The sequence below is a fragment of the Natronomonas amylolytica genome (assembly GCF_037031205.1).
Lineage (GTDB): Archaea > Halobacteriota > Halobacteria > Halobacteriales > Haloarculaceae > Natronomonas > Natronomonas amylolytica.
This window is the reverse complement of the sequence record NZ_JAYEZM010000001.1, coordinates 439628-493667: the sequence shown is the minus strand read 5'-3', so window position 1 is coordinate 493667 and position 54040 is coordinate 439628. Positions and strand designations below refer to the sequence as shown.

The window sequence follows — 54040 nt, the reverse complement described above, 5'->3', positions numbered from 1 at the left end:
TCGTCCCGGTCGCGATGGATTACTCCGCCGGCGGCGTCGGCGCCGAGGATTACGGCGCCGTCCACAACATCGGCCTCGCCGCGCTCGTCCTCGGTATCGCCGTCGTTCTCAACATGTTCACGCGCGGCGTCGCCCGCCTCCTCAGCATCCTCGCGGGCATCAGCGTCGGCTACGTCGTCGCCGTCGCCTTCGGCCTCGTGGACTTCTCACCTATCGCGAACGCCGGCTGGGTCGCGATTCCGACGCCCGGCCGGTTCGGCTTCGAGTTCGACCCCGTCGCCATCATCACCTTCGCCTTCCTCTTTCTCGTCTCCGGGATGGAGACCGTCGGCGACATGTCCGGCATCACGGCCGCCGAGGGCCGCAACCCCGACCACGAGGAGTTCCGCGGCGGCCTTCTGACCGACGGCCTGCTCTCCTCTCTCGGCTCGGTCTTCGCCGCCTTCCCCGTCACGTCCTTCTCCCAGAACGTCGGCATCGTCAACTTCACGGGCGTCATGAGCCGCCACGTCGTCGGTATCAGCGGCGTCATGCTCGCCGTTCTCGGTCTCAGCCCCAAGGTCGGCGCCGTCGTCACCACCATCCCCAGCGCCGTCTTCGGCGGCGCCGTCCTCCTGATGGTCGGCATGGTCGCCGCCAGCGGCGCCCGCCTCATCTTCCTGCACACTGACCTCAACCGCCGGAACATGGTCATCATGGCCGTCGCCCTCGGCCTCGGACTGGGCGTCGCCACCCGGCCCGAAGCCCTCGGGGGCCTCCCCCGGGCCGCACGGACGTTCTTCGGCGAACCCGTCATCATGACCGCGCTGTCGGCGCTTCTCCTCAACACCTTCGTCCCCGGCGACCAGAGCCCCCTGTTCGACGCCGCACCCGAGGGCCCCCAAGACGCGCCCGCACCTGCCGTCGACGACGACTGATACGGAGCGTCCGACGCGAACAACAGTTCTTAGCGGCCACCGACCGTTGGCCGCCTATGGCGACTGAACCGCCGGATTATCGACTCAGCGACGACGACGAGAACGTCAACCTCGGCGTGTGGAACAAGGACTTCGAGCCCGCGCTGTCGGTCGAATCGGGTGCCGTCGTCGAGTTCGAGTGTCGCGACGCGGCGAACGGGAAATTCGACACGCAATCGACGCCCGAGGACCTCATGGCGACGTCCTTCGAGGGCCATCCGCTCACGGGCCCCGTCCGGATCGAGGGCGCCGAACCCGGCGACGTGCTCGAAGTCGAGTTGCTCGACCTCCGGCACAAGGGCTTCGGCGTGTCGTACTTCTATCCGGAATCAGCCGGAAAGGGACTCCTCCCGGCGGACTTCGACGACCCGGGACTCTACATCTGGGACCTCGACGGCGACGTCGGTCACTTCGTAAACGGCATCGAGGTGCCGCTCCACCCGTTCCCGGGTATCGTCGGCGTCGCGCCGGCCGAGTCCGGCGACCACAGTACGACGCCACCCCGTCGTGCCGGCGGCAATCTCGACATCAAGCACCTCACCGCGGGGTCGACGCTGTACCTCCCCGTCGAGGCCGCGGGCGCGATGGTCAGTATCGGCGACTGCCACGCCGCACAGGGCGACGGCGAGGTCTGTGTCACCGGCATCGAGGCCCCGATGGACGTCACCGCCCGGCTTTCGGTTCGGTCGGACATGGACATCGACCAGCCGCGGTTCGAGACGACCGGTCCCTTCTCGCCCACGGGGGCCGACGAGCCGATGTACGGCACGACCGGCGTCGCCGACGACCTCATGGACGCGACGAAACTGGCCGTCCGCCAGATGATAGACCACCTCCACGAGGAGCGCGGCCTCGCGCGTTCGGAGGCGTATCTCCTCTGTTCGGCCGCGGTCGACCTGAAACTCAATCAGGTCGTGAATCAACCGAACTGGACGGTTTCGGCGTATCTCCCCGAGAGCCTGTTTCCGGGCGAAGGGGCGCCGGAGTGACCGACCCCGGAACCCACTTTGCCGACGGGCCACTACGACCGACCGGCCGATGACGAGCAATCGGGCCGAGTCGGTGTAGGCAGCCGACGGTGACGAGCCCTATGAGTGCCGAGGCCACAAAATCACTCAGCAGATTCTATGACTTCATCATTGAGATACTTGAGCTGTTTCTCAAGTTCCCCTACCTTCTGTTGATGTACCCCGTAGAGTCCATAAAACCAGACTCGGTAGACGTGTAGCGTTTTCTCCTCTATCGATTCGGTGAATGATTCGATATTGTGCTGGTGCTGCTGAACCTCCGCTCCGAAATTGGATTTTAGCGCTTCGAAGGTCTTCCCAGTGAAACAGATAACGTGATACTCGGATTTATCTAAGATGGATAGTTGGGTGCTAAATCTGTCAATATCAGCTGTATCGGGTGTCACATTTGCGGAGTTTGGGTCTGCCACGTCAGGCACAATGTCGGTCATATATCCCCCCGTTAGGTTCCCTAATTCGTTCTCTTGGACGAATTCCTTGATACGTTCATCGTAGTGCTTCCACGACGGCGAGTGGAAGTTGGCATAATCAGTCGGAAGGTCGCTTGAGGGATTTAGTGAGACGAATACTACTTCAGGATTCAACTGGCTCTTGTTTGACTCTATGAATTCAACTAACTGGTCCGGCTGCTCCTCGATACAACCTTCATCTGGATATTCCTCGCTCCATAGCGCCCAGCTTGAACCTGGAAACTGCTCCCTTAGTTGTCGTAATGTGGTCAATGGAACAGACATCTGATTCGGATAGCAAGTCGTTCATCTGGCGGAATAATGGTGTTACTGGTTAAGCAAACTACTCCTCCCGAAGATATCATAAACCAACTTCCCCGACTACAAACTCTATTTGGAAGCCAGACCGACTAACGTTTGGACGCTATTCTAAGATAAATTGGGAGTACAGAGGTTTTGCGTCAAATTTCTACCGGTAGACCAAAATCCAATGAGTGCTGAGGCCACCGATATTCGAGCTTCCGACTACTCGCCCAGCACGACATCGACGAACGCGGGCGCGCCGTTTTCGAAGTCGGGGCGTTCGTCGGATTCGCAGTAGTGTTTCGCCCGTTCGACGACCTCGTCGACCGATGCGGCCATCGAGACGCCCTCGATTTGCTTCCGTTCGGCCTTCTCCGCGAGCGCCTTCTGGAAGGGCAGGAAGGGATAGATGACACAGGGCGTGCCGGCGACGACCGTATCCGCAATCGAGGAAAAGCCGGTGCAGATGACGACGTCGGCGGCCTCGGTGTAGGGCGTCATCGTCGGTTTGGTCTCCCAGTCGTCGTCGCCGACCGTCCGGACGTGGTAGCCGTCGGCCTCCAGTCGCTCCCGTATCTCGTCGAAGTTCTCGCCGTGTGTCCCGGGATTTATGAGCACGTCGTACTCGTCGATGTCGCCGTCGGCGTCGCCCTCCTGTGCGAGCGGGCCGACCCGGGTCGTTCCCTCCGGGGCCTCCTCGTCGGGCCACAGCGACGAGACGATGATGCCCTCGCCGAACTGCAGCGACACCTCGTTGTATATCTTCAGTGGCGTCCCCCACACCGGGCCGAAGAGGTCGGTCGTCAGGTGGTCGATTCGGTAAAAGTCGATACCCAGTTTGGCGGCCGCCAGTCCCGCGAACACGTCGTCGGTCACCAGTACGTCGGGGTCCTCCTCCTTGAGCCACCGGTGGACCTCTATCAGCCGCCGAATCGAGGAGGGAACGAGGTCGAACAGGGTGTGCTTCAGGAAGGAAAGCGGCGTGCTCCCCTTCACCGCGACCGTCGTGAGGTCGGGGTGTTCGAAGCCGTTCATCTCGACGAACTTCTTGCCCTGTCCGCCGCCGGCCATCGAGACGTCGATGCCACGGGCTTCGAACTCCTTTGCGACTGGGATGCTTCTGGCCGCGTGACCCGCCCCGTCACACCAGTAGACGATCGCCACCTTCTCCGTCATGTGGCTTCCTCTATCCGGCGACTGTATATACGGATTGTTGTAACGAAGCGCCGCGTCGTCGTCGGTCGGGGTCTGCGACGACCGGTACAGAGACAGCAATCCGTATAAATCGACCGTAGCATCCGTCCTCGCGGACCGAGACCGTAGTTACTAACTCCCGTGACGCCCGCGTTCTGCCATGGACGACGCCGTGTCCGGGCAGAAGAACGTGGTCTTTCTCGTCTTGGACTCGCTGCGAAAGGACAGGGTCTCCGCGTACAACGACGACGTGGATTTCACCGACCACATCGGCGAAACCGCCGACCGCTCGCTGGTCTTCGAAGACGCCGTCGCACAGGCGCCGTGGACGCTCCCCTCCCATGCCTCGATGTTCACCGGCGAATACCCGTGGGAACACGGCACCACACACGCTCGCAGCTACTTCGACGGCCGCGAGACCTTCGTCACGCAATTTAAAGACGCGGGGTATTCGACCGCCGCGATAACACCGAACATCTGGATTACGCCCCACAAGCGGATGACCGGGGACTTCGATTACGTCGAGAACTTCCTCGGCAAGGCGAACAACCCCCTCAGCGTCCGCGCCTCGCGCCTCGGCACTAAACTCTACCACCGGCTCGGCGACGTGACCCGGCGGGTGCTCGGCCGACAGATAGACCGCTTCTTCCAGCTTTTCAGCGTCGACGACTCGTGTAAATCCGAGGAGACCGTCGAGGCCGTCGAACGCTATCTCGGCGACCGCACCCCCGACGAGGACTTCTTCCTCTATGTGAACCTCATGGAACCCCACGAGCCGTACCACCCGCCGAGACGCTATCGGGAGAAACACGGCGTCGACCCTGATGCGACCATCGCCCACCGACAGAAGGACGTCTTCACGAAGGACATCGACTTCGAGGCCCAGCGGAAGGTCTACGACGCGTCGGTCGATTACACCGACGACCTCGTGGGACGCATCCTCGGGTCGCTGGAGGAGAACGGGCTCGACGAGGACACCGTGGTTGTCCTGCTGTCGGACCACGGACAGGCCCTCGGCGAGGACGGCGGCCAGTTCGGCCACCAGTTCACGGTGATGGAGCCGGTCGTCAACGCCGTGTTGATGGTCGACCACCCCGACGCCGGGGCCGACACGGAGGCCCGCCCCGTCGAACTCCGCAAACTCCACGACCTCGTGCCCTACTACGCGGGCATCGGCGACCGACCCGAGACGGTCGCCGCCGAGACGGTGATGGGTGGCTGTGAGTTCCCGGAGAACTTCACCGGCTACATCCCGAAGGACCGCTGGGACGAGTACTACCGCCAGCGCCGCTTCGTCAAGCGCGACGGCCGGAAGGTCGTCAGGGAACTCGAGGAGGACGGTACGGCCCACTACACGGCCTACGACCTCGAAACCGACGAGGAGACCAAGGTGCCCGACGACCTCAGGGCGGCCATCGACGCGACGGGCGAGGTCGACGCCGACGACGCGGCCGAGGCGGCCCCGGAGGTCGACGAGGCGGTCGAGCAGCGACTCGAGGAACTCGGCTACCGGTAATCGGTGGATTCTCCTTTCGTGGCCGTGCCAATCGGGATATCCACATGACCGAAGCAGACATCTGCGTCGTCGCACCGACGATACGGAACCCCGAGTTCTTCGAGGGTTACGTCGCCAACGCCCGCGAACACGGCTTCGATACCGACCGCCTGCACGCCGTTCTGGTGACGGAGGATTTCTGTGAGAAAGCCGAGATGCGGGAGATGCTCGACGACTTGGGCGTCTCCGGCGAGGTCTTCGGCGGCAGCGAACGCGAGGCGTGGTACGACGAGGCCGGCATCGCCGAGTATTCGGACGTGGTGCCCGCCGCCAGCCACGCCGAGACGAGTTTCGGCCTCCTGTACATGTGGGCCCATCCCCAGTTCGAGTACGGTGTCTTCCTCGACGACGACACCCAACCACACGAGGACTTCGACTTCTTCGGCGACCACCTCGACCACCTCGGGTCGACGAAGACGGTCGAACACGTCGCCTCCGACGAGCAGTGGGTCAACGTCCTCTATCAGAACGTCGACCGACACGGGCTCTACCCCCGCGGCTATCCCTACTCGGCGATGGACGAGACCGTCGAGACGGCCGAACGGGAGACGAGCGAGATAGTCGCCTCACAGGGACTGTGGACGAACATTCCGGACCTCGATGCCGTCCGCATCCTCATGGACGGGAACCTGAAGGGGCAGGCACAGACCCTGACCCGAGCGGAGGACTTCACCCACAACTTCGCGGCCGCCGAGGACAACTACCTCACCGTCTGCTCGATGAACCTCGCCTTCAAACGGGAGGTCATCCCCGCGTTCTACCAGTTCCCCATGGACGACAACGAGTGGGACATCGGGCGGTTCGACGACATCTGGTCGGGGCTGACCCTCAAGAAGGCCGCCGACATGCTGGACAAATCGGTCATCAACGGCTTCCCGCTGTGTGTCCACAACAAGGCCGAGCGGAGCACCTTCGACGACCTGAACAACGAGGTGCCGGCCCTCGAACTCAACGAGCACTTCTGGGAAGCACTCGAAGACGCGCCCGACGAGGCGGACGACTACGTCGAGGCCTACGAGGGGATGATCGCCGCCGTCGAGGCCTACGACTTCTCGGCGTACGCCAACCACGAGTTCATCGACTTCACCGTCGAGAAGATGCGCCGGTGGCTCGAGGCGATTCGAGCCCTCGAGGCCGAGGCCTGAGCGGGATTCCGGGGCCTGACCGACCGAACGCGAACGCGAAGGCTTTTGCTTCGAACGGCCGCACCGTGCGGTGTATCGTGTAGCGTGGGGACGGCGGCGGACCGCAACCGGACATGAGATTACCAATAGATATCGGTCGAAACGAGCTGCTGTGGTTCGGAGTCACGGGGCTGCTGTTCCTGATTCTTCTCTATTTCGCCGACGTCAGCCAGTTCCTCGACTCGCTTCGGCGGGCCGACCCCCGGCCCTTTGCCGTCGCGGTCGCCGTCGGCTTCTCGTCGCTGCTGGTGTGGGCGTGGGTCTGGCATCGCTTCTTCGGGGAGATGGGTATCCCCTCGACCCGTTCGCGGACCGTCCGGATGTTCCTGACGGGCCATTTCCTCAACTCCATTACCCCTCTCGGCCAGTTCGGCGGCGAACCAATCATGGCCTACATCGTCTCGGACAACACCGGGACGGACTACGAACGGGCGCTGGCGTGTGTCATCTCCGCCGACATCCTCAATGCCGCCCCGTTTTTCACCTTCACCCTCGGCGGGGTCGTCTACCTGTCTGTGTTCGGCTCGCTGACCGGCCTGCTGGTCGAGGTCGGCGCGCTGTCGGTCGTCCTGCTGGTCGTCGGCGGAACGGTTGCGTACCTGCTGTGGTCGGACGACGACACCCTCAGGTCGGCGGCGACCCGCCTTTTGAACGGCCTCGAACGCCGCCTCGGCCGGGCCGAGGCCCTCTTCGAGTCGCTCCACGACCGGGTGACGACCATCGAGGGGGCCTTTCAGGAGGCCGGCAACGACCCCGTCTTCCTGTTGAAGACCGCCGCCGTCTCCCATCTCGCCATCGTGGCACAGATCGTCTCGCTGTACTTCGTCTTTCGGTCGCTCGGCCTCGAACCGGAGTTCGTCCCGCTGTATTTCATCGTCAACCTCTCGGTCATCGCGACGATTTCGCCCACCCCCGGCGGTTCGGGGACCTACGAGGCGGCCTTCTCGGCGCTCGTGACCTTCTTTTTCTCCGTGGAGTTCGCGACGGCGCTGACCGCCGCGGTGCTCTTCCGACTCACGACCTACTGGCCGGGCATCCTCGTCGGATACCCGTCCCTTCTGACGCTAAAACGGCTGGACTCCGACAGCATCACCGAGTGAGTGTGGTCGGAGTCGAGACCGAGTATCGGGCGCGTCCGCCCGGTCTCGAACGGGGCGTCGCGTGCCTCCTCACCAAGGTTTATCCCCGAAAAGTGGCACCGATTAAGGTATGGCCGCGTTCCGACGCCTGCGACTCGGGCAACTGACGGCCCCCGAGGCCGCGGTGTTCGTCTCCGGGGTGGCGAGCATGGGACTGGAGATACTGGCGGGCCGCATCGTCGCCCCGCAGTTCGGCAGCAGCATCTACACGTGGGGCAGCATCATCGGCGTCTTCCTCGCGGCGCTGAGCCTCGGCTATCATTACGGCGGCAAGCGGGCCGCCCACCGGGCCAGCCTCCAGCGCCTCTCGTGGCTCTTCCTCGGGACCGCCGCCTACGTCGCCCTCCTGATATTCGCGAGCGACCTGCTGTTGGCGTCGACGGCGACGCTGCCGTTGCCGAGTCGGTTCGCCTCCCTGCCCGCCATCACGCTGCTGTTCGGCCCGCCGACGTACCTGCTGGGCTTCGTCAGCCCCTACGCTGCCGAACTCTCCGGCACGGAGGCCGTCGGCGAGGCCTCGGGCCGGGTGTACGCCCTCGGGACGGTCGGCAGCATCATCGGCGCCTTCGGCACGACGTTCTTCCTGATTCCCGCCTTCGGCGTCGAGGTCATCGGCTTCCTGTTCGGGGTGCTGCTGGTCGTGACGGCCGTCTCGATGACGCTGCCCTCCATCGACCGCGACCCGCTGTTCGCCACCATCGGCGTCACCGTCCTGCTCGTGGCGGCCGTCGGCAGCGGCGCTATCGGCTTTTCGACCGGCGGCAACGTCGTCTATCAGACCCAGACGCCGTATCAGGAACTCGAAGTCGCCGATTCGGGCGATACCCGGACGCTGTATCTCGACGGCCAGCGCCACAGCGCGATGAACCTGAACGACCCCGACCGCTACGTCTTCGAGTACACCCGGTATTTCCACATGCCGTACCTGTTCGCCGAGGACCCCGACGACATCGACCGCGTACTCTTCGTCGGCGGTGGCGGATTCAGCGGCCCCAAGCGGTTCGCCTCCGAGTACAACGCGACCATCGACGTGGTCGAGATAGACCCCATGGTCATCGACACCGCAAAGGAGTACTTCGACGTCGAGGAGTCCGACCAACTCAACATCCACAACGCCGACGGCCGGCAGTTCCTCCGGGAAACGAACCACACCTACGACCTCATCGTGTTGGACGCCTACAAGAAGGACAAGGTGCCCTTCCAGTTGACGACCGTCGAGTTCATGCAACTGACGAACGACCGCCTCTCGGAGGACGGCATCCTCTTTGCCAACATCATCTCGGCGCCGAACGGCCCCGCATCGGAGTTCTATCGGGCCGAATACCGAACGATGCAGCAGGTGTATCCGCAGGTCTACGGCTTCCCGACCGCCGGCCCCGGCGTCGTCCAGAACATCGAGGTCGTCGCGACGAAGAACGACGCCCTCATCTCGGAGAGCGAACTCCACGACCGCAACGCCGAGCGGGATATCGGTATCGACCTCTCCGACGAAATCGGGAACTACGACCGGGAGCATCCGGGCGAGGACGTACCGATACTCCGCGACGACCACGCGCCGGTCGACGCGCTCATGGACCCGATGGTCGGCCAGCGGTACGTCATCGAACAGGTCTCGGACAACGAGACGACTCCGGCCGATTGAGCGGTCGGTGTTCCGCCCCGCCCATTCGGCCAACGTTTTCATGACGGGGCGAGAAGGGCCGGTATGACAACGACTCGTTGGACCGCCGACAGTGCGGGTGAGAGAGAGTGGTAGACCTCGCGTTCTCGGCCGGTCGGCTCTTCATAGCGCTATTCCTCGTAGCTTTGAACGGCTTTTTCGTCGCCTCGGAGTTCGCCTTCGTCCGCGTTCGTTCGACGTCGGTCGAGCAACTCCTTGCGGAGGGGAAGGCGGGTGCCGAGACGCTGGATGAGGTGATGTCGAACCTCGACGACTATCTGGCGGTTACCCAACTCGGTATCACGCTCGCATCGCTCGGACTGGGGTGGGCCGGCGAACCCGCCGTCGCGTCGCTCATCGAACCCGTACTGGGGACGCTTCTACCGCCGTCGATCCTCCATCTGGTGGCCTTCGCCATCGCGTTCTCCTTCATCACGTTCCTCCACGTCGTCTTCGGTGAACTCGCGCCGAAGACCATCGCCATCGCCGACGCCGAACGCGTCTCGCTTTTCGTCGCGCCACCGATGCGGTTCTGCTATTTCCTCTTTTATCCGGCTCTCATCGTCTTCAACGGGACGGCCAACGCCTTCACGCGGATGCTCGGCGTGCCGCCGGCCTCCGAGACCGACGAGACGCTCGAAGAACGCGAGATACGGCGCGTGCTGGCACGCGCCGGCGAGGCGGGCAACGTCGCCGACGCGGAAGTCGAGATGATAGAGCGGGTCTTCGCCCTCGACGACACCACCGTCCGGGAGGTCATGGTCCCGCGGCCGGACGTGGCGACCATCCCCGAAGACGCCTCGCTGCCGGAGATTCGCGCTATCGTCCGCGAAACGGGCCACACCCGATATCCGGTCATCGACGCCGACGAGCAGGTCGTCGGCTTCGTCGACGTCAAGGACGTCCTCGAGGCGGTCGAGGACGACGAGGCGGCCACCGCGGGGGGACTCGCCCACGAGGTGCTGGTCGTCCCGGAGACGGTCCCCATCGACGAACTCCTGTTGCAGTTCCGAAGCGAGAGCCAGCAGATGGCCGCCATCATCGACGAGTGGGGCTCCTTCGAGGGCATCGCGACCGTCGAGGACATCGTCGAGGTCGTGGTCGGCGACCTCCGCGACGAGTTCGACACCGAAATCAGCGAACCGTCCATCCGCCAGCAGGCCGACGGCACCTACGAGATGGACGGCGGCGTGCCCCTGTGGGCCGCCAGCGACGCCCTCGGGGTCGAACTCGAGAGTTCGGACTACGAGACGGTCGGCGGACTGGTACTCGAGGAACTCGACCGTGCACCGGAACCCGGCGACAGCATCGAGGTCGACGGCCACGTCATCGAGGTCGAGAGCGTCGACGGGTCCCGAATCGCGATGCTGCTGGTCCGGGAGGTCGACGGCGGTGAGGACGTGGACGACGCCGAACCCGGCGACGCTGAACCGTAGCCTCGCCGAGTCGGTTTCCGGAAACCCACGTGGGGCGACGAAACCGCCAAGCGTCGGGAGACATAGTGTATCACATGTCACAGCGACTGGCGCCGCCGCCCGAGGCCGGCTTTCTGAACGCCCTCCGGTTCGGCACCGAGACGTTCCGCTTTCTGGAGGGGATACAGGCCCGCTTCGAGGACGGCACCTCGATTCCGGTCCCCGGGAAGGGGTCGCTCGTGCTCCTGACGAACCCCGAACTCGCCAGAGACGCCCTCGAACGGCCCGAGGACTTTCCCCGCGTCGAGGCGCTGGATTCGGCGGCCATGATAGCCGAGAACGGCCTCGTCCAAAGCGAGGGCGCGCTGTGGCGCCAGCAACGGTCGATAATGGGGCCGGCCTTCGGCGGCCAGCAGGTCAACGCCTACGCCGACACCACCGGCGAGCGCGTCGAGGCCCTCGCCGAGCGGTGGGCCGAGGCCGGGCCGCAGGAACTGAACCTCCATCGGGCGGCCACCTCGCTGACCGTTCGGGTCGCCTCAGAGATTCTCCTCGGGACGGACATCGGAAAGGAGCGAGCCGACACCTTCCACGAGTGGATGCGCGCGGCCGGCGAGGAGTTCGAGTTCGGCCCCGAGGTCGCCATGCCCGACTGGGTGCCGACCCGCACGTCCCCCGAGTTCCGCGAGGCGGCCGACGGGATTCGCGGCCTCGCCGAGGACCTCATCGAGCGTCGGCGCGCGGCCCTCGAAACTGGCGACGGCGGGATGGACATGCTGACGCTGCTGCTGGAGGCCGAAGACGACCCCGAGGTCGACTACCCCGAAAACCAGATACGCGACGAGGTGGCGACTTTCCTCATCGCCGGCCACGAGACGACGGCGCTGAGTCTCACCTACACGCTCGCCTTGCTGTCGTGGAACCCCGAGGCCCGACAGCGGGTCCGCGAGGAAGCCGAGGCCGCACTCGGCGACCGGGAGGGACCGCCCAGCCACGAGCACCTCGCCGACCTTCCCTACACCAAGCGCGCCTACCGGGAGGCGCTCCGCCTGTATCCGCCGGCGTGGGCGGTCTTCCGACGTACGGAGGGCCCGGTCGACCTCGGTGCCTACCGCATCGAGGGCGATTCGGGCGTCATCGTTCCGCTGTGGTCCATCCACCGCGACGACCGATATTTCGACGAGCCAGAGCGGTTCGACCCCGACCGCTGGGAGCGACGGAACCCCAACGACGTCGAGGCGTACTTTCCCTTCTCGACCGGGCCACACGCCTGCATCGGGCAGGGATTCGCGCTGGCCGGCGCGACGCTCACGCTGGCGCGACTGGTCCGGGACTTCGATATCGAGGTCGCCGAAACCGAACTGGATTCCCTGCGGGTGACGCCGACGCTGCGGCCGACCGATGGCGTGACCGCGACGATACGGCCCATCGACTGACGCGCTTCGATCCGACTGCAACTTTTAAGCGGCTGGTTCGGAAGGTAGAGTCAATGGCGCAGTCAGCAGCGCGAACACCCGGTCCCGACGAGTGTTACTGTACGAGCTGTGGTAGCATCATCAAGGAAAAGGCCGAACTCTGTCCGGACTGCGGCGTCCGACAGTCCTCGGCGTCGGCCGACGGCGAGAACACCACCGCGTATCTGGTGTTCGGACTCCTCTCCGGCGTCCTCTCCCTCTTCCTTTTCACCATCGTGTTCGCCCCCGTCGCCATCTTCTGTGGCTACAAACTCTACGAGAACGACAGCACCGTCGCCGGGGCCGTGGTGGCTGGATTGGGCGGTATCGGCCTCCTCGTCATGTTCCTGACCGTGCTGTTGTCGGCGTTGGCCTTCGTCTGAACTCCGTCCGCAATCGGTTCTCGTCGCGCCCGCTCAGAACGCGGCTTCGACCTGCTGGGCGGTTTCGGATTCGTTGCCGGAGTTGTCGATGCGCTCGTGGTCCATCTCGATGGGCTCGAAGCGGTCCTTGAACTGGAGGTGAATCTCGAAGTCGGCGTCGCTGATGTCGTCGCGGGCGGCGATGCGGCGTTCGACCACGTCGGTATCGCAGTCGACGTAGACGAGGCGGAATCCAGCGCCGACGTCTTCGGCGAGGTCGCGGGCCTCGTGGCGCCGCCTGCGGGTCTTGAAGGTCGCATCGAGGACGACGGGGTCGCCGGACGCGAGGCGTTCGCGGGCACGGGCGAGGAGTTCGTCGTAGACCGCGGCGCTTTCCTCGCTGGTGTATTCGGGATTTTCGAAGAGTTCCTTCCGAACCACGTCCGTCCGGAGGACGTCGGCGTCCAGTCGGTCCGCGACGGCGCGGGCGACGGTGGATTTGCCGACGCCGGGAAGCCCACAGACGACGACCAACTCAGGACCCCCGGAATCGGCGGTTCCCCCCGCCGACTGACCTGTTCGTGACATTCAGACGAATGCACTGGTGTCCGAACCAAGAGCGTTTCCCTCTCCCTCGGCGGTGACACAACGCTTTTTCCTGCCGCAGGCGTCGGCCGTGGTATGAAGGATTACATCATCGAGGAAGAAGAGCAACTCTCGCCGGTCGTCGTCATCACGACCGTACTGCTGGTGGCCGTCTTCGGTATCGGGTTCCTCTACCAGATCGTCTCTTTCGCGCTCTGAATCGGCGCATCCGGGAGATTCTACCGCGAGACGGTCGGCCGGCCTGTCCCGAAACACGCCGCCTGTCACCGAACCGCAGGGCCGGTTCCGATGGAAGCCCTCTTGAGTCTCAGCGGGATACCGGGCGTATGAGCTACACCGTCGGACTCGTCGGCAAGCCCTCTGTCGGCAAGTCCACCTTCTTCAATGCGGCGACGATGAACGACGTGCCGGAGGGCGCCTACCCCTTTACGACAATCGACCCCTCCGTCGGCGAGGCCTACGTTCGCGTCCCCTGTGCGGCCCCCGACTTCGACGAGACCTGCACGCCGGATACCGGCTTCTGCCGCGACGACGAGCGGTTCGTCCCCATCAAACTCGTCGACGTGGCCGGCCTGATTCCCGGCGCTCACGAGGGCGCCGGTCTTGGCAACCAGTTCCTCACCGATCTCAACGAGGCCGACGTGCTGGTCCACGTCGTCGACTTCTCCGGGCAGACCGACGCCGAGGGCGAACCCACCGAGGACCACGACCCCCGCGAGGACATCGACTTCCTCGAACACGAACTCGACATGTGGTATCTCGACATCCTCGAACGCGGCATCGAGCGCTACGAGGGCGCCTACAACGTCGAGGAGACGGACATCGAGACCGAACTCGCCGAGCAGATGACCGCCTTCCGGACCAACGAGGACGAGATCAAGCGCCTCATCCGTCGGGTCGGCCTCGGCTTCGACCCCGAGGAGTGGGACGAGGTCCACCGTGAGGAACTCGCCCGCGAGATTCGCAAGGAGACCAAACCCATCGTCATCGCGGCCAACAAGATGGACACCCGCGCGGCACAGGAGAACTACGCCGAAATCGTCGACGACCCCGACTACGACCACCTCACTATCGTCCCCGCCAGCGCCCACGCCGAGAAGGCGCTCAAAAGCGCCGACGAGAACGGCATCGTCGATTACACGCCGGGCGACGATAGCTTCGAGGTCGTCGGCGACGTCTCCGACGACCAGCAGGCCGGGCTCGACCAGATCGCCACGTTCGTCGAGGAATACGGCGGCACCGGCGTCCAAGGCGCCCTCGAGACCGCCTTCTTCGACGTCCTCGGCATGGTTGCGGTCTTCCCCGGTTCCTCTGGCGGCCTCGGCACCGCCGACGGGAAGATACTCCCCGATTGCTTTCTCCTGCCGGAAGGCTCGACCACCTCGGATTTCGCCTACCACATCCACTCGGACCTCGGCGACGGCCTCCTGCACGGCGTCGACTGCCGCGCCGAGCGACAGATAAGCAGCGACCACGAACTCTCCCACCGGGACGTCGTCGAACTCGTCACGACGAACTGATACGGACCGTTGGGAGGATTACCGGCGAGCGGTCAGCGATACAGCGAGACGTAGATCATCGCGAAGCCGACGATAAAGGGCACCGTCTCCGCGATCTGGAGATAGAGCAGTTCGCGGCCCAGATTTCCGGTGACGCCGACCTGCGTCGTGAGGTTCGTCACGGCGACGCCCATGCTGATGAAGGCGAAGCCGATGAAGGCGTACTGGAGGCGGTCGCTTCCGCGTTTCGAGTAGGCCTGAAAACTGATGAGCGTCAATCCGAGGGAGAGGCCGAAGAGAACCAGCCGCATCGAGATGAGTACGATTTGTACGACATCGACCATGTGCGGGGGAATCCGCGCGCCCCTATTAAATCCTCACTCGCCGCCGAGGTCGTCCCACAACTGCGTGAAGCGGTCCGGGAGGTTCTCCTTGCGGTAGATGCGAACGTCGTACTCGTCGTCTTCGAGGCGGATGACCGTGCTGTCGAAGTTGCACTCGTAGACCTTGTAGTGGTTGCCGTCCTCGGCGACGGCGGTCTGCTCGGTTACGAGGTTGTGGTCCTGAAGGAGTTCGAGTCGTCGATAGATGGTCGGCAGCGACAGGTCGCACGACTCGGCGAGCTCCTTGGCCGACCGAGGCTCACGGCTAATCGCGGCGAGCACGGTCCGCGCGTGCTGGTCGCCGATGGTGTCCAGAACGTCCTCGATACTTCGCTCGTCGCCCACACACGGAAGCGGGTTCGACGCCACAAAAGCGTTACTGCCGACGGCGAGGTTTCGGGCGACGGCACCGCTCCGGCCCCGTCGTGTTCCGGCGATACTTCCGGGTCTCCTCGCGTTACAAGTGGGTGGGCCACCGAGGGGAACGTATGTACGATTCAGTACTGCTGCCGACCGACGGCAGCGACAACGCTTCCGAAGCGCTCGAACACGCCATCGGCGCCGCCGAGGCCTACGACGCCGACCTGCACATCGCCTCCGTCATCGACCGCCGCGTCGTGTTGGCGGCCGAAAGCGAGGACAAAGACGAGGTACAGGCCGAACTGGCCGCCGACGCCGAAGACGCCGTCGCCGAACTCGCCGAACGGGCCGAGGACGCCGGCCTCGACGTCACCACCGCGACACCCGATGGCGTCCCCCACCGCGAAATCCTCTCCTACGCCGAGGAGGCGGGCATCGACCTGCTCGTGCTCGGCACCCACGGCCGGACCGGCCGCGAGAAACGGCTCAACCTCGGCAGCACGACCGAACGCGTCGTCAAAGCCACCGACCGCCCGCTGTTGGTCGTGGATATTAGCTAGCCACTTTTTGCACGCTCCGGCGGTTCGCCGCGCTGCGGCGGCGAACCCGCCTCCGCGGCAAAAACGTGGGGAAAATATGCGCGAGAGCCTCCAGCCGCGGCCCTGCGGGCCGCGTTAGTCGGCTCTCGCTACCGGACTTCGGGCGCCTCCGGCGCCCTCGTCCGGGGAACCGCCTCGGGGGCCTTCTTCGAAAGCCCCGCTCGGCGGATGCTGGTGAGGATTGACTGGTTCGCAGGCTGTTACTCCTTTTAAACGGGGTTTGCAGAACGAAGTAGCACCACTTGACGACGCTGTAGCCGCTTCTTACTCGACCGTGTTCCGCAGGGTCCCGATACCCTCGTAGTAGATCTCGATTTCGTCGCCCGGTTCGACGAGGCCGGGATTGGCGGGACTGCCGAAGGAGATGACGTCGCCCGGCTTGAACGTGAAGCGCTCCGAGAGGAACGAGATGACCTCTCGCGGCTTGATGAACATGTTCTCGGTGTTGTCCTCCTGCCGCAGTTCGCCGTTGATGTGAGTGGTCATGTCCAGTCCGACGGGGTCGATGTCGGCGATGACCGGCCCGAGGGGCCCCGATGAATCGAAGGCCTTGCGGGCGGTCCGGCGCTCCTGGTCGAGACAGTCGAGGTCGTTGAGGATGGTGTAGCCCTTGACGACGTCGTCGACCTCGTCTTCGGCCACGTTCTTGCATTCGGTGTCGATGACGGCGGCCAACTCGCCAGCGTAGGTCAGTTCCGTGGAGAAACTCGGATACGGAATCGGCGTCTCCGGCGCGTGCAGGGAGACGGGGGGTTTGATGAAGAAGTCCGGTTCCTCCGGAACCTCGTAATCCATCTGGTCGACCTTCTCGCCGAAGTTGCGACCGACACAGTAGAAGACCGACGGCTCACAGGGCGCCAGCAGGTCGTACTCCTCGGGTTCGTAGCTCCCGGCGTCGGTGTGGACGGTCCCGTCGTCGTACTCGCCTTCGAACACCCCGTTTGCGGTCTCGATGCGTGCGAACTTCATACGCGGGGCGGGGAGCGCCGGTCCCTTACGTGTTGTTATCCGACCGTGTCGATGGGTTCGACCTCGTCGATGGAGACGACGACGAGCGGCTTGGTCGATTCCTGCAGCGGTGCGGCGCTGACAGTCAGTCGGTAATCGCCGGTCGAAAACGAGACCTCACAATCGACGTCGCGGATGGCCCGCTTCGCGTTCGTGACCAACTCCCAGAGGTACTCGCCGTCACCGATGGTCTCGCCGTCCGAATCGCGGAACTCGATGGCGTCAGCCGACGGCGAGAGGCCGACGATGTCGGACTTGTGGGCGTCGAAGACCTCGGCGGCACGGTCGTTCGCACGGCGGATGACGCCCTCGCTGTCGAAGACGAGGACGGGCGTCGGCGTGACCTCCAGGACGCGGTCGGTGAGGTCACGCTCCCGGCGCAGGCGCGTTTCGGTTCGTTTGCGCTGGGTGACATCGCGGGTGTTGACGATGAACCCCCCGACGGCCGGGTCGTCGAGTCGGTTGACACCCGTCGTTTCGAGGTGGCGCCAGCCGCCCGTCTCGTGTTCGAACCGATATTCGACGGTCGGCCGATACTCGGGTTTCTCGAGACACCGCCGGAACTCGGTGACGATTCGTTCGCGGTCCGCCTCGTGGACGTACTCGAAGGCCGAGTCGCCGACCAGTTCACGCGGGGCGTGGCCGGTAATCCGCTCTATCGAGGGGCTGACGTATTCGAAGGTGCCCCCCTCGTCGAGCACGCCCGTGGCGGCCGGCGAGTGTTCGATGAGCGCGCGGAATCGGGCGCGCTCTCGCTCGATGGCGTCGGCCGCCCGTTGGCGGGTCTGCTGGGCCTTTTCGGTGGCCCGTCGCGCGTCGACGACGCTTTCGATGCGGTGGGCCAATCGCGTGAACCGCTCGGCGCCGCCGCTTTTCGTCAGATAATCGGTCACGCCGAGTTCGATGGCATCGCTGGCGACGTCCTCGGAGCCCTCGCCGGTATAGAGGATGAACGGTATCTCCCCGTCGAGGGCCCGCACCTGCCGGAGGAGTTCGAGCCCGTCTATCTCCGGCATCTCGTAATCCGAGACGATACAATCGTGTTCCAGCAGCGTCTCCCTGACGGCGGTCGGGTCCGTCACCGTCGTCACCGACAGTCGGTCGCTCGCGTCCTCGAGTCCCGCCGCCGTGAGTTCACAGAGCTCCTCGTAGTCGTCGACGTAGACGACCGAAATCACGTCGCTTCGTTCGGCGGCAGTCTCCACGTCGCCGTCCCTGTCGTCTCGCTCGGCAGCCATGGGGTATCCATTCCGCCGAATCATAAAAAGGAGCGCGTCGGTTTTCGAAATCCGAAAACGCTGGCCGCGGGTTGCGGAGGGCGTTATCGCCATCCCGTCGGATACGCGACCGAGAGGGCGTCGGGAACGACCGTCGCTGTCGCCCGCGATAGCGGCGTCGGGACCGCGGTTCCGTCCATCTCGACCGGCAGTCCCGCGTCCGACCGGAGGGTCGCTTGCTCGCCGGTCGCGTAGCTGACTGCCGGATGGTCGAGCAGGCGGCCCTGCCGTGCCAACAGCCCCAGTCGCAGCGACCCACCGAGGTCGGCAGGTTCGACGACGAGGGCGTGAAGCGTCCCGTCGCCCGGTCGCGATTCTGGGAGCAGGGCGAAATCGCTGCCGCGGTAGCGGCCGCCGCCGACGGCGACGAGGCGGGCCGGCCCGTCGTGAAGGGACTCGCCGTCCACATCGACCGACGCCTCGACGGGGTCGTCGACGAGGGCGGCACCCGCCGTCGCGAGGACGTACGCCACCGGGCCGGGAAGCATCCGAAGCCGCTCGGCGTGGTCCAGCGCGCTCCGGAACAATCCCGCCGTGAACCCGAGGACGAAGTAGGTCGGCTCGATTCCCGGTGTGGCCTCGATGCGGCCGACTTCGAGCGGTCGCCTATCGATGCCATCCGAAAGCCCTCGTGCGACCGCCTGCCAGTCGTCGTCGCCGTAGAGGTGCCGATACGAGGAGTTGCCCCGCCCTGCCGGCACGACGAAAAGCGGCGTGTCAGCGTCGGCTTCGACCAACGCCGCGGCGACCTCTCGGAGCGTGCCGTCGCCACCGATGGCGACGACGAGGTCGCCCCAGCGGGCCTGTTCGCGGGCCGCGACCGGAACGTCGTCCGGTCCCGTCGTGATGCGAGCATCGACCTCGGCGTCGGGAAAGCACGTCGAAAGCTCGGCGAACAGTTCCGCGGCGTTTCCCGACCCGGCGTGGGGGTTGACGACCGCGCCGACGCGGGCGGGTTTCATCCCGATTCCTCGCCGGGCAAGAGGCCGGACAGCGAGACGGGACTCGCCGCCTCGATACCGAGCAGGTCGTCGGTCTTCCGGCGGGCGGTCGGCCCGCCGTCACCGGCGGCTTCCAGCCCAGTCCGGCACTTCTTGCGGGCGACGGCGCGAATCTCCGAGAGTGGCTTGCCCGCGAAGCCGGCCGGATGCTCGACGGTCGCCTCGACGGTCCGGCCGTCGGTCGTCGTCACTTCGACGCGGGCGCCCATGCGCTTGTCCGCATCCGAGAGGTCGGTCGGGAGCGGGCGCTTGCGGACGAACCGAGCCAAGGTCGGGAGATGTCGCAGCGTCTGTTTCGGTCCGACAGTCTTCGCGGCGTAGGGGAGGACTGGCAGGCCGACGCGGCGGAGCATCGCCCCGACCGGCACCTCCGATTCCAGCGCGGCCATCGTGAACGACGACTCGTGGTGGAGCGAAACCCTGTCGGCGAGTTCCCAGACGGCCTCGTCGCCGACCCGCTCGCCGAGTTGCCGCGGCGTGTGTTCGCCGTCGGCCAGTGCCACCGCGACGTTGTAGGCGACGGTGAAGGTGAGCGTCGAGACGGCGCTTTCGGTGCGGTCGAGATACCGCGACGTGCGATTGTCGACTTCGGTGGCGAACAGCGACCCGTAGACGTCGACCCGCCCGACCTCCGAGCGGCCGCGCGGGAGCCGCCCACGAGCCTCTAGAGCGGCTTCGACCGGTGCCGTGACGTAGGCACACCCCGGAACCGCCTTGATGGTCACCGCGCGGGTGTGCCACCGCTCGCCGAACCCGTCGAGGAACTCCGGAAGCGGGAGGTCCGAGAACGAGTCGAGAAAGCCGTCCTCGCCCTCGACGAGATCCTGTCGGCCCGAGAGGTCGGCCCGCGCGGCGTCGACGGCCGCGATACCTGCGCGAATCGGCTCGCTCGCGGTCCAGACCTTCGCGTCGGAGCCGAGAAACGCCCCGTCGAGCGGCCACGGTGGCTGGAGGAGTGCCGTCCCGAGCGCGTCGGCGAGGGTGTCGGCGTCGTCGCCCTCGACGACTGCCCGCCCGACCGCGGCGGCGACGGCGTGGATGTACGCCGTCTGCTGGCCACGGAACGGGCCGATGGCGGCCGCCGAGGCGAGTCGTGCGGCCACCTCGTTGGCGGCGACCTGTGCGAGCAGGGCGCGGTTCCCGTCAGCGGCCGTCGCCTCGGCGTAGGCCAGCGGCACGAAGACGCTGCTGTGGCCGGTGTGGCCGCCGAGGACCGTATCGTCGAAATCCAGCGCCATCGAGAGCGCAGCGTTTCCGGCGGCCGCCTCGGCGGGTGCGGCCGTCTCGCCGCCGAGGAAGGTCGCCCCGTCGCCCGAGGTGTCGGTCGCCTCGGCGATTTTCGGCCCCAGCGGATGCGTCGTCGTCCAGATGGCCGCGCCGACGGTACTCGCGAGTTGAGACTTCGCCGCGTCCCGGACCGGACGCGGTACGTCGCCGTACTCCAGTTCCGTCGCCCACGTCGCTGCGCGTTCGAGAAAGGGACGCATCTCGTCGTCGCCGCCGACGAACGGGATGCGGTCGGAGAGGTTCATTGCCGAAGCCGTCGGCTGCCGGCGGCTTATACTGTTGGACGTAACTGTCCGAAATGATAGATGATTACGTCGGTTCGTGCCGCGGCCCCGAGACACGAAATGCAACGGAAGCTCCGCGAAATTACGTCCGGCAGTATCGGCGTTCGGTCCCCGGTGGCTATCCGTCGACCGGCTGGACCAGTTCGGCCCGGTCGTTCGCGGGGTTATTGACGGCCGTCGAGACCGGATAGGAACGGAACCCCTCGGTCGGCGCGGGATCGAGCGGCACGTCCTCGCCGTCGAGCCACGCGCGTTCCTCCTCGGGGTCGAGGATGACGGCCATCCGGTGGTGTAGCGGCTCGACGACCGAATTGGGCTCGGTCGTCAGGATGGTGAACGTCTCGATGGGGTCGGCCTCACCGTGGTCGGCGCCGCCGCCCCCGAAGGCGTCGAGGCCGGTCTGCTGGGTGTCGGGGGTCCACCGTTCCCAGAGGCCGGCCATCCCGAAGGGGCGGTCGTCCTCGTAGGCGACCCGATAGGGGCGTTTCCCGTCGCCGCGGTCGGCCCACTCGTAGAAGCCGTCGGCCGGGACGATACATCTACGGCGCTCGTAGGCCTCCGCGAAGGCCGGCTTCTCGTCGACGGTCTCGGCGCGGGCGTTGATGTGGCCCTCGTCGCTTTCATCGGCCCACTCGGGCAGGAGGCCCCACTCGAGACGCTGGAAGGATTCGGATGCCTCGTCGGTAATGACGGGAAGTTGCTGGCTCGGGGCAGCGTTGTACCGCGGTTCGAACTCGCTGTCGAAGGCCGCGTCGAACCGGGATTCGAGTTCCGACGGGGGCGTGAACAGGCTGTACCGGCCGCACATACCGACGGCTACGGGGTGGGTTGCGTTATAGGTGGCGAACAGGCGGAGCATGCGAGGGTCGGAGCGACGCGAGACCCTCGTGGCTCGCGGGTCGTTTCACTCCGCGCTCGCGCCTCGACCGGCCGCCGGTCGTGGTCACACCACGGGACGGCTGGCCGCGTGTTCGTATTTAAACTACAGGCGGTCGACCTTCTCTTTCGTCTCGACCACGATGGTATCTGCCAGCAGGTCGCCGAGTCGCTGGTTCCGGTCGGTCAGGTAGATGGCGACGAGGCCGATGATGTAGAAGAACGGCAGGGCGTCGACGATACGAAGGACCGTCCTGATGGCCGACTCGCGGTAGTCGATGGGGTCGCCGTCTTCGGTGACGACGACGATGTTCATGAGCATCTTGCCGACCGTCTGGCCGTATTCGGCCTCGAAGTAGACGAAATAGGCGAGGAAGGCGATGCCGATCAGTCCCCCGACGAGAGCGCCCAACGTGTCGGAGATCGCACCGACGATACCGGTCAGAACGCCGTATACGACGCCGAACAGGATCGCGTCTATCAGGAACGCCGCGATGCGCTTGAAAACGACGTCGCCTTCGGTACCCAGCTGCGGTTGCGGTCGTTCGAGGGAAACCATGGACGTTCCTGCACCCGGCGATAAGATAAATGCCACTCACTCCGGGACCGTTCACGGGGTTGCTGATTTATAAGTGGGGCTGCCCGCGAATTTAAACGATATCGCGCCGTATCCACCCTGTGGCCGACGACGACACGCCGACGTTCGCCATCTCCGACCGGCCGGTGCGTCGCTACCCGCGCCGCGGGGGCGTCGAATACGAGGGAGAGACCGTCTTCGCGGTGACGCCGGCGGACGATTACGATGACCCGCAACTGGCGGCGCTGGTTGAGTCGGTGCTCGACGAGGGGCCCTACCGGTACGGCGACTGGTTCGACCTGCCGATGCCGCTGTATCTGGTCCACGACGAGGAGACCGGCGATACGTTCCGGGTCGCGGTCCGTGACGGAAGCGTCGAGTTTCACGTCCTGCCGAACACCGACTCGGCGGGACTGCGGGCGCTCTACGAGCGATTGGTGGCACGGTCGGACGCGACGTGGCGGGTACGCCGCCGGGCCGAATAAAGCGGGGTAAGGGTTGGGTTGGGGACAGGGTGCCTCTCGTCGGGTGCTGTGTGGCCCTTTCTCCACGCGCACCCGTCCGAACGATGGCCGATAGCCCCCTTCAGTATTCTCCCAATTCCGACCCAATTTCCCGCGGTCGGTTTCGGGTGGTGTGGATGCTCCCGTCGGCGAGAGGGTCGGCCCGGACCCACAACCGACTTACCCGGGGGTTCCGTCTCCGTTGATATGAGCGTCTCTCGTGTGGTCGAACTCGAGGGCCACATCATCGACTCGGGGATGATGGAGGCCGCCTTCAGCATCGTCATGGACCACGGCGGCTCCTTCGACGTCGAGGAGTTCGACATCGGCCGCCAGAAGGACCAGGAATCGTACGCCAAGATGCTCGTGACCGCTGAGGACGAGGAGACCCTCCAGCGCATCGTCCACGACCTCCACCAGCGCGGTGCGAACCCGGCGGACCCGAACGACGCCCAACTCGAGGAGGCGCCCGAAGACCAGGTCGTCCCGCACGGCTTCTACTCGACGACCAACCACCCGACCCAGATTCGCTACGACGGCGAATGGGTCGAGGTCGAGGACATCGAGATGGACTGTGCGGTCATCGTCGAGGCGGACGAATCAGCGGACAACGACGCCGGCGTCCGCGCGTACACGAAGGTCCTCAACGCCATCGAGGAGGGCGACCGCATCGTCACCGGTGACGCGGGCATCCGCGTCCAGCCGCCCGAGCGTCCCCGCGGACAGGAGGGCGCCTTCGGATTCATGCAGGGCGGCATCTCCAGCGAGCGGCCCTCCGAATCGACCATCGAACAGATCGCCGAGGCCATCGAGGAGACCAAACGCGAGGACGGCAACGTCCTCGTCGTCGCCGGCCCCGCACTCATCCACTCGGGGGCCCGCGAGGACCTCGCTCGCCTCGTCGAAAACGGCTATGTCGACGGTCTCTCCATCGGTAACGGCTTCGCCGTCCACGACATCGAGCGGGACCTCTACGGCACGTCGCTCGGCGTCAACACGGAGACGCTGGACCACGCCCGCCACGGCCACAAACACCACATCTACGCCATCAGCGAGATCATCCGCGAGGGGGGCATCGAGGAGGCCGTCGAGAGCGGCAAACTCGAATCCGGCGTCATGTACCAGTGCGTCGAAAACGACGTGCCCTACGTCATCGCTGGCTCCATCCGTGACGACGGCCCGCTACCGGACACCATCACCGACGCCGTCGAGGCCCAGAACGCCATCCGCGAGCAGGCCCGCGACGCCGATATGGTGCTCATGCTGTCGACGTTGCTACACAGCGTCGCGGTGGGCAACTGCCTGCCGTCGACGACGCGGGTCGTCTGCGTCGACATCAACCCCGCCACCGTCACGCAACTGCTGGACCGTGGGTCGGCGCAGGCAGTCGGCATGGTGACCGACATCGGGACGTTCGTGCCCATCCTCGCGGAGAACCTGCTCGAGGAGGGCGCGGTCGAACTCGACGACTGAGACACGGGGACCGCCCGCCGAGGATTAACTGGACAGCGGGATGGAGACGACGGGTCGGTCCGCCGAAAGCAGGACCTGCTGGGCCGTCGAGCCGAACACCATCTTCCCGGTGCGACTCCGCTGGCGGACCCCGATGACGATTTCGTCGATGTCGTATTTATCGGCGAACATCTGGATGTCGGTCTCGGGGTCGTTGCCCCGCACGAGCTGGTGGGTTTCGGCGTTCGGCAGTCCCTCGGCGAGCTCCTCCATCGCCTCCGCGCCCTCGTATATCTTCTCGTCGGAGGTGCTGTCGCCGCCGACGTTCGAATTGACGACGTAGACGGTGTCGCCGTCGGTGACGCGCCCTTCGAGGTAGCGTCGGAGCCGCTTGCTCGTCGCCTCGTTGTCGGTCGCTGCAAGGAACTTCGTCATGGAGGACTCGTCGCTCGGAGCCCTCTTAAAACCGACCGCCGAATCCCGAACAGGATACACGTACTTGCATACATATGGGTGATTGAAAGGAACGATATACAACTGGATGCGTCCGAACCGGGGCAATCATTAGCCATGGGGCGCAACGGTCGGACACGCTCAGTTTCCTATGACAGCCAACGGTAGCCCCTACGCGCCGCATACCGACGCCGAGACGGAGGCGATGCTCTCGGCGGTCGGGGCGGACAGCGAGGAGGCACTCTTCGACATCCCCGCGGAGGTCCGCTTCGACGGGTCCTTCGGTATCGACGCGCGGAGCGAACAGGCGGTCCGGTCCCACGTCGGCCGCATGCTCGGCGAGAACGACGACCTCGTCGAGTTCCTCGGCCGGGGCCACTACGACCACTACGTCCCCTCGATGGTCGACCACCTGTCGCTTCGCTCGGAGTTTCTGACCAGTTACACCCAGTATCAACCCGAGGTCGCACAGGGCTTTCTGCAGGCGCTCTTCGAGTATCAGTCGATGCTCGTCGAGTTGACCGGCCTCGACGTTGCCAACTGCTCGATGTACGACGCCGCGACCGCCCTCGGCGAGGCCGCCACGCTCGCGACGCGCGTTCGTGAGGCCTCCGGGTCACGCGTGCTCGTCCCCGAGACCCTGCAAGCCGGCCGCCGCGGCACACTGGAGAACTACCTCGCCGGCCACGACCTCACCGCCGAGTCCTACCCGATGGACGACGGCAACGTCGACACTGACGCTCTCGCCGATGCCGTCGACGAGGAGACGCTGGTCGTCTACGCCGAGAACCCGACGGTTCGCGGGACCATCGAGGAGCACCTCGATTCGGTCGGCACGCTCGCCGACGACCACGACGCGCTGTTCGTCCTCGGGTCCGACCCCGTCGCACTCGCCCTGCTCGAAGAGCCCGCCAGCGTCGGCGCCGACGTCGTGGTGGGCGACGCCGCGACGCTCGGCCTGCCGACGGCCTACGGCATGGGTCTCGGCCTCTTTGCCTGCCGCGAGGAGTTCCTCCGGCAGGTCCCCGGCCGACTCGTCGGCGCCAGCGACGACGACGATGGGCGCCGTGCCTACACGCTCACGCTCCAGACCCGCGAACAGCACATCCGTCGGGAGCGTGCCACCTCGAACATCTGTACGAACCAGGCGTGGGTCGCCCTCCGGACCGCGATGCACGTCGCGTGGCTCGGCGCGGACGGCCTCGTCGACCTCGCCGAGAACTGCGTCGTTCGCGCCCGCGACCTCGCAGAGCGGCTGAACGAAATCAAGGGCGTGCGCGCGCCGGTCCACGACCGCCACCACTTCCGGGAGTTCGTCGCCCGGACCGACCAGCCTGCCTCCGCCGTCGCGACCGACCTCGAAAACGCCGGCTATGCGGTCCACGCCGTCGGCGAACACGAGGTGCAGGTCTGTGTGACCGAGACCAACGAGGCCGCTACCGACGGCTTCGTCGCCGCCTTCGAGGAGGCTGCACGATGACCGACGACGACCCTCTCATCTACGACCAGGCGCGCTGGGTCGACGACGCCGAGACCTACGAACCGCTGCTCTCGGAGAAGAACACCGAGGCGGTCGAAGTCGACTCCTCGCTTCCCGACGACCTCACTCGCGATACCGTCGAGTTGCCGAGCCTCAGCGAGCCGGAACTCGCCCGCCATTACACCCGGCTCTCGGAGATGAACTACGGAGTCGAATCCGGGCCGTTCCCGCTCGGCTCCTGTACGATGAAGTACAACCCCAAGTTCACCGAGGACGTCGCGGCCCTGCCCGACGCGTCGGTCCATCCGGACCGGTCCGAACGGAGCGTGCAGGGGACGCTCAAACTCCAGTACGAACTGCAGGATTATCTGGGTCGCATCGGCGGCATGGACGCGGTCACGCTCCAGCCGCCGGCCGGCGCAGCCGGGGAGTTCACGGGCATCCTCATCGCGAAGGCCTATCACGAGGCCAACGGCGACGACCGCAGCGAGGTCGTCATCCCCGATTCGGCCCATGGCACCAACTTCGCCAGCGCGGCGATGGCCGGCTACGACGTGGTGACACTCCCGAGTGCCGACGACGGTCGGGTCGAACTCGACGCCCTCGATGCCGCGCTCTCGGAGGATACCGCCGCGCTCATGCTCACCAACCCGAACACGCTCGGCCTCTTCGAACGCGATATCGAGGAGATCGCCGACATGGTCCACGACGTCGGCGGTCTCCTCTACTACGACGGGGCGAACCTCAACGCGCTGCTCGGCCGCGCCCGTCCCGGTGACATGGGCTTCGACATCATGCACTACAACGTCCACAAGACGTTCGCCACGCCGCACGGCGGCGGCGGCCCCGGCGCCGGCCCCGTCGGCGTCACCGAGGAACTCGTGGAGTTCGTGCCGGACCCGCACGTTCGGAAATCCAACGGCGGATACGAACTCTACGAACCCGACCACTCCATCGGCAAGGTCCACGGCCATCAGGGCAACTGGCTCGTCCTCGTGAAGGCCTACGCCTACATCGCCCGCCTCGGCGACGAGGGTCTTTCGGACGCCTCTGCGAAGGCCGTCCTCAACGCCAACTATCTCGCCGAACAGGTCGACTACGAGGTTCCCTTCGGGCCCTTCCACCACGAGTTCGTCGCCTCGGCGGGCGAGCAGGACGCCGCCGACGTCGCAAAGCGCATGCTCGATTACGGCGTCCACCCGCCGACCACCAAGTGGCCCGAAATCGTCGGCGAGGCGCTGATGACCGAACCTACCGAAATCGAGAACAAGCGCACGCTCGACCAGCTCGCGGCGGCGTTCAACGCCGCTCGCGGTGACGACGACGAGACGCTGGCGTCCGCTCCCGAACGGGCGGCAGCAGCCCGCATCGACCAGGTGACGGCCGCCCGGAATCCGCGACTCTCCTGGCAGGCGCTGGGCGACGAATAGCGTACTCCACGATTTTCTCCGCTAGAGCGCTGCTAGCTGTGGATGGGTCTTCTCTGAGAATGTGGATTTAATATCGCAATATATGATTTATAGGTTGGCGAACGAACCGATGTCTGTCGAGAAAATTATTGAGATTTTAACAAATTTGGTGAGTCGAGGGACGAATCGTGGGTCCGTACCCGCGATGTGCGAATGCCTCGACGGTCGGCAACTGGGAGGTCGGAAGTCGAGGCAGGCCGGTACTGCTGGCAATCAACTGGGTGGGTCCGGTGGAGGGTCGACTGTCGGACTACTGGAGGGGACGACTGTGACGATAACTCCGGGGGTCTGACCGAAAAAAGGGGTCGTGCCCGATGGGTCGGTTCTGGTGGTCAGCAATCAGCAGCCCCCGAGTCGTTACGAATTATCGCGATGCCCGTCGCGCGCGCGAAGTAGGTCACAGACGTTGGCCGGGGTCAACAGCGCTACTGGTCGACACAGCCGAGCGGATGCCGATCGTGCAATATCTCGCTTGCCGTATCAGGCCGAGGTGTCGATGCCGTTGATCGTCACGAAGCCGTAATCGCAGTTGGGACAGTGCCACTTCTTTTTGACTCCGAGGTGGAGTCGCGTACTCGCGGCTTTGTAGAACTCGTCGGCACCACACTCCGGACAGTCGTTTTCCAGCGAGAGGCTCATGCTCGAAGGCTAGCGGGGGCGCCAGTTGTAGTTTACTGGTTCGGCCGGCCGCTGAACGCCGACTTCGACCCGTTCGGCGGGCAGTAAACTATATATTGATATACGAAATTGCATCGAACTTTCGTACCGTCTAACCCACGAATCGGCCCTCCTACCCCTACGTACCGAAAAGACCGAATTAACGTCTGCAAACCGCGGCCGTCTGCTGTCGGTGGTCGGCGCTCACGATGTGCCCTCCTATCGGCCTATAAGAAGAAACCGTACATAAGCACCAAAACGCACAAGGGGCGTCTTACCGTGTGTTCACAGGACACATGAGTACGCCAGTCATCGTCGACGCGGTACGGACGCCGTTCGGCAAGCGCGACGGATCGTTCAGCGACACCCATCCGCAGGACCTCGCGGCCGAGCCCCTTACCGCGCTGCGGGAGCGCAACGACTTCGACCCGGAGACCGTCGAGGACGTCATCTACGGCTGTGTGACGCCCATCGACGAACAGGGCCTCAACATCGGCCGCCTCGCGCCGATGGTCGCCGGCTGGGGAGACGGCGTTCCCGGCGTCCAGCTCAACCGGATGTGCGGTTCCGGCCAGCAGGCCATCAACTTCGCCGCGGGCCAGATCGCGGCGGGCCACCACGACGTCCTCATCGCGGGCGGCACCGAGCACATGACCCGGGTCCCGATGGGCTCGGACGGCAACAGCGTCACGGACACCTACTTCCAGTATTTCGACGAACTCACCACGCAGGGTGAGGGCGCCGAGCGCATCGCCGAGAACTACGGGTTCACCCGCGACGAACTCGACGAACTCGCCGCCGAATCCCAGCAGCGCTGGGGCGAGGCCGCCGAAGCAGGCAAGTACGACGACCAGGTCGTCCCCGTCGAGACCGAACTCGACGACGAATCGGTCATGGTCGAGGAGGACGAACACCCGCGTCCCTCGACGACCGCGGAGAAACTCGCCAACCTGCCGCTGTCGTTCCGCGGCGAGGGCGACGGCTTCCACCACGCCGGCAACTCCTCGGGCATCGTCGACGGCGCGGGCGGGCTGCTCATCGCCAGCGAGGAGGCCGCCGAGGAACACGGCTGGGACCCGATGGCCCGCATCGTCGACTCCCACGTCGTCGGCGTCGACCCCATCACGATGCTGACGGGGCCGATTCCGGCAACGAAGGAGATACTCGACCAGAACGACATGTCCATCGACGACATCGACCGCTTCGAGGTCAACGAGGCCTTCGCCGCCGTCGTCGCCGCGTGGCTCGAGGAGACCGGCGCCGACTGGGAGAAGACCAACGTCTGGGGCGGCGCCATCGCCCACGGCCACCCGCTGGGCGCGACCGGCAGCGCACTCGTCGGGAAACTCCCCTACCAGCTCGAAGAGTGTGACGGCCAGTACGGCCTCTCGACGATGTGTATCGGCTTCGGGCAAGGCATCGCCACCATCATCGAGCGGCTCTAAGCGTCCTGGATCCCCGATTTTCGACCTTTTTCGCGACGATTACTCGCCGGTGAACTCCGGGCTTTCGTCGCCGCCGAAGGCTGCGTGCCCCCGCGAGAAGTCCTCGGTGTTCGTCAGGCCGGCGATGGTCTCGGCTTCGGCGCCGAGGTGGGCATCCAGCGAGTTGTCGAAGCTCTCGGTGAGCAGGCGCTTGGTCGCGGCGTAGGCCTGTGTCGGCCCCTCGGCCAGCCGTTCGGCTTCGGCGGCCAAGCGCTCGTCGAGTTCGTCGTCGGGGACGACCTCGGTCGCGAGGCCGATATCGTCGGCTTCGGCGGCGTCGATGGGTTCGTCGCGGAAGGCCAACTCCTGTGCGCGCCGGAGGCCGACGAGTCGCGGGAGGAGATAGCTCGACCCGCCGTCGGCCGAGAGGCCGATGCGTGGGTAGGCGAACTCGAAGCGGGCGGACTCGCCGACGAGGACGATATCGCCACAGACGGCAGGCCCGAGGCCCCCGCCCGCGGCGACGCCGTTGACACCGGTCACGACGGGCTTGGGTGCGTGAATCATCTGGCTGAGGAACTCGTGGAGGTTGCTGGCGAGTGCGCGAATCGCCGGTTCGTCGCTGCCGTCGCCGGACAGCATCGTCAGGTCGGCGCCGGTGTTGAAGACGGGGCCGTTGCCGGTCAGGGCGATGGCCCGAACCGCGTCGTCGCTGACGAGGTCGTGGGCCGCCTCGACGAGTTCGTCGCCCATCCGCTCGTTGAGTGCGTTGTGGGCCTCGGGTCGGTCGAAGGCGATTCGTCCGACGGCATCCGTGCGACTGACGGCGAGTGTCTCGTATGACATACGAGGTGGTGCGTCGGGCGGCCTCAAAGCCGTACCGGCGGCGGAAGGATGGTCAGTGAATGGGCGTGCTTATCGAACGGGTGACCGTCAGCTATGGCGGTATTCACTCAGTTTCTCGGATACGCGACGGTTCATCGGGATTGCTGTCGGCGGACCGAGGAGTAATGCGCCGAACAAACCGAGCGCAGTAAGTAACGCGAACGGGGCGTCCACTCCCGTCCCGAGAATCGCGAATAAGACCAACGCGAAGCCGACAGCGACGACTACGAATAACCGTTGCCCGAGAGCGTGAAAAAACACGATGGCCGCGCTCGCGTATTTAGTTCCGTACTCATCGAGGAACTGCTCGGTGTCCGCTAGTGCGGCCAGTAGATGGCATACGCCGTACCCTGAGAGAAGTACTGACCCAGCCGCCCACGAGATGGATAGAACCGTCTCGCTCGGGGTTGGCAGTCCCTCCGTAACTATCGCCACGAAGGGTTCAATGGCGATTACGATAGCGAAGAAAATCAAGGCCAAGATAGCATTTGAATCGCGTATCTTGCGAGCACGCTCGAAGATGACGCCAGCCATCGAAAAACTGTACCTGCCCGAACTCGGTAAGCCTATGGGCTATTCAAACCGCCTCTCGACGCTTTCGGCGTGGGCCTCCAACCCCTCCGCACGCGCGAGTGTCGTCACGGTCTCACGGAGGTCCGAAAGCGCCTCCTCGTCGAGTTTCTGGACCGTCGTCGACCGGACGAAGTCGTCGACCGAGAGGCCGCCGGTGACCTTCGCGAGGCCGCCGGTCGGCAGGACGTGGTTCGGGCCGGAGGCGTAATCGCCCGCGGCGACAGGGGAGTTTCCGCCGAGGAAGACACTGCCGGCCGAATCGATGCGATCCAGCACGCCCTCGTCGTCCTCGGTGACGATAGAGAGGTGTTCGGCGGCGTACTCCTCGGCGAAGAGGACGGCCTCGGGCATCGACCGCGTGAGGAGGACGTCGGAAGCGTCGTTGTCGAGGGCGGCCTCGATGACCTCCGAGCGTTCGCGTTCTTCGGCCTGCCGGTCGCATTCCTCGGCGACGGCCTCGGCGGTTGCCTCGTCGTCGGTGACACAGACGACCGACGCGTTGGGGTCGTGTTCGGCCTGTGCGACCATGTCGGCGGCGACGAGTTCGGGGTCGGCAGTGTCGTCGCAGACGACCAGCACCTCCGAGGGCCCGGCGAGGAAATCGATTTCGACGTCGCCGCGAACCTCGGCCTTGGCGGCGGTGACCCACTTGTTGCCCGGGCCGACGATTTTCTGGACCGCGGAGACGCTTTCGGTACCGTAGGCGAGCGCGGCGATGGCCTGCGCGCCGCCGACCTGATAGACGGCGTCGGCGCCGGCGACGTGAATCGCCGCCAGCGTCGCGGGGTTGATGGCTTCGGCGGGCGGGGTGGCGACGGCGACGTGGTCGACGCCCGCAACCTTCGCGGGGATGACGCCCATCAGCGCGCTGGAGGGATAGGCCGCGGTGCCGCCGGGGGCGTAGACGCCGACGCGTTCCAGCGGGCGGTATCGGCGGCCGAGTTCGCGGCCGTCGAAGTCCTCGCGCCAGTCCTCGGGGGCCTGCCGCTCGTGGAAGGCCTCGATGTTGTCGGCGGCCGTCTCGATGGCGTCGCGAATCTCGTCGTCGACCTCCTCGTAGGCGCGTTCGGCCTCGTCGGTGATGTCGACGTTGCCGACCTCGACGTCGTCGAACTCGCTAGCGTAGGAGCGGAGCGCGACGTCGCCTTCCTCGCGGACCCGGTCGACGATGTCACGGACCGAATCACGAATCTCGGCGACGCCGGCGTCCCGCTCGAACAGCGCCGCTCGCTCGCCGGGCGAGAGGTCGGCTACGGCTCTCACGTTCATGTTCACACCGTGGGTTGCGGGCCGGAAAGCGGTTTCCATCGTGGGATTCGGCGACACACTCATCCGGCCACGTAGCCTAGTTTACGTATGGATGCGAAACAGTCGGCGGACGGCGAGGCGGTCCGGGTGTGGCTCGCCGAGCGCACCTACGGCGACGACGAGCAGAACCTCATCATCCTCACCTACGCCACCCTCGACGGCGAGCGCTACCTCCGCAAGGAACGCGCCCTGACGAGTTTCACGGGGCCCGGTCGGGAGACGAAGGCCTCGCTCGAAGTCACCCCCAGCGAACTCGGGGAGGCCCCCGAGGACGAACGCGAGTACCTCGCGCAGGCGGCCGGCCGGACTGCCGAGCGCAACGACCCCGACGACGCGGTCTGAATCGGCCAGCAGTATGCGACTTCGGCGATGACGCAGTGAAGCAAGGAGCGCAGTTTGGCCGCCCCGACAGCGTCACCGTGTTCGCGCGGGGCGGTCGTCTTTCGCGTGTCTTTTTTAGCCGGTACCCTCTTGCTACCGATATGGCTTCACGCGAGCGTTTCGTGATCGGGCTTCTCCGCCGTGGGTTTCGGAGCTCTCTCCCGGGGTATCTGGCGATTCTGCTCGGAATCGCCTCCCTCGGGTTGGTCTTCGGCTACGCGTCGGATTCGATGTACGGCATCAGTCACGGCATCAATCTCGTCGCGTACTGGCACATCCCGATGGCGATAATCGGCGGACTCGCCCTCACCGTCACGTTCCTCGGCTGTGTGCTGTATCTGGTATCCGGCACGCGCTTTTGGGAGCGACTGGCCCACGCGTCGGGCGAAATCGGCTTCGTGTTCGCGACGCTGACGCTCGTCACCGGCAGCGCGTGGGGGCGCATCATCTGGAACACGTGGTGGGACTGGTCCGACATCCGACTCGTCACGTTCCTTTTCGTGTGGTTCATCTACGCGGGCTATCTGCTCATCTACTCCGGGACGGGTGGGTCGGGTCGCGTCTCCCGACTCGCTTCGGTCTACGGCGTCGTCGGGTTCATTACCGTCCCCATCTCCTACGCCTCGACGCGTCTCTGGACGACACGGCTCCACGCGCCCTCCATCGGGAACCCGGATACCGAAGCCGCTATCACCGCGTCGGTGCTTTTCGTCTCGCTTCTCGCGGTGTTCTTCCTGTACGTCGCCCTGCTCGGCAGCCGCGTCCGGCTCTACGAACTCGGCGACCGCATCGATTCGCTGAAACGCCGGAACTGGACAGAAACGCACAAACCGCTCAAGAACGACTGACCCACCATGGAATACCTGCTGCTCTTCGGCTACGGCGCGATATTCGCGGCGCTTATGGTCTACGTGTTGTATCTCCGCAGCCGTCTCTCGGCGGCCGAACAGCGACTCGACGACCTCGCGTCGGATTCCGACGCCGATTCGGAGGTCTGACCGGCCCTTTCTGCCGTCGCGATTCGACGGCGAATCCGATACCGTACAGGAGTGTGGCTACCCGATACGCGACCCGTGGGCGAATCGGTTGAAGCGGACCGCTCGAAGAAGCAGCTATCCAGCGTCAGGAGTCGGCCGCTGGCGTTTCCGTTGACGTTACGGTTCCGTTGTAACTTCCCGTCTCGCTTCCGTTGTAGCCTCCCGCGCCGGTGCCGTTGTGGTCGTAGCCCTCGGGACGTTCGCCCTCGTGGGCCCGCACGGTCAGCGACTCGGCCTCGACGTGCTCGCCGTCGTAGCGTCCCTCCGCGACGACCAGTCGTCCTTCGGCCATCGTCTCGGGCATGTCACCGTCGTAGGTCACCGAGACGGTGTGGTTCCCGTCAGCGACGCCGAACGTGATTTCGTCGTCGGATTGGAGGTCGACGACCCGCCCTTCGAGTTTCACGAGTTCGCCGTCGTAGCTGTCGGTCTCGGTGAGGTTGGTCGGCGTGACGAACTCGGCGGTCGCGCCCATCGTCGTCGACGCCAGAATGGCGAGCAGGACGGCGATTCCGACTCCGCCCACGACGCCTTTCGTCCTCCGATCCATTATGCCCCCATCTTCCGTAGTGGCTCACATCAAACCTTCGCATATCGCCCCACACTTGCCGGGTCGTAGTCGAGGGGATGCCAGCAAGGTCCAGATTACAACGCTTAAATTGCGGGTCCGACAACCCACCCACATGTCGTTCGTCTCCGTCGACGGCGTCTCCAAGCGGTTCGGCTCGCACGTCGGCGTCTCGGACGTGTCCTTCGAACTCCACGCGGGTGAGACGGCAGCGGTGTTCGGTGCCAACGGAGCCGGAAAGACGACGCTCATCAGGCTCCTCGCGTCGCTGTCGCGGCCGACGGACGGTCGAATCACGGTCGGCTCGGAGTCGCTCGCTGACGGCCACGCCTCGGCCCGCTCGCAGGTCGGCGTCGTCGCCCACGAGACGATGCTGTACGGGGAACTCACCGCTCGGGAGAACCTTCGACTGCACGCGCGACTCCACGGCGTCGACCGGGACGTCTGTGAGGACCTCCTCGATGTCGTCGGGCTGGCCGACCGGGGTGGCGAACGCGTCTCCGGGTTCTCACACGGGATGGCAAAGCGGGTCTCGCTCGCCCGTGCGCTCATCCACGACCCCGAACTCCTGCTTTTCGACGAGCCCTACACCGGACTCGACCAGACATCGCTGCGGCGGATAGCGGACGTTCTCGACGACCTCGACGACCGGACCGTCATCGCGGCGACACACGACCTCGAGCGTGGCTTCGAGCTCGCCGACCGACTGTTCTTTCTGAACAACGGCCGCCTCGTGGGGGACCTCGATGCGACCTCGGTCGACACGGTCGCGGCCCTCCGCGAACGGTACCGAACGCTCTGTGCCGGCGACCCGCCCGGTCCCGACCGCCACGGGGGACTCGAATGAGTTGGCGATACCTCCGAACGGTCTACGAAATCGCCCGCAAGGACCTCCTCGTCGAGACGCGGAGCAAACAGACAATCAACTCGGCGTTCGTCTTCTCGCTTCTCATCGTCGTCGTCTTCTCGTTCGTCTTCGGCGAACAGATAGCCGACCGGGAGGTCCTCGCACGCGGGGCGCTCTGGCTCGCCGTCGTCTTCGGCGGCGTCGTCGGGATGAGCCACGCCATCGCCCTCGAAGGCCAAAACGACGCGCTCGAAGGGCTGTTGCTCGCTCCGGTCGACCGGTCGGCCATCTACCTCGGAAAGGTCGTGAGTTCGACGGTCTTCGTGAGCGCGGTCGGGCTGTTGAGTCTCGGCTTCGTCGTGGTGTTTCTGGATTACACCTACGGGGTCGGCATGCTCTCGACGGTTCTGTCGGTGATACCGCTGGCGGCGCTCGGGTTCAGCGCCGTCGGGGTCCTGCTTTCGGTGCTGATGTTACACTCCGGGCTTCAGGAGTCGCTGCTTCCGGTGTTGCTCATCCCGCTCGTGATTCCGGTCATCCTCGCGGGGACGGAACTGACCCGGCCCGGCATCGCCGACGGAACCGCTTCGGCGTGGTTCAGAATCCTGCTCACCTACGACGGGTTGGTCCTTCTCGCCGGCTGGACGACCTTCGAGTACCTCGTCGAGGAGTGACGGAAGGGACGTCGAGCGCCGACTCAGAAACGCCGGTACACGAACAGTCCGCCGACGATGGTCCCAACGAAGGCCAATCCCAGCGGGACGAGCGGTAACTCGTCGCCGTCGTCGCTGTTCGTCGGAGTCGCCTCGGTACCGTTGTCCGCCGTGGTGTTGGTGATGCGCATCGAGATTCGGTCATCCGCAGCGAGCGGTTCGGTGTTCGTCACCATCGGCATCTCCATGTCCGCCTCCACGAGGTTGCTCGAGAACTCCGCCTGCGACAGGTTATATTGCTCCAGAAGGAGGGCGAACGACTCGACGTCGTATCCGACCGGCTTCTCGAGTGACCGGCTGTCGGTCCGATAGAACGCCGCGACCTCGACGGTCTCTCCGGCCTCGATTGAGGCCTCGACCGCCGCGGTTCCGTTCTCACTGCTGATGTTGACGCGTTCGTTTTGGACCGCTCCGGCGACCGTCTCGGCGTTCGACGGAATCTCGTAGGCGACCGACCCCACGAACGGCCGGTCGGCGGTGTTTCGAATCGAGAGAATCTCGACGACGAACAGACCGCTGCCGTCGTCCGTTGGGCCGACCCGCATGAGGTGGTTCACCGGCTGGCCGCCGCCCAACTCGAGCACGTCCCGGTCGTCGGTCGGCGACGCCAGTTCGATTTCGCGGCTCGTGTTCGTCGTATCCGTCGAGACGACGTCCCGGTAGACGGCGCCGTCGGCCTCGATGCGGAGCGAGTAGGTCCGGTTGGGCTGGAGCGGGTCGATGCTGAACGACCCGTCGTCGGCGACGGTTACCTGATTGACTTGCGGCCCGTGTTCACTCATCACGTTGATGGTCGCGTTCGAGACGGGGTTGCCGTCCTCGTCGACGACCGTCCCGGAGACGCTTCGATTCAGCGCGAACGCCGGCGTTTCGGTGGCGTCGACGAGTTCGTAGTACGCCCCGTTTTCGGTTTCGAGTCGGATGAAGTACGTCGTGGCGTTGTCGAACGTCTCGTAGCTGAACGTGCCGTTCTCGACCGTCGTTTCGGTCGGGTCAACGACGGGCTGGTTCGACGTGTTGAGGGCTGCGACGGTGACGGTGTATCCGTCGGCCGAACCGTTTTCGACGGTGACGGTGCCGGTATTCGTGTCCGCCGCTGCGGCGCCGGCGCCGGCAGCCAGCGCGAGCGAGACGAACAACGCGAGTGTGAGCGAGACGAGCAGTGCGGATGTCGGTCGGTGTGTCATGGGTTGGGAGTCGAGTGGGTGTGTGGTTGGGTCGGTCGGCGGGTCGATGCGGGGCGGCGCCTGACGGAGACGGCTGTCAGTCGGAGGTCACCTCGGCGGCGTTCGACCGCTGTCTGAACTGCGGTACGAGACCGTATGCCGGGTCGAACAGCAGCACGATCGCCATCCCGGCCAGCAGGAGCAGAGCACTGGCACGCATGAGGTTCATCAGCGGTATCTGTCGGATGGTCAGCGAGGCGGTGCCGTCGTCGACGGCCGCGATGACGTAAGTGTCGTGGGTCGCGCCGCGGTCGACGAAGACGTCCCGGACCTCCATGCCGCCCTGCTGGATGTATCGCTCCTGGCCGGCGTCGCCGTTGGTGAGTCGGTCGCCGTCCTCGTAGACGGTGAGTCCGACGCTGCTGCCGATAACGCGCGTCTGGTCGAGCGATTCCGGTGGGTTCGACGCCGTGCCGACGTTCTGCGGTTCGGTGACGACGACGGCGTCGGTCTGGGATAGCTCCGGCAGGTAATCCCATATCACGTATCCGACGCCGACCAGCTGTTGGCCTTCGTTGATATCGAGCTGCTGGTGGCCCTCGCCGACGATGCCGATCCAGATCGACGACCCATCGAGCTGGACGATCGTCGCGTTCGGGCCCTGATTCACCTGCGTTACGGTGCCGTAGACCGGTTGCACCGTCTCGTGAATCGACCGGCCCCTGTCGGTCACCTGCTCGACCGAGAGGGCGACGTTCTCGACGTCGGGGTCGGCGGGGCGTTGATACTCCTCGTAGTCGGTCACTTCGACGGCGTAGGCCGACTCGGATACCGCGTGTGTCGGTGGGTCCTCGAGTGCGGCCTCCCGTTCGGCGTCGTCGATGATGACCGACGATTCGGTGGTGAAGATGTACGAGAACGACACCGAGACGACGAGGAGCACGAACCCGACGTGGACCAGCGTGATGCCGGTCTGCTTGAGTTGGAAGTGCCGGTTCGACGACCCGGGAATCAGCGTGAGGGCGCGCTTGATGACGGTGAGGCTGACGTACGCCGCCGGCGGGATGATAGAGAGGATGCTCGCGCTCCCGATAACCCGGTAGAAGAGGACGTCGTTGGGCTCCGTCTCCGCGAGCGTCCACGTCTCGGTCGGGACGAGCAGCGCGGCCACGAGCGTCGCGACGCCGAAGACGCCCAGCGAAACCAGTGCGCGTCGGCGCCCCTCGATGTCGTAGTCCATGTAGAAACCGAGCGCGAGCAGGACGGCGATGAGAACCACGTAGGACCAGAGGTTGTAGTAGATGTTCGTCAACTCGACTTCGATGCCGGTGGTGTAGTTGCTGAGCACCGGGAAGGTCAGCCCCCACACGGAGATGAACCCGAGGAGACCGATGCCGAGCACCGCGAGATGCAGGAGGTTCGAACGGGTTATCCACGACTGGCTTTCGGCCGTCGATTCGGACGGGTCCCTGACCAGCCAGTACCCGAGGGGCAACCCGATGCCGAGGACGAGCGTCGCGGCCAGCAGTACCAACAGCGCCGACCCGATTCCGTCGTTGGCAAAGGAGTGGACGCTCCGGAACACGCCGCTTCGGACGATCGCCGTCGCATAGATGACGAGCGCGAGCGTTGCGGCCGTCATCGCGGGGGCAAGCGTCGCGTACGTCGACTGTGACCGGTAGTTGAGCACCGCGTGCAGCGTCGCAGTGAGGAATATCCACGGAATCAACACCGCGGTCTCGACGGGGTCCCACGCCCAGATGCCGCCCCAGCCGAGGACCCGATACGACCAGACCGAACCGAGGATGATGGCCGCCGTCAGGAACAGCCACGAAACGCGGACCCAGCGTGTGATGCTGCCGATCCACCCGGCGAACACGCCGCCGTCGCCACGCAGCGTCGACACGAAGTGGGTGACGCCGACCGCAAACGGCATCGTCAACAGCCCGTAGGCGATGAACATTATCGGCGGATGAATCGCCATATACGGATCGAGCAACAGCGGGTTGAGGCCGGTCCCGTCGAGGGGGACCGAGCCACCACTCAGTTCCGGGATGGCCTCGCCGATCGGGGTGAAGGGGCTGTCGACGACCAGCATGCCGGCGAGGTAGGTGACGAACCCGATTGTAATCGCCTGTACGAGTTTCCCGTCGGGGGTCTCGAAGCCACGGACGCGCGCCGCCCACAGGGAGACGGCGGCCGCCAGCGCCGCCCACAGGAGGATAGACCCCTCGTTGCCCGCGTAGACGCCGGTGATGCGGTACAGCAGGGGAATGTAGTTCGCCGTGTTGTTGTACACGTACGCGACCGTGTAGTCGGTGACGACGAACAGGTAGGTGAGATAGCCGAGTGCGACCGCCAGCGACCCGGCGGTCACGCCGAGAAGCGGGGTGACGGCGTCGTCGTACGTCTCGTCGCGGCGGAGATAGCCACGGAGCAAAAGCCCCGTCGCCGCGAGTCCCGAGAGGGCCGCGACGACGAGCAGCGCGGTTCCGATCATCGGTCCTCCCACTCCGCTCGGGCCTCGTCGAGATAGGTGGCGAACGCGTCAGTTTCGGCGTAGCCGTTGATCTCCACCAGAACCTCACCGTCCGGCGTAATCGCGACGTGCTGTGGCGGATAGTTCGCGTTGTACTCCTGCTGGAGTTCCTTCGCCGCCGGGCTGCCGTCGTCGAGGTTCACCGCGAGAAGGACGAACTCGTCCAAACGGTCGATTATCTGCTGGTCGGTGTATGCGTTGTTGTTGTAGTCCTCGCAGTACGTACACCACGTCGTCCAGAAGTACACGAGGACGGGCTTTTCCTCCTCGGCGGCGGTATCGAGGGACTCGTTCACGTCGGTCTGCCAGGCGGTATCCCCGTGGTACGAGTAGTTCTCGTCGCTCAGGACGGGCGCCGAATTCATCGAATAGTAGCCGATTCCGAGTGCCAGTATCAATAGAGTGATCGTAAAGAGCTTTCGTGGGTTCATCGGTTCGGCGGGTATACAGAAACAAGAGCAATCGGGAGTGAAAACTCCATCGCAACTCCGATGCGGTTCATGGCAAAAGTTTAGTTGATGGTTGCTGTGGCTTGCGATATGCTGGACCGAGCGAACAGACGAGGACGTCGACCGAGGTGCGGATAGACGGATGGATCGGAAGTTATTGCTCCTGATCGGGGCAATCGCGATGGTCGCCTTGGCAGGCTGTGCCGGATATCAGGGACCCGACGACACGGGCCCGCCCGAGACGGAGGTCGAAAACGGCAGCCAACCCGATGCGGGCGCCGAGTCGGGTGAACCGACCGACCTGCCGGCCGAGATGCCGAACCGTGAGGTCATCGACGGCGACCTCCGGGAGGGAGAGGCGAAAGACGAGATGCGGTATCGGAACGCCACCGCCGGCGATGAGATAAACTTCGCCCCGAAAGAGATGAACGAGTCAACGCTCCCCGACAATGAGAACGAGCGGGAACTCATCATGTACGGGCGCGAGCTCATGGCGAACACCTCCGAGGAGGCCCCCGAACACGTTGGGAACGAACTCTCGTGTGCCAACTGCCACGGCGGTGGCGACATGCCGACGACGACCGGCATGGTCGGCCAGGACATCAACCTGATTCCGCTCGTCGGCACCACTGCGGACCTGCCGGAGTGGACGGGCCGGCGCAACCGGATGCGAGACACCCGACAGCGTCTGATCGGGTGTTTCCAGCGGAGCATGAATTCGCCGGACTCCGAGGAAGGAGCGCCCGACTACGACAGCCGCGAGCTGCAGGCCATGGAGGCCTACATGCAGTGGCTGAGCGAGGGCGTCCCCACGAAGGGCCAGCCCTACTGGTCGCACCTGAACAAGCCGGAAGGTGACGAGAAGGTCCCGGTCGAGGAGGTCAACCCGGTGCGTGGTGCCGAACTGTACCTCCAGAACTGTGCGTCCTGTCACGGACAGGACGGGCAGGGTATCGAGGACGTCGGCCCGCCGCTTTGGGGCCCCGGCTCGTTCAACGACGGTGCCGGCATGAGCCGGATGTACACGTCCGCGGCGTTCATCCGCGAGGCGATGCCGTACGGCAGTCCCCATTCGGTGAGCGACTGGCGCAACGTTCACGACATCGCCGGCTTCATGAACGGCCACGACCGTCCCGAATTCCCCGAGAAGTCCCAGGACTTCCCGAGCGGAGCACCCGAGGAGGGCATCTACTACGACCGAACCCAGGAGAACCTCGGCTACGAGATGAACCCCATGAAGAAGAAGCTCCAGTTGGCTGGTATCCCGACGGGAACCCAGGAACTCAACGAGTCCCAGATTCCCGAGGACGTCGACCGCTACGACCAGCCGCTTCGGGACGCTGAAGTCGAAAACGACGACGAATAGCGAACCGATTTCCCATATCGGGTTTCGACCAACCGCTACATTCTTTGGCCGGATGTCGAAAGGCTACTGCAGGGATGCTCGAGACACCGGGAATCGCCGCAGTGCTCGTCGCCGGCGTGCTGACCGCGCTGACGCCGTGTTGTCTTCCCATGTTGCCACCGTTACTCGCGGGGAGTGCCGGTCATCGACTCCGGCCGCTGGCCATCGTCACCGGGAGTATCACGTCCTTTACCGCACTCGGTATCTCGACGGCAGCTATCGGGTCGATTACGCCCGATACGTTCCGGGTGCCGTTCGTCGTGCTGATTATCGTCTTCGGTGCGGTGATGGCCGACGACGGCCTCCATTCGGCCTACACGACGTACGCCTCCCGGATTACCGCCCCGATAACGGAGTTCACGACCGCCGTCGAGCGCGCCCATCACCCGCTCGTCGGAGGGTTCGTACTCGGGTTGTTCCTCGGGTTCATCTGGCTGCCCTGCGTCGGCCCGATCCTCGGGAGCGTCCTCGCGTACGTCGGCACTTCCGGGAACGTCACCGGAAGCGCGACGTTGCTTTTCAGCTACGGCGTCGGCTTCTCCGGGCCCCTCCTCGTCGTCGCCTACGGCGGCCGGCGGGCGGGCGATACGCTCACGGGATACGTCACTTCCCTCGACCGGCCGTCGGTGATTCGCCGCGTGAGCGGCTACGCGCTCGTCGCGACCGGTATCGCGTTGCTGTTCGAGATAGACAAGGCGCTTCTGGCAGTCCTTACCTGATGGCGGACCGCTCGCGTCCGCTCCCGTTGACGAGCATCCGGATCAGATAGCGGCGCCGATTCGGTGAACGGCGACGAGAAACGAGACGAGTATCGGCCCCGAGACGCCGCCTATCGCGGTCACGACAGCGACGGTTCGGAACACGGGGGCCGGTCCCTGCTCGACCGGAACCGGAGTGGGCGAGACGAAGCCGATTATCAGGACGACCGTCAGGTAGACGAGCGCGGTGGCGCCACCGACGCCGGCGGCGCGGCCGACCGCGTTGAGGGGGTCGTCGGTCCGGATTTCTGACGGAAGCGCGAACCGCCCTGCGACGATAACGAGTAACCACAGGTAGCCGAACAGGAACCCGGCCGAGGCGGTTCCGACCACGTCGAGGGCCGCTCGCAATCCGCCGGTCACGTGTCCGGTGAGGACGGCCCCGACGACGAGCAGGACGAGCGTTCCCGTCCCGACGGTCCAGGCCTCGAGTTGGCGGTCATCCACGGGCGAGCACCCCCGCGAGAAGGATGACGACCGCGGTCAGCCACGCTGTCGCAGCATAGAGCGTTCCGAGTCGTCGTTCGGTCACGGTACGTGCGCCGTCTCGGAGCCGTTCGGCGACGGCGAACGACCGGACGAGCGAGACGACCGCGATTACGAGGACGCTGCTCAGTTTGACCGTGAGTGTCACCTCGCGTCTCCCCGCGGTCGGGGTTCCGAACCCGACGAGGTTCCCGATACCGGTGAACACGATTACACCGAAGACGCCCCAGAACGCGGCCTCGAACCAGGTCACGGTTCGGACGGACACGTCCCCGCCCGCTCGGATGGCGAGCCACAGGACCGCCGAGCCACCGACCAAGAGTCCGCTACCGAGGACGTGGACCGAACGGAGCAACACGTACTGGGTGCCGACCATCGGGTGCGTGTTGACGCTGGAGCATCAAATACGTACGTTGGTCAACCGATACCAAGGCCCGTCACGACCGACGGTCTCGGGCAGATAGCCCGCGATTTCACCACGCGCTTCGGTTCCGTGGGCTCTGTGGCTCGAAACGGGGATTCGGTCCCGGATTCAGGAGGATTCCTTGTAGTGGTTGACCAACTCCTGCATGGACTCTTTGGCATCGCCGAACAGCATGCTGGTGTCCTCGTCGGCGAACAGCGGGTTCGGGATGCCCGAGAACCCGGGACTGAGGCTGCGCTTGTTGACGATGACCGAGCGCGCGTCGGTGACGTTCAGGACCGGCATGCCGGCGATGGGACTGGAGTCGTCCTCGTTGGCGCGGGGGTTCACCACGTCGTTGGCCCCCGTCACGATGACCACGTCCGTCTCGGAGAACGTCGGATTGACCGCCTCGAGTTCCCGCATCTTGTCGTAGGACACGTCGGCCTCGGCCAGCAGCGCGTTCATGTGGCCGGGCATCCGACCGGCGACGGGGTGGATGCCGAACTCGACGTCGACGCCGTTTTCGTCGAGCAACTCGGCCAACTCGGCGACGGCGTGCTGTGCCTGGGCGACGGCCATCCCGTAGCCCGGCACGATAACGACCCGGTCGGCCACGTCCAGCAGCATCTCCACCTCCTCGGGGGACGTTTCGGTGATGTTCCCCTCGTAGATGTCGTCCATGTCCTCGCCGCCGCTGGCGTCCTCGCCGAACCCGCCGAAGAGGACGTTCGTCAGCGACCGGTTCATCGACTCGCACATGATGATCGTCAGAATCATCCCCGAGGCCCCGACGAGCGTCCCGGCGATAATCAACACCGTGTTGTTCAGGACGAAGCCGGTCGTTGCGGCCGCCAACCCGGAATAGGAGTTCAGGAGTGCGATGACCACCGGCATGTCGGCCCCGCCGATGGGGATGACCAGCAGCACGCCGAGGACCGACGCCGCCGCGACCAGCACCCAGTAGGAGGGAATCCAGTCTGCTGTCGGCACCGACCCGAACAGTTCCGGCTGGACGATGAGTACGAGACCGCTGAGGACGGCCCCCAAAAGGAAGACGACCTTGACGACGTGTTCGCCGGAATACCGGATGGCGCCGCCGATTATCCCGTGTAGTTTCCCGGCGGCGACGAGGCTGCCCCAGAAGGTGACGGCCCCGATGATGCCGGCTATCGCTGCGGCAGCGGTCACGTCGACAGGCAGCGTCCTGGTCCCGTTGAATAGTTGGGTCAGTTCGGCGCCAGCAACTAGTGCCGAGGCACCGCCGCCGAACCCGTTGAACACCCCAACCAGTTGTGGCATCTCCGTCGTCTCGACGGTCAGAGCCAGCCACGTTCCGATGACGGTGCCGACGAGTAACCCGCCGAACAGGACCAGCGGCGACAGGATATCGAACCACAGGACGGTGACGCCGACGGCTAGGGCCATCCCCGCCGCCGAGGTGGCGTTTCCACGCGTCGCCGTCCGGGGATGGGTCATGTCACGCAGTCCCTGAATGAACATCACCCCGGCCACGAGATACGCGAGCGAGAGCACCCACTCCGGGAAGCCCCCGAGGACGGCACTCATCGGTCAGCCCCTCCCGTGCTGAACTGGTCGAGCATCAGGTGACTGACGAGGTAGCCGCCGACGACGTTCACCGTCGCCATCACGACCGCCAGAAAGCCGAGGACGGTCGCGAGCGAATCCGAGCCCGACCCGGCGACGACGACCGACCCAATCAGTGTGATACCCGAGATGGCGTTGGCGCCGGACATCAGCGGCGTATGGAGGTTCGTCGGAATCTTGGTGATAATCTCGTAGCCGACGAAGGCCGCAAGGACGAACAATGTCAGGTTCTGAACAAGTGTCATCGCGTCACCCCCTTCGGATTACGCATCGTCATCCGCCTCCGTGTCGGCATCCTCGCTTGCGTCCGCTGTGTCCTCGTCGTCACGGTGTGGTGCTCGTACCGTTCCATCGTGTGTGAGTAGCGTCGAATCGATGACCTCGTCCTCGAAGTCGAAGTCGAGGTCGCCGTCGGTCAGCAGGTTTTCGAGGAAGTTGGTGACGTTGTTGGCGAACTGGTCGCTGGCGGTGTGGCTGACGGTCGCCGGCAGGTTCGTGTGGCCGAATATCGTGACCCCTTCGTAGGTGACCGTCTCGCCGGCGACGGTGGGTTCACAGTTGCCGCCGGTTTCGGCGGCGAGGTCGACGATGACCGACCCGGAATCCATCTGGGCGACCATCTCCTCGGTGACCAGTTCGGGCGCGGGTGCGCCCGGAATGGCCGCGGTCGTGATGACGACGTCCGACTCCGGGACCACGCGGTTCAGTTCCTCGCGCTGGGCGGCGTAGAACTCCTCGTCCATCTCGCGGGCGTAGCCCTCGTCGTCGCCGGAGCCGTCGGTTTCGAGGTCGAGTTCGACGAAATCCGCTCCGAGGCTTTCGACCTCCTGTTTGACCTCGAGTCGGATGTCGTAGGCCCGAACCGAGGCGCCGAGGCGTTCGGCAGTCGTGATGGCTTTCAGTCCGGCGACGCCGGCCCCGATGACGAAGACCTCTGCGGGTTGGATGGTCCCGGCGGCGGTCATCTCCATGGGGAACATCTTCGGCAACGCTTCGGCGGCCATCAGACTGGCCTTGTATCCGCCGAGGCTGGCTTGCGAGGACAGCGCGTCCATGCTCTGGGCGCGGCTGATTCGCGGCATCAACTCGAGGGCGAACGCGCTGACGTTCCGGTCGGCCAACTCGGCGAGGGTCTCCTCTTCGACGTCGTATGGCCCGAGCAGGCCGATGACGACCTGGCCGTCCCGATAGGGGTCGGTTTCGGTGTCAGTCGCGCCGAGTGCCTGAACCTGAAAGACGACATCGGCCGCCTCGAACACGTCGTCGCGGTCGGCGACGACCGTACAGCCGGCGGCTTCGTACTGTTCGTCGCTCCAGTCGGCCGCCTCGCCGGCCTCGGAAGCGACGTAGACTTCGTGGCCGTCGTCGATGAGTGACTCGGCAATGGGGGGAGTTAGCGCGACGCGACTCTCGCCGGCTGCCGTCTCCCTCGGAATGCCGACGTTCATGACGACTTGCCCCGCCCAGTACGTTCTGAAACCACGTCTCCGGTCCCGATGACCGATTCGAACCAACGCGCTTCTCTAACTGTCCTGACATTCATGCGTTTGGAACTCTCTGACGTGGCTGTCTTACGATTATCATATAAAGCTCCGGGTACCGACAGTATTCCTGTGAATTGTTCTATATACTCGATAAAGTTCGAAGAACATCCAATTTTATTTCAGAGGTTGCTTTCCGGTCAACATATCTGCTCGGCTTCCTGTTACCAGTCCGGGATTATCTGCGGGGGTCGGAAACGCGAGTTGCTCGTGAGGCCGGACGCGAGAATCGAAGGGTCGCGACCCTCCGCCACTCATCGGACGAAAAACACTATCCCTCCGAGTCGCCAAGGGTGGCGTAATGCTGAGCGCCGTGATGGAGGACTACATAAAGGCCATCTACGCCATCCAGAACGAGACCGGCGAACGGGTGGGCACCTCCGAGTTGGCTGATTACATGGACGTGACCTCGCCGACGGTCTCCAGCATGCTCGGTAAGCTGGAAGACCGGGGTCTCATCGACCGCGAGGAGTACCGCGGCGTGACGCTCACCGACGAGGGCGAGGTCGTCGCCCTCGAGATTCTGCGGCATCACCGCCTGCTGGAGGCGTTCCTCACCGAACAGCTCGATTACGACTGGGCTGACGTCCACGAGGAGGCCGACCGCCTCGAACATCACGTCTCCGACGAGTTGACCGAACGCATCGCCGAGGTGCTCGGCAACCCCGGCGTCGACCCCCACGGCGACCCGATTCCGGACGCGGACCTCCGACTGCCGGAGAGCGAGGACACCTGCCGGCTGTCGGCCGCCGAGGAGGGCGACGAGGTCGTCGTCCGACGCATCCGCCATCAGGGCGACGAGGAGCTACGCTACCTCGCGGACGCGGGCATCGAGCCGGGTACCGAACTCGAAGTCCTCGAAATCGCGCCGTTCGGCCTCGTCACCGTCCGGACGCCGGCAGGCGAACAGAGCCTGCCGGAGGATATCGCCCGGCTCATCGAGACTGCGCCCGCGACCGAAGCCGAGGTGTGATACGGCCGGTTGTAACGGTTTCCGGCGCGCGCCAGTACGGGTCGGCGCGCGCCGAGAAAGGACTACAACCGGTCGTATAGGTACCACCACGCCGCGACGGCGACGGCGACCGCACAGGCCCCGAGGAAGAAGGCGAGGACGGGGTCGAGTGCGGTGAGGGCCGCGGCGCCGGAGTCGGCACTTTCTGCGGCGTCGGTAGTGCTCTGGAAGGTCACCTGTTCCTGACTCGGGTCTTCGGTCAGCCAGTCGTGGGCGACGGCGAAAACGATAGTCGCGACGGCGACCGTCGCGGCGAGGCCGAACAGGCGCTTGAGGTGGTCCCGGAGGCGGGACCCGTCGTCTTCGTCGCCGGCAAAGAGGACGACGGCCTCGCTGGCCGGGCCGTAGACGGTCATCTCGTTGCCCTTCTCGGAGTAGCCGGTGCCGGCGGGTTCGATGAGGTCGGCGTCCTCCAGTCGGTCGACGTGGTAGTGGACGTTCTGGAGGGAGGTGCCGACGTGGTCTTCGAGTTCGGCCGGCGTCCGCGGGTCCTCGTAGATGAGCGACAGCATCTCGCGGGCGGTCTCGGACCCGAGGGCGGCGAAAGTGTCACCGGCGTCGTCGCCGTCGATGTCCAACACGCGCGGCTCGTCGGGCGACGACGACACGTCGAGGCGACTCGGCAGGAGACTCATTATCGGCCTTTATTACCGGGGTAGAATACCCCTTGCGATAGTTCAAATCGCGGTTTCACTCTTCGAGCGGTCGGATACCGGAGACGGCGAGCACCGACTGGACGGTCAACAGGACGATGAGGGCGCCGCCGGCCAGCATCGTCGGCGCCGAGATGAGCCTCGCCGTGTCGGCGGCGACGACCAGCCGCGAGAGGCCCATGACGATGAAACTCAGGAGGACGAGCCCGAGCGCCAGCGCCGAGAGCTTGACGAACGTGTTCCGTCGCATCAGCAGTCGCTATTCGGTCGGTGCTACGAATATAAAAGGGTGGTTGTGTGGCGTTAAATCTCGCCCTGCTCTTCGAGGCCTTCCATGATGTCGTCGACGAGCGACTCGACGTCGTCGTACGGGAACTCCTGGCTGTCCCCGCCCTTGGTGTTGAGCTCCATGGCGGTCATGGAGAAGTCACCGGACTCGAACTTCGTGCCGGGGCCCTGCGGGAGGGCGGGCACGAGGTCCATCGGGCTGTTGACGGGGTAGTCTGCACCTTCGAACGCCTCGATAAACTGCTGACGGAGGTCGTCTTTGTCGACCATTGCGTACGTAGGTCAACGCACACCCCATTTAATGTTGTGCTGCCCATTGCCGCTTCCTTTAAGAGCCTCGGATTCGAGGGCCTGCGGGGCTTTTCGACAACTCCGTTATAGCAGCACAACATCCACTGTCGCCGATTGGAAACAGGGGTGGCCGCGTCAGGTCGATGCCCGCTGGTCGAGCGGGTCCTCGAGTTCGCCCATCACCGATTCGAGGGCGTCCGTCGCCGTGAGGAGTCCCACGACGTCGCCGTCTCGAATGACGAGCGCGAGTTCCTGGTCCTCGGCCTGGAACTGGTCGAACGCATCGCTGACGTTCGTCTCCGCGGCGAGCGTCATTGGGGGTGCTGCAATCTCGGTAAAGGAGACCTCACCGTCCGTGAGGTCCTCGTAGTGGTCGATGATAGACGGTGCGTACACGATGCCGTGAAAGTCCGTCAGGTCCTCGCCCACCAGCGGAAATCGGGTGTGTGGCGTGTTTCGGATGCGGTCGAAGTTCTCCTCGACCGAAAGCGTGGTCGAAAGCGCGATGATGTCGTCGGCAGGGACCATGATCTCGCTGACCGAGAGTTCGTCGACGTCGAGTGCGCCGAGGACCTCGTCGCGGCGCTCCTCGGGGAGTTCGCCCTCCTCGAGAAGCGAGTGGACCCGATTGCGGAGCTGGGCTCGTGATTCGAGGACCTCCTCTTCGGTTTCCAGCCACGCCCCGGTCATCTCGATGCCGAACAGCTTGAGCGTGGCTTTGGCGATCCAGTCGCCGAGCGTGATGAGCGGGGAGATGAGCCGGTTGAACCAGTACAGCGGCGTCGCTCCGTACCGACACACCATCCGAGAGCGCTCCACGCCGAGGTAGGTCGGCGTCTGTTCGCCGTGGGTGAGATGGAGGAGGTTGATGATTCCGAACGCGATTATCGCGCCCGCTCCGACCGACGCGAGCGGCGTGGTAGCGAAATACGGCTCGAACAACGCCGCCAGTGCGGGTTCGGCGATGATACCGACCGCGATGCTCGATGCCGTGATGCCGACCTGACAGGTCGTCAGGTAGATCTCGAGGTTCTGTGTCATCTCCCAGGCCCGTTCGAGGGCCGGGTTGCCGTCGATGAACTCCTGCTCGCTGAACTGCCGGGCGCGCGTCAGCGCGAACTCGATGGCGACGAAGAAGCCGTTGGTCAGGATGAGAGCGAGACCAGCGACCAAGCGGAGGCCGAGCTCCAGTGGGGTCATCGTGCCCAGTTACCCACCTCTCGCAGTAAATAAGCAAGGAAGTTCGATAGGCGCGAGCCATCCCACGGAACCGCTACTCGCCGCGTCCAACCGTGATGACCGGAACTGGTGCAGAGCGGACGGTCTTCTCGGCGACGCTTCCGAGTAATATGCGATCACTGCCGCGCCTCCCCGTCGTTCCCATCACGACGGCATGGATGTCGTTCGATTCGATGGTGTCGAGTATCACCTCGACAGGGGAGCCGTGTTCGACGTGCCGGACAGTGTTCGAAACGCCGCGTGTCCCCGCCTCGGACACGAGGTCGGCAACGGCATCGGTCGCAGCCTGCTCGCTTGCCTGATTCGAAATCGTCGAGCGAACGTCCGGACCCAGCGAGGTATCGTCGACGACGGATAGCACGTGAACGGTCGCATCGAGAGCCGCTGCAATGGAGAGGCCATGCTCGGCGGCGTGGACCGCACCGGCACTCCCGTCGGTCGGAAGAAGGATGTTCTCGTAGGGGAACACCAGTTGTTCGTCGGGCTGCATCCGCGTCGTCAGAACCGGGACCGAAGACAGACGGACGACCTTCTCCGTGACGCTTCCGAGAAGGTATCGTGACACCCCCTCTCGACCTTGGGTCGGCATCACGACCACGTCGTAATCGTATTGCTCAGCGTACTCGACGATCGTCGGCGCCGGCGTCCCTTGGACGACGTCGGAATCGTAGTCCACACCGAGCGTGTCCAGTGTTTTCGCTGCTTCTTCGACGATGGCCTTGCCCTCCCGAACGAGTGCGTCAACGACCTCGGTTTCGACGACCGTGACGCTATCGCGCGTCGTATCCGCGACGAACAGAACGTGGATAGTGGCGTCGGCCCAGTGGGCGATCTCGGCAGCGTGATGCAGTGCCTCCGCCGCCCCGTCGCTCCCATCGAACGGGAGCAGAAGGTCCTCGTACATGTGAGTACCTACGGGCATCTCTCTCAAGTGGCTTGCCACCAACCACTCGACTCTGTCTTCCGAGCCCATCCTACCGGGTGGGCGACATTCGGGGGAGGGGTTTCGTGCACACGTCTTCGATTGCTGATACTGCATTGCTCAACGCCGCGCTCGAAGACGCGTGTGTGAACTGTCCTATGCCACTCCCCGAGGAGTGTCTCTGCCCGTCGCATCGTCTCCGCCGGTGGGCCGGCGTCTTTTAGTGTGTGCTTCCCTCCAGTTTGTCCATATGGATGGCTCCGAGGGCCCGAACACCAACCGGTCGTCGACCGAGGACGTCCTCGCGCAGGTGTTCCGGAACAGCCGGCTGAACGCCATACTGGCGTGGGTGCTGGTCGCGGTGCTGGTGGTCACCTTCGTCGAGAGCGTCTGGGACTTCGACCGGCTATGGATGGCCTTCGTCGCCACGACCGCCGTCATCGTTCTCGTTCCGCCGGTCGCCCACCGCGACTGGGAGGTCATGCTCCCGTGGGAGTTGCTCGTGCTCGCGTTGCTACCGATTCTCGCTCGCGCGACCGTCGGCGGGGAACTGGGACTGTTCGCCTACTACCTGTCGGTCGCCGCGCTGGCGCTGCTGATCACCGTCGAACTCCACATGTTCACCCAACTGCAGATGACCCACTGGTTCGCCGTGCTCTTCGTCGGCATGGCGACGATGGCCTCGACGGCCGCCTGGACGGTCGTCCGCTGGAGTATGGACCGAACCTTCGGGACGAACCTGTTGAGTCACCTCGAAGCACGGGGCGCACCCCTGCTTCCGCCCGACCACACCGCACAGGAGGCCGCCAACGCCGGCCTGATGGTCGAGTGGCTCTACGTCACCCTCGCCGGACTGGTCGCGGGGGTCCTCTTCGATGCGTACTTCAGACGGCGCGGTCGGCATCTCAGTCGCCGAGTCTGGAGGGCGGTTCGCCGATGACGCTGTTGCCGCGGCCATCCCCGCGGAACCAGCGTCGACTCACCCGCGGGATGCAACTCACGCTGGTCGCCATCGTCGGCTACGGCCTCCTGTTCGGCGCGCCGAAGGCCATCACCAACGGCGTCATCGCGCTGGGTATCACGTTCGTCCCGTCGCTTCTGGAGCGGAACTACGACATCCCGCTGGACCCGTGGCTCGGCCTCTGGATCACGTTAGCGGTCTTTCTGCACACGATGGGGTCGGCGGGTCTCTACCAGCAGATTCCGTGGTGGGACCACATCACCCACGCGATGTCGGCGACGCTCGTCGCCGGTGTCGGCTACACCTTCGCCCGCGGCGTCGACCTCCACAACGACGAGATACACCTACCGCGGCGCTTCTACTTCGCCTACGTCGTGGTCATCGTGCTGGCGTTCGGCGTCGTCTGGGAACTCTTCGAGTTCGGCCTCGACGTCGTGGCTCACGCTACCGGCGTGGATATGCCGCTGGCCCAGCACGGCCTCGACGACACCGTCAAGGACCTGCTGTACAACTCGCTGGGGGCGGTACTGGTCGCCGTGTTCGGGCAAGCGCATCTCTCGGGGCTCGCGGAGACGGTCCGAGCGACCGTCGTCGGGGACTGATACGGATCGTTGTAACAAATTACCGGCGAGCACCGGTACCGTACGGGTGCTCGTCGGTAAACGACTACAACAATCCGTATGACGCGGACAGTCCTCGCGTCCGAACGACGGCAAACGTTCATTACCTCTCCTGTCCATCGTCAGCTAATGGCACGACGACTCGCGGCGTATCGGCGTCGGGTTCGGTCTCGACTGGAGACCGCCTTTGCCGGCGAGCACACGCCACAGCAGGTCGCCCGGAGTTTCGCGGTCGGCGTGTTCATCACGGCGCTGCCGACCTTCGGTGTCGGCGTGCTGGCCTTTGGCGTCATCGCGGCCCTCTTCGAGAGCGTCAGCAAACTCGCGTTGGTCGCCTCCGTCGTCGTCCTCAACCCGGTCGCGAAGTGGGGCGTCTACGCGGCCAGTTTCTGGCTCGGTGTCCGGATTCTGGGGCCGCCCGAGGTCACCGTCTCCACGATATCGTTCACCGCCGCCCCGGAGGTCGTCGCGCGACTCCTCGTCGGCAACCTCATCATCGCGGTGATTCTCACCGTCGCCGGCTACGCCTTCGCGTTCCGCGTCATCCGCGAGATGCACGACCGGGACCTCGGCGTCGCGGAACTGGTCGTCGGTGAGTAACCGGTTTCAGCCAGCCCATCGAACCGCTCGGTCGTCGCGACTGTTCGAAACTCGACGATTAGCCGGCCAGTGCAATATCCAGATATAGCATGATGATGACACCAGCCATGAGGCCGAGCGTCGCCACGCGCTCGTAGCCGCTCCGGTGTGTCTCGGGGATGATCTCGTCGGATATCACGAACAGCATCGCGCCCGCGGCGAACCCCATCGCGTAGGGCAACAGCGGTTCGACCGTCGCCACGGCGACGGCTCCCAGCACCGCCAGCGGAATCTCGACGACACCGGCTCGAATCCCGGCGATGACGGCGTACAGTCGACGGTCGAGGCCGGCGTTTATCGCCGCCACGGACACGGCCAGTCCCTCGGGGATGTTCTGGAGGCCGATGGCGACCATCAGGGACAGGGCGCCTCCCAGTTGTGCCGGGTCGTTCGCCGCCGCACCGAAACCGACGCCGACCGCCAGCCCCTCGGGCATGTTGTGCAGCGTGATGGCCAGGATGAACAGGACGACCCCGGCCAGTCGCTCGTCGGTGACCGGTAGCGTCACCTCGGGGTCCGCGGCGTCAGTTCGACGGTCGCCGGTCAGCAGGTAGTGAGCGTGAGGGACCAGCGCGTCCGCCCGGTCGAGGAACAGCGCGCCGAGTCCGACGCCGACCAGCGTCGGCACCGGGTTGCCCCCCGAATACTCCTCGATACCGGGTATGATGAGGCTGGTAAAGGCCGCCGCGAGCATGACGCCGGCCGCGAATCCGAGCATCCCATCGAGGGCCCGCTCGGATGGATTCCGCCAGACGAGGATGAGCGACGCACCGAAGAGGTTCATCAGGGCGATGATGACCCCGCCAGCAAGCGCCTGTATCACTGGCGACGTCCCGACGAGTCGGACGAAGGTC

59 protein-coding genes (2 of these 59 cut by a window edge) are annotated in these 54040 nt (G+C 65.0%); 28 read left to right on the top strand and 31 right to left on the bottom strand.

The window, feature by feature from the left end; translation table 11 throughout:
• Positions 1 to 917, top strand: the 3' portion of a protein-coding gene (locus tag U5914_RS02710; protein ID WP_336133973.1) for a uracil-xanthine permease family protein. Its footprint begins 457 nt before the window's first position; the window shows 917 of its 1374 coding nt (coding positions 458-1374); the start codon falls outside the window, past its left edge; it ends in the stop codon at positions 915 to 917.
• A gap of 56 nt (positions 918 to 973) precedes the next feature.
• The gene (locus U5914_RS02705; RefSeq protein WP_336133971.1) at positions 974 to 1945 is read left to right on the top strand and encodes an acetamidase/formamidase family protein; all 972 of its coding nucleotides are present in this window, start codon (positions 974 to 976) and stop codon (positions 1943 to 1945) included.
• A 122-nt stretch (positions 1946 to 2067) separates the two neighbouring features.
• Here U5914_RS02705 and U5914_RS02700 read toward each other — a convergent pair whose 3' ends face one another.
• Complete coding sequence (locus tag U5914_RS02700) at positions 2068 to 2718, bottom strand: hypothetical protein (protein WP_336133969.1); 651 nt, start codon at positions 2716 to 2718, stop codon at positions 2068 to 2070.
• 240 nt (positions 2719 to 2958) lie between these two features.
• Positions 2959 to 3912, bottom strand: a complete 954-nt coding sequence (locus U5914_RS02695; RefSeq protein WP_336133967.1) for a glycosyltransferase — start codon at positions 3910 to 3912, stop codon at positions 2959 to 2961.
• Between the two features lie 178 nt (positions 3913 to 4090).
• On the opposite strand from U5914_RS02695, the gene U5914_RS02690 reads away from it, so the two are divergent.
• The 7 genes from U5914_RS02690 to U5914_RS02660 all read left to right on the top strand — a co-directional run bounded on the left by U5914_RS02690 (position 4091) and on the right by U5914_RS02660 (position 12720).
• A complete protein-coding gene (locus U5914_RS02690) occupies positions 4091 to 5446 on the top strand; it encodes a sulfatase (protein WP_336133965.1) in 1356 nt (451 codons plus the stop codon).
• Positions 5447 to 5490: 44 nt separating this feature from the next.
• Positions 5491 to 6630 carry an alpha-1 4-glucan-protein synthase gene (locus tag U5914_RS02685; protein WP_336133964.1) on the top strand — a complete coding sequence of 380 codons (1140 nt, stop codon included), beginning with the start codon at positions 5491 to 5493 and terminating at the stop codon, positions 6628 to 6630.
• Positions 6631 to 6743: 113 nt separating this feature from the next.
• On the top strand, positions 6744 to 7769 hold the full coding sequence (locus tag U5914_RS02680) for a lysylphosphatidylglycerol synthase transmembrane domain-containing protein (protein WP_336133962.1): 1026 nt from the start codon (positions 6744 to 6746) through the stop codon (positions 7767 to 7769).
• Between the two features lie 109 nt (positions 7770 to 7878).
• Positions 7879 to 9450 carry a spermidine synthase gene (locus tag U5914_RS02675; RefSeq protein ID WP_336133960.1) on the top strand — a complete coding sequence of 524 codons (1572 nt, stop codon included), beginning with the start codon at positions 7879 to 7881 and terminating at the stop codon, positions 9448 to 9450.
• 107 nt (positions 9451 to 9557) lie between these two features.
• Positions 9558 to 10904: a hemolysin family protein gene (locus tag U5914_RS02670; RefSeq protein ID WP_336133959.1), complete on the top strand. Its 1347-nt coding sequence runs from the start codon at positions 9558 to 9560 to the stop codon at positions 10902 to 10904.
• Positions 10905 to 10978: 74 nt separating this feature from the next.
• Entirely contained in the window at positions 10979 to 12319 is a 1341-nt protein-coding gene (locus U5914_RS02665; protein WP_336133957.1) for a cytochrome P450, read from the top strand.
• A 53-nt stretch (positions 12320 to 12372) separates the two neighbouring features.
• Positions 12373 to 12720: a hypothetical protein gene (locus tag U5914_RS02660; RefSeq protein ID WP_336133955.1), complete on the top strand. Its 348-nt coding sequence runs from the start codon at positions 12373 to 12375 to the stop codon at positions 12718 to 12720.
• 33 nt (positions 12721 to 12753) lie between these two features.
• Here the strand turns inward: U5914_RS02660 and U5914_RS02655 are convergent, their stop codons facing one another.
• The gene (locus U5914_RS02655) at positions 12754 to 13287 is read right to left on the bottom strand and encodes a P-loop nucleotide/nucleoside kinase family protein (protein ID WP_336133954.1); all 534 of its coding nucleotides are present in this window, start codon (positions 13285 to 13287) and stop codon (positions 12754 to 12756) included.
• Positions 13288 to 13380: 93 nt separating this feature from the next.
• Here U5914_RS02655 and U5914_RS02650 point away from each other — a divergent pair, with 93 nt between their 5' ends.
• On the top strand, positions 13381 to 13503 hold the full coding sequence (locus U5914_RS02650; protein ID WP_336133953.1) for a hypothetical protein: 123 nt from the start codon (positions 13381 to 13383) through the stop codon (positions 13501 to 13503).
• Positions 13504 to 13631: 128 nt separating this feature from the next.
• Entirely contained in the window at positions 13632 to 14825 is a 1194-nt protein-coding gene (locus U5914_RS02645; protein ID WP_336133951.1) for a redox-regulated ATPase YchF, read from the top strand.
• A gap of 32 nt (positions 14826 to 14857) precedes the next feature.
• Here the strand turns inward: U5914_RS02645 and U5914_RS02640 are convergent, their stop codons facing one another.
• Both U5914_RS02640 and U5914_RS02635 read right to left on the bottom strand, forming a co-directional pair.
• Positions 14858 to 15148 (bottom strand): DUF7521 family protein, encoded by a 291-nt coding sequence (locus U5914_RS02640; protein ID WP_336133950.1) that lies wholly within the window; start codon positions 15146 to 15148, stop codon positions 14858 to 14860.
• A 33-nt stretch (positions 15149 to 15181) separates the two neighbouring features.
• Positions 15182 to 15532: an ArsR/SmtB family transcription factor gene (locus U5914_RS02635; protein WP_336133949.1), complete on the bottom strand. Its 351-nt coding sequence runs from the start codon at positions 15530 to 15532 to the stop codon at positions 15182 to 15184.
• A 143-nt stretch (positions 15533 to 15675) separates the two neighbouring features.
• Between U5914_RS02635 and U5914_RS02630 the strand changes: the two genes are divergently transcribed.
• The gene (locus U5914_RS02630; RefSeq protein ID WP_336133948.1) at positions 15676 to 16107 is read left to right on the top strand and encodes a universal stress protein; all 432 of its coding nucleotides are present in this window, start codon (positions 15676 to 15678) and stop codon (positions 16105 to 16107) included.
• Positions 16108 to 16410: 303 nt separating this feature from the next.
• On the opposite strand, the gene U5914_RS02625 is transcribed toward U5914_RS02630, so the two are convergent.
• From U5914_RS02625 to U5914_RS02600, 6 genes are all read right to left on the bottom strand, one after another.
• Entirely contained in the window at positions 16411 to 17115 is a 705-nt protein-coding gene (locus tag U5914_RS02625; RefSeq protein WP_336133947.1) for a fumarylacetoacetate hydrolase family protein, read from the bottom strand.
• Between the two features lie 35 nt (positions 17116 to 17150).
• Entirely contained in the window at positions 17151 to 18392 is a 1242-nt protein-coding gene (locus U5914_RS02620) for a PAS domain S-box protein (RefSeq protein WP_336133945.1), read from the bottom strand.
• A gap of 83 nt (positions 18393 to 18475) precedes the next feature.
• The gene (locus tag U5914_RS02615) at positions 18476 to 19393 is read right to left on the bottom strand and encodes a diacylglycerol/lipid kinase family protein (protein WP_336133944.1); all 918 of its coding nucleotides are present in this window, start codon (positions 19391 to 19393) and stop codon (positions 18476 to 18478) included.
• Positions 19390 to 20964 carry an MmgE/PrpD family protein gene (locus U5914_RS02610; RefSeq protein ID WP_336133942.1) on the bottom strand — a complete coding sequence of 525 codons (1575 nt, stop codon included), beginning with the start codon at positions 20962 to 20964 and terminating at the stop codon, positions 19390 to 19392. Before U5914_RS02610 ends, U5914_RS02615 begins: the two co-directional genes overlap by 4 nt.
• Positions 20965 to 21121: 157 nt before the next feature.
• Positions 21122 to 21811 carry an SOS response-associated peptidase gene (locus tag U5914_RS02605; protein WP_336133940.1) on the bottom strand — a complete coding sequence of 230 codons (690 nt, stop codon included), beginning with the start codon at positions 21809 to 21811 and terminating at the stop codon, positions 21122 to 21124.
• A 174-nt stretch (positions 21812 to 21985) separates the two neighbouring features.
• Entirely contained in the window at positions 21986 to 22438 is a 453-nt protein-coding gene (locus U5914_RS02600; RefSeq protein ID WP_336133938.1) for an RDD family protein, read from the bottom strand.
• 119 nt (positions 22439 to 22557) lie between these two features.
• Here U5914_RS02600 and U5914_RS02595 point away from each other — a divergent pair, with 119 nt between their 5' ends.
• Together U5914_RS02595 and U5914_RS02590 are read left to right on the top strand one after the other, a co-directional pair.
• A complete protein-coding gene (locus U5914_RS02595; RefSeq protein WP_336133936.1) occupies positions 22558 to 22941 on the top strand; it encodes a hypothetical protein in 384 nt (127 codons plus the stop codon).
• A gap of 225 nt (positions 22942 to 23166) precedes the next feature.
• Positions 23167 to 24432 (top strand): ornithine cyclodeaminase, nickel-pincer nucleotide-dependent, encoded by a 1266-nt coding sequence (locus tag U5914_RS02590; protein ID WP_336133935.1) that lies wholly within the window; start codon positions 23167 to 23169, stop codon positions 24430 to 24432.
• A 24-nt stretch (positions 24433 to 24456) separates the two neighbouring features.
• On the opposite strand, the gene U5914_RS02585 is transcribed toward U5914_RS02590, so the two are convergent.
• On the bottom strand, positions 24457 to 24846 hold the full coding sequence (locus U5914_RS02585) for a universal stress protein (RefSeq protein WP_336133934.1): 390 nt from the start codon (positions 24844 to 24846) through the stop codon (positions 24457 to 24459).
• A gap of 169 nt (positions 24847 to 25015) precedes the next feature.
• On the opposite strand from U5914_RS02585, the gene gcvPA reads away from it, so the two are divergent.
• Both gcvPA and gcvPB read left to right on the top strand, forming a co-directional pair.
• The gene (gene gcvPA / locus U5914_RS02580; RefSeq protein WP_336133932.1) at positions 25016 to 26344 is read left to right on the top strand and encodes an aminomethyl-transferring glycine dehydrogenase subunit GcvPA; all 1329 of its coding nucleotides are present in this window, start codon (positions 25016 to 25018) and stop codon (positions 26342 to 26344) included.
• Positions 26341 to 27774: an aminomethyl-transferring glycine dehydrogenase subunit GcvPB gene (gene gcvPB / locus U5914_RS02575; protein ID WP_336133929.1), complete on the top strand. Its 1434-nt coding sequence runs from the start codon at positions 26341 to 26343 to the stop codon at positions 27772 to 27774. The genes gcvPA and gcvPB overlap by 4 nt, the downstream gene beginning before the upstream one ends.
• A 519-nt stretch (positions 27775 to 28293) precedes the next feature.
• Here gcvPB and U5914_RS02570 read toward each other — a convergent pair.
• Positions 28294 to 28452, bottom strand: a complete 159-nt coding sequence (locus tag U5914_RS02570; protein WP_336133928.1) for a DUF7838 family putative zinc beta-ribbon protein — start codon at positions 28450 to 28452, stop codon at positions 28294 to 28296.
• A gap of 314 nt (positions 28453 to 28766) precedes the next feature.
• Here U5914_RS02570 and U5914_RS02565 point away from each other — a divergent pair, with 314 nt between their 5' ends.
• The gene (locus tag U5914_RS02565) at positions 28767 to 29915 is read left to right on the top strand and encodes a thiolase family protein (protein WP_336133927.1); all 1149 of its coding nucleotides are present in this window, start codon (positions 28767 to 28769) and stop codon (positions 29913 to 29915) included.
• Between the two features lie 39 nt (positions 29916 to 29954).
• On the opposite strand, the gene U5914_RS02560 is transcribed toward U5914_RS02565, so the two are convergent.
• The 3 genes from U5914_RS02560 to hisD form a co-directional block, all read right to left on the bottom strand.
• Positions 29955 to 30740 carry an enoyl-CoA hydratase/isomerase family protein gene (locus U5914_RS02560; RefSeq protein ID WP_336133926.1) on the bottom strand — a complete coding sequence of 262 codons (786 nt, stop codon included), beginning with the start codon at positions 30738 to 30740 and terminating at the stop codon, positions 29955 to 29957.
• A gap of 87 nt (positions 30741 to 30827) precedes the next feature.
• A complete protein-coding gene (locus U5914_RS02555; RefSeq protein ID WP_336133924.1) occupies positions 30828 to 31313 on the bottom strand; it encodes a hypothetical protein in 486 nt (161 codons plus the stop codon).
• 39 nt (positions 31314 to 31352) lie between these two features.
• The gene (gene hisD, locus U5914_RS02550) at positions 31353 to 32621 is read right to left on the bottom strand and encodes a histidinol dehydrogenase (protein WP_336133923.1); all 1269 of its coding nucleotides are present in this window, start codon (positions 32619 to 32621) and stop codon (positions 31353 to 31355) included.
• Between the two features lie 87 nt (positions 32622 to 32708).
• Here hisD and U5914_RS02545 point away from each other — a divergent pair, with 87 nt between their 5' ends.
• The 3 genes from U5914_RS02545 (at position 32709) to U5914_RS02535 (ending at position 34039) form a co-directional block, all read left to right on the top strand.
• Positions 32709 to 33002, top strand: a complete 294-nt coding sequence (locus U5914_RS02545) for a DUF7967 family protein (RefSeq protein WP_336133922.1) — start codon at positions 32709 to 32711, stop codon at positions 33000 to 33002.
• 140 nt (positions 33003 to 33142) lie between these two features.
• Entirely contained in the window at positions 33143 to 33889 is a 747-nt protein-coding gene (locus U5914_RS02540) for a cytochrome c biogenesis protein (RefSeq protein ID WP_336133920.1), read from the top strand.
• 6 nt (positions 33890 to 33895) lie between these two features.
• The gene (locus U5914_RS02535) at positions 33896 to 34039 is read left to right on the top strand and encodes a CcmD family protein (RefSeq protein ID WP_336133918.1); all 144 of its coding nucleotides are present in this window, start codon (positions 33896 to 33898) and stop codon (positions 34037 to 34039) included.
• Positions 34040 to 34163: 124 nt separating this feature from the next.
• Here the strand turns inward: U5914_RS02535 and U5914_RS02530 are convergent, their stop codons facing one another.
• On the bottom strand, positions 34164 to 34628 hold the full coding sequence (locus tag U5914_RS02530; protein WP_336133917.1) for a cytochrome c maturation protein CcmE domain-containing protein: 465 nt from the start codon (positions 34626 to 34628) through the stop codon (positions 34164 to 34166).
• 133 nt (positions 34629 to 34761) lie between these two features.
• Here U5914_RS02530 and U5914_RS02525 point away from each other — a divergent pair, with 133 nt between their 5' ends.
• Together U5914_RS02525 and U5914_RS02520 are read left to right on the top strand one after the other, a co-directional pair.
• Positions 34762 to 35493: an ABC transporter ATP-binding protein gene (locus tag U5914_RS02525; RefSeq protein WP_336133915.1), complete on the top strand. Its 732-nt coding sequence runs from the start codon at positions 34762 to 34764 to the stop codon at positions 35491 to 35493.
• Positions 35490 to 36167: a heme exporter protein CcmB gene (locus U5914_RS02520; RefSeq protein WP_336133913.1), complete on the top strand. Its 678-nt coding sequence runs from the start codon at positions 35490 to 35492 to the stop codon at positions 36165 to 36167. The genes U5914_RS02525 and U5914_RS02520 overlap by 4 nt, the downstream gene beginning before the upstream one ends.
• Before the next feature lie 23 nt (positions 36168 to 36190).
• Here U5914_RS02520 and U5914_RS02515 read toward each other — a convergent pair whose 3' ends face one another.
• The 3 genes from U5914_RS02515 to U5914_RS02505 all read right to left on the bottom strand — a co-directional run bounded on the left by U5914_RS02515 (position 36191) and on the right by U5914_RS02505 (position 40342).
• Entirely contained in the window at positions 36191 to 37393 is a 1203-nt protein-coding gene (locus tag U5914_RS02515) for a carboxypeptidase-like regulatory domain-containing protein (protein WP_336133912.1), read from the bottom strand.
• A gap of 76 nt (positions 37394 to 37469) precedes the next feature.
• Entirely contained in the window at positions 37470 to 39872 is a 2403-nt protein-coding gene (gene ccsA / locus U5914_RS02510; protein WP_336133910.1) for a cytochrome c biogenesis protein CcsA, read from the bottom strand.
• Positions 39869 to 40342 (bottom strand): thioredoxin family protein, encoded by a 474-nt coding sequence (locus tag U5914_RS02505; RefSeq protein WP_336133908.1) that lies wholly within the window; start codon positions 40340 to 40342, stop codon positions 39869 to 39871. The genes ccsA and U5914_RS02505 overlap by 4 nt, the downstream gene beginning before the upstream one ends.
• A gap of 160 nt (positions 40343 to 40502) precedes the next feature.
• On the opposite strand from U5914_RS02505, the gene U5914_RS02500 reads away from it, so the two are divergent.
• Entirely contained in the window at positions 40503 to 41726 is a 1224-nt protein-coding gene (locus U5914_RS02500) for a c-type cytochrome (RefSeq protein WP_336133907.1), read from the top strand.
• A gap of 74 nt (positions 41727 to 41800) precedes the next feature.
• Complete coding sequence (locus U5914_RS02495) at positions 41801 to 42484, top strand: cytochrome c biogenesis CcdA family protein (RefSeq protein ID WP_336133906.1); 684 nt, start codon at positions 41801 to 41803, stop codon at positions 42482 to 42484.
• A 42-nt stretch (positions 42485 to 42526) separates the two neighbouring features.
• On the opposite strand, the gene U5914_RS02490 is transcribed toward U5914_RS02495, so the two are convergent.
• The 5 genes from U5914_RS02490 to U5914_RS02470 form a co-directional block, all read right to left on the bottom strand.
• Positions 42527 to 42970, bottom strand: a complete 444-nt coding sequence (locus tag U5914_RS02490; protein WP_336133905.1) for a DUF7965 family protein — start codon at positions 42968 to 42970, stop codon at positions 42527 to 42529.
• The gene (locus U5914_RS02485) at positions 42963 to 43385 is read right to left on the bottom strand and encodes a DUF2214 domain-containing protein (protein ID WP_336133903.1); all 423 of its coding nucleotides are present in this window, start codon (positions 43383 to 43385) and stop codon (positions 42963 to 42965) included. Before U5914_RS02485 ends, U5914_RS02490 begins: the two co-directional genes overlap by 8 nt.
• A 156-nt stretch (positions 43386 to 43541) precedes the next feature.
• On the bottom strand, positions 43542 to 44981 hold the full coding sequence (locus U5914_RS02480) for an NAD(P)(+) transhydrogenase (Re/Si-specific) subunit beta (RefSeq protein ID WP_336133901.1): 1440 nt from the start codon (positions 44979 to 44981) through the stop codon (positions 43542 to 43544).
• On the bottom strand, positions 44978 to 45265 hold the full coding sequence (locus U5914_RS02475; protein WP_336133899.1) for an NAD(P) transhydrogenase subunit alpha part 2: 288 nt from the start codon (positions 45263 to 45265) through the stop codon (positions 44978 to 44980). The genes U5914_RS02480 and U5914_RS02475 overlap by 4 nt, the downstream gene beginning before the upstream one ends.
• Positions 45266 to 45283: 18 nt before the next feature.
• A complete protein-coding gene (locus U5914_RS02470) occupies positions 45284 to 46468 on the bottom strand; it encodes a Re/Si-specific NAD(P)(+) transhydrogenase subunit alpha (protein WP_336133898.1) in 1185 nt (394 codons plus the stop codon).
• 394 nt (positions 46469 to 46862) lie between these two features.
• On the opposite strand from U5914_RS02470, the gene U5914_RS02465 reads away from it, so the two are divergent.
• A complete protein-coding gene (locus U5914_RS02465; protein WP_336133897.1) occupies positions 46863 to 47534 on the top strand; it encodes a metal-dependent transcriptional regulator in 672 nt (223 codons plus the stop codon).
• Positions 47535 to 47596: 62 nt separating this feature from the next.
• Here the strand turns inward: U5914_RS02465 and U5914_RS02460 are convergent, their stop codons facing one another.
• The 5 genes from U5914_RS02460 to U5914_RS02440 all read right to left on the bottom strand — a co-directional run bounded on the left by U5914_RS02460 (position 47597) and on the right by U5914_RS02440 (position 50948).
• Complete coding sequence (locus U5914_RS02460; protein ID WP_336133896.1) at positions 47597 to 48208, bottom strand: ArsR/SmtB family transcription factor; 612 nt, start codon at positions 48206 to 48208, stop codon at positions 47597 to 47599.
• A gap of 55 nt (positions 48209 to 48263) precedes the next feature.
• Complete coding sequence (locus U5914_RS02455; RefSeq protein WP_336133895.1) at positions 48264 to 48476, bottom strand: hypothetical protein; 213 nt, start codon at positions 48474 to 48476, stop codon at positions 48264 to 48266.
• A gap of 53 nt (positions 48477 to 48529) precedes the next feature.
• Positions 48530 to 48784, bottom strand: coding sequence for an MTH865 family protein (locus tag U5914_RS02450; RefSeq protein ID WP_336133893.1), 255 nt, complete (start codon positions 48782 to 48784; stop codon positions 48530 to 48532).
• Between the two features lie 156 nt (positions 48785 to 48940).
• Positions 48941 to 50005: a hemolysin family protein gene (locus tag U5914_RS02445; RefSeq protein ID WP_336133891.1), complete on the bottom strand. Its 1065-nt coding sequence runs from the start codon at positions 50003 to 50005 to the stop codon at positions 48941 to 48943.
• A gap of 73 nt (positions 50006 to 50078) precedes the next feature.
• On the bottom strand, positions 50079 to 50948 hold the full coding sequence (locus U5914_RS02440) for a universal stress protein (RefSeq protein WP_336133890.1): 870 nt from the start codon (positions 50946 to 50948) through the stop codon (positions 50079 to 50081).
• 268 nt (positions 50949 to 51216) lie between these two features.
• Between U5914_RS02440 and U5914_RS02435 the strand changes: the two genes are divergently transcribed.
• The 3 genes from U5914_RS02435 (at position 51217) to U5914_RS02425 (ending at position 53147) form a co-directional block, all read left to right on the top strand.
• Positions 51217 to 51906 carry a hypothetical protein gene (locus tag U5914_RS02435; protein ID WP_336133889.1) on the top strand — a complete coding sequence of 230 codons (690 nt, stop codon included), beginning with the start codon at positions 51217 to 51219 and terminating at the stop codon, positions 51904 to 51906.
• Entirely contained in the window at positions 51903 to 52529 is a 627-nt protein-coding gene (locus tag U5914_RS02430; protein ID WP_336133888.1) for a DUF2238 domain-containing protein, read from the top strand. The genes U5914_RS02435 and U5914_RS02430 overlap by 4 nt, the downstream gene beginning before the upstream one ends.
• A gap of 147 nt (positions 52530 to 52676) precedes the next feature.
• Positions 52677 to 53147 (top strand): DUF2062 domain-containing protein, encoded by a 471-nt coding sequence (locus tag U5914_RS02425; protein WP_336133887.1) that lies wholly within the window; start codon positions 52677 to 52679, stop codon positions 53145 to 53147.
• Positions 53148 to 53205: 58 nt separating this feature from the next.
• Here U5914_RS02425 and U5914_RS02420 read toward each other — a convergent pair whose 3' ends face one another.
• A protein-coding gene (locus tag U5914_RS02420) for a ZIP family metal transporter (RefSeq protein WP_336133886.1) crosses the window boundary here: on the bottom strand, positions 53206 to 54040 show its 3' portion. The gene runs 20 nt beyond the window's last position; 835 of the gene's 855 nt are visible here — the last part of the coding sequence; its start codon lies beyond the right edge, outside the window; its stop codon occupies positions 53206 to 53208.

What these genes read in the sequence shown, in the direction of transcription:
- U5914_RS02625 (WP_336133947.1), bottom strand. Translation starts at nt 17,115, where the DNA reads ATGAAGTTCGCACGCATCGAGACCGCAAACGGGGTGTTCGAAGGCGAG.
- U5914_RS02640 (WP_336133950.1), bottom strand. Translation starts at nt 15,148, where the DNA reads ATGGTCGATGTCGTACAAATCGTACTCATCTCGATGCGGCTGGTTCTC.
- U5914_RS02430 (WP_336133888.1), top strand. Translation starts at nt 51,903, where the DNA reads ATGACGCTGTTGCCGCGGCCATCCCCGCGGAACCAGCGTCGACTCACC.
- U5914_RS02675 (WP_336133960.1), top strand. Translation starts at nt 7,879, where the DNA reads ATGGCCGCGTTCCGACGCCTGCGACTCGGGCAACTGACGGCCCCCGAG.
- U5914_RS02495 (WP_336133906.1), top strand. Translation starts at nt 41,801, where the DNA reads ATGCTCGAGACACCGGGAATCGCCGCAGTGCTCGTCGCCGGCGTGCTG.
- U5914_RS02600 (WP_336133938.1), bottom strand. Translation starts at nt 22,438, where the DNA reads ATGGTTTCCCTCGAACGACCGCAACCGCAGCTGGGTACCGAAGGCGAC.
- U5914_RS02680 (WP_336133962.1), top strand. Translation starts at nt 6,744, where the DNA reads ATGAGATTACCAATAGATATCGGTCGAAACGAGCTGCTGTGGTTCGGA.
- U5914_RS02665 (WP_336133957.1), top strand. Translation starts at nt 10,979, where the DNA reads ATGTCACAGCGACTGGCGCCGCCGCCCGAGGCCGGCTTTCTGAACGCC.
- U5914_RS02530 (WP_336133917.1), bottom strand. Translation starts at nt 34,628, where the DNA reads ATGGATCGGAGGACGAAAGGCGTCGTGGGCGGAGTCGGAATCGCCGTC.
- U5914_RS02690 (WP_336133965.1), top strand. Translation starts at nt 4,091, where the DNA reads ATGGACGACGCCGTGTCCGGGCAGAAGAACGTGGTCTTTCTCGTCTTG.
- U5914_RS02540 (WP_336133920.1), top strand. Translation starts at nt 33,143, where the DNA reads ATGGCTTCACGCGAGCGTTTCGTGATCGGGCTTCTCCGCCGTGGGTTT.
- U5914_RS02450 (WP_336133893.1), bottom strand. Translation starts at nt 48,784, where the DNA reads ATGGTCGACAAAGACGACCTCCGTCAGCAGTTTATCGAGGCGTTCGAA.
- U5914_RS02585 (WP_336133934.1), bottom strand. Translation starts at nt 24,846, where the DNA reads ATGACGAAGTTCCTTGCAGCGACCGACAACGAGGCGACGAGCAAGCGG.
- U5914_RS02695 (WP_336133967.1), bottom strand. Translation starts at nt 3,912, where the DNA reads ATGACGGAGAAGGTGGCGATCGTCTACTGGTGTGACGGGGCGGGTCAC.
- U5914_RS02590 (WP_336133935.1), top strand. Translation starts at nt 23,167, where the DNA reads ATGAGCGTCTCTCGTGTGGTCGAACTCGAGGGCCACATCATCGACTCG.
- U5914_RS02455 (WP_336133895.1), bottom strand. Translation starts at nt 48,476, where the DNA reads ATGCGACGGAACACGTTCGTCAAGCTCTCGGCGCTGGCGCTCGGGCTC.
- U5914_RS02645 (WP_336133951.1), top strand. Translation starts at nt 13,632, where the DNA reads ATGAGCTACACCGTCGGACTCGTCGGCAAGCCCTCTGTCGGCAAGTCC.
- U5914_RS02610 (WP_336133942.1), bottom strand. Translation starts at nt 20,964, where the DNA reads ATGAACCTCTCCGACCGCATCCCGTTCGTCGGCGGCGACGACGAGATG.
- U5914_RS02660 (WP_336133955.1), top strand. Translation starts at nt 12,373, where the DNA reads ATGGCGCAGTCAGCAGCGCGAACACCCGGTCCCGACGAGTGTTACTGT.
- U5914_RS02655 (WP_336133954.1), bottom strand. Translation starts at nt 13,287, where the DNA reads ATGTCACGAACAGGTCAGTCGGCGGGGGGAACCGCCGATTCCGGGGGT.
- U5914_RS02650 (WP_336133953.1), top strand. Translation starts at nt 13,381, where the DNA reads ATGAAGGATTACATCATCGAGGAAGAAGAGCAACTCTCGCCGGTCGTC.
- U5914_RS02560 (WP_336133926.1), bottom strand. Translation starts at nt 30,740, where the DNA reads ATGTCATACGAGACACTCGCCGTCAGTCGCACGGATGCCGTCGGACGA.
- U5914_RS02505 (WP_336133908.1), bottom strand. Translation starts at nt 40,342, where the DNA reads ATGAACCCACGAAAGCTCTTTACGATCACTCTATTGATACTGGCACTC.
- U5914_RS02460 (WP_336133896.1), bottom strand. Translation starts at nt 48,208, where the DNA reads ATGAGTCTCCTGCCGAGTCGCCTCGACGTGTCGTCGTCGCCCGACGAG.
- U5914_RS02705 (WP_336133971.1), top strand. Translation starts at nt 974, where the DNA reads ATGGCGACTGAACCGCCGGATTATCGACTCAGCGACGACGACGAGAAC.
- gcvPA (WP_336133932.1), top strand. Translation starts at nt 25,016, where the DNA reads ATGACAGCCAACGGTAGCCCCTACGCGCCGCATACCGACGCCGAGACG.
- U5914_RS02685 (WP_336133964.1), top strand. Translation starts at nt 5,491, where the DNA reads ATGACCGAAGCAGACATCTGCGTCGTCGCACCGACGATACGGAACCCC.
- U5914_RS02485 (WP_336133903.1), bottom strand. Translation starts at nt 43,385, where the DNA reads ATGGTCGGCACCCAGTACGTGTTGCTCCGTTCGGTCCACGTCCTCGGT.
- U5914_RS02525 (WP_336133915.1), top strand. Translation starts at nt 34,762, where the DNA reads ATGTCGTTCGTCTCCGTCGACGGCGTCTCCAAGCGGTTCGGCTCGCAC.
- U5914_RS02555 (WP_336133924.1), bottom strand. Translation starts at nt 31,313, where the DNA reads ATGGCTGGCGTCATCTTCGAGCGTGCTCGCAAGATACGCGATTCAAAT.
- U5914_RS02480 (WP_336133901.1), bottom strand. Translation starts at nt 44,981, where the DNA reads ATGAGTGCCGTCCTCGGGGGCTTCCCGGAGTGGGTGCTCTCGCTCGCG.
- U5914_RS02565 (WP_336133927.1), top strand. Translation starts at nt 28,767, where the DNA reads ATGAGTACGCCAGTCATCGTCGACGCGGTACGGACGCCGTTCGGCAAG.
- hisD (WP_336133923.1), bottom strand. Translation starts at nt 32,621, where the DNA reads ATGAACGTGAGAGCCGTAGCCGACCTCTCGCCCGGCGAGCGAGCGGCG.
- ccsA (WP_336133910.1), bottom strand. Translation starts at nt 39,872, where the DNA reads ATGATCGGAACCGCGCTGCTCGTCGTCGCGGCCCTCTCGGGACTCGCG.
- U5914_RS02425 (WP_336133887.1), top strand. Translation starts at nt 52,677, where the DNA reads ATGGCACGACGACTCGCGGCGTATCGGCGTCGGGTTCGGTCTCGACTG.
- U5914_RS02615 (WP_336133944.1), bottom strand. Translation starts at nt 19,393, where the DNA reads ATGAAACCCGCCCGCGTCGGCGCGGTCGTCAACCCCCACGCCGGGTCG.
- U5914_RS02605 (WP_336133940.1), bottom strand. Translation starts at nt 21,811, where the DNA reads ATGTGCGGCCGGTACAGCCTGTTCACGCCCCCGTCGGAACTCGAATCC.
- U5914_RS02545 (WP_336133922.1), top strand. Translation starts at nt 32,709, where the DNA reads ATGGATGCGAAACAGTCGGCGGACGGCGAGGCGGTCCGGGTGTGGCTC.
- U5914_RS02445 (WP_336133891.1), bottom strand. Translation starts at nt 50,005, where the DNA reads ATGACCCCACTGGAGCTCGGCCTCCGCTTGGTCGCTGGTCTCGCTCTC.
- U5914_RS02620 (WP_336133945.1), bottom strand. Translation starts at nt 18,392, where the DNA reads ATGGCTGCCGAGCGAGACGACAGGGACGGCGACGTGGAGACTGCCGCC.
- U5914_RS02500 (WP_336133907.1), top strand. Translation starts at nt 40,503, where the DNA reads ATGGATCGGAAGTTATTGCTCCTGATCGGGGCAATCGCGATGGTCGCC.
- U5914_RS02515 (WP_336133912.1), bottom strand. Translation starts at nt 37,393, where the DNA reads ATGACACACCGACCGACATCCGCACTGCTCGTCTCGCTCACACTCGCG.
- U5914_RS02470 (WP_336133898.1), bottom strand. Translation starts at nt 46,468, where the DNA reads ATGAACGTCGGCATTCCGAGGGAGACGGCAGCCGGCGAGAGTCGCGTC.
- U5914_RS02520 (WP_336133913.1), top strand. Translation starts at nt 35,490, where the DNA reads ATGAGTTGGCGATACCTCCGAACGGTCTACGAAATCGCCCGCAAGGAC.
- U5914_RS02440 (WP_336133890.1), bottom strand. Translation starts at nt 50,948, where the DNA reads ATGTACGAGGACCTTCTGCTCCCGTTCGATGGGAGCGACGGGGCGGCG.
- U5914_RS02475 (WP_336133899.1), bottom strand. Translation starts at nt 45,265, where the DNA reads ATGACACTTGTTCAGAACCTGACATTGTTCGTCCTTGCGGCCTTCGTC.
- U5914_RS02570 (WP_336133928.1), bottom strand. Translation starts at nt 28,452, where the DNA reads ATGAGCCTCTCGCTGGAAAACGACTGTCCGGAGTGTGGTGCCGACGAG.
- U5914_RS02435 (WP_336133889.1), top strand. Translation starts at nt 51,217, where the DNA reads ATGGATGGCTCCGAGGGCCCGAACACCAACCGGTCGTCGACCGAGGAC.
- U5914_RS02630 (WP_336133948.1), top strand. Translation starts at nt 15,676, where the DNA reads ATGTACGATTCAGTACTGCTGCCGACCGACGGCAGCGACAACGCTTCC.
- U5914_RS02535 (WP_336133918.1), top strand. Translation starts at nt 33,896, where the DNA reads ATGGAATACCTGCTGCTCTTCGGCTACGGCGCGATATTCGCGGCGCTT.
- U5914_RS02465 (WP_336133897.1), top strand. Translation starts at nt 46,863, where the DNA reads ATGCTGAGCGCCGTGATGGAGGACTACATAAAGGCCATCTACGCCATC.
- gcvPB (WP_336133929.1), top strand. Translation starts at nt 26,341, where the DNA reads ATGACCGACGACGACCCTCTCATCTACGACCAGGCGCGCTGGGTCGAC.
- U5914_RS02700 (WP_336133969.1), bottom strand. Translation starts at nt 2,718, where the DNA reads ATGTCTGTTCCATTGACCACATTACGACAACTAAGGGAGCAGTTTCCA.